Annotated in this window: 48 protein-coding genes (2 of these 48 cut by a window edge); 26 read left to right on the top strand and 22 right to left on the bottom strand. The window is 48.4% G+C overall.

Features of this window, described 5'->3' with window-relative positions; genetic code table 11:
• From ACJJIY_RS21790 to gltA, 3 genes are all read right to left on the bottom strand, one after another.
• Positions 1 to 655, bottom strand: the 5' end (the start) of a protein-coding gene (locus tag ACJJIY_RS21790; RefSeq protein ID WP_444917966.1) for an FAD-dependent oxidoreductase. The gene continues 1373 nt to the left of window position 1, outside the view; only the first 655 of its 2028 coding nucleotides appear in the window; the start codon lies at positions 653 to 655; the stop codon falls past the left edge of the window.
• A gap of 489 nt (positions 656 to 1144) precedes the next feature.
• Entirely contained in the window at positions 1145 to 1681 is a 537-nt protein-coding gene (locus ACJJIY_RS21785) for a hemerythrin domain-containing protein (RefSeq protein ID WP_413662988.1), read from the bottom strand.
• 317 nt (positions 1682 to 1998) lie between these two features.
• Complete coding sequence (gltA, locus tag ACJJIY_RS21780; protein ID WP_413662987.1) at positions 1999 to 3288, bottom strand: citrate synthase; 1290 nt, start codon at positions 3286 to 3288, stop codon at positions 1999 to 2001.
• A gap of 439 nt (positions 3289 to 3727) precedes the next feature.
• Between gltA and sdhC the strand changes: the two genes are divergently transcribed.
• The 10 genes from sdhC (at position 3728) to ACJJIY_RS21730 (ending at position 16163) form a co-directional block, all read left to right on the top strand.
• A complete protein-coding gene (sdhC, locus tag ACJJIY_RS21775) occupies positions 3728 to 4102 on the top strand; it encodes a succinate dehydrogenase, cytochrome b556 subunit (RefSeq protein ID WP_282933825.1) in 375 nt (124 codons plus the stop codon).
• A complete protein-coding gene (gene sdhD, locus ACJJIY_RS21770; protein WP_282933824.1) occupies positions 4096 to 4464 on the top strand; it encodes a succinate dehydrogenase, hydrophobic membrane anchor protein in 369 nt (122 codons plus the stop codon). The genes sdhC and sdhD overlap by 7 nt, the downstream gene beginning before the upstream one ends.
• 3 nt (positions 4465 to 4467) lie before the next feature.
• Entirely contained in the window at positions 4468 to 6240 is a 1773-nt protein-coding gene (sdhA, locus tag ACJJIY_RS21765; protein ID WP_282933823.1) for a succinate dehydrogenase flavoprotein subunit, read from the top strand.
• 19 nt (positions 6241 to 6259) lie between these two features.
• Positions 6260 to 6964 carry a succinate dehydrogenase iron-sulfur subunit gene (locus ACJJIY_RS21760; RefSeq protein WP_282933822.1) on the top strand — a complete coding sequence of 235 codons (705 nt, stop codon included), beginning with the start codon at positions 6260 to 6262 and terminating at the stop codon, positions 6962 to 6964.
• A 211-nt stretch (positions 6965 to 7175) separates the two neighbouring features.
• Entirely contained in the window at positions 7176 to 10007 is a 2832-nt protein-coding gene (locus ACJJIY_RS21755; RefSeq protein ID WP_444917963.1) for a 2-oxoglutarate dehydrogenase E1 component, read from the top strand.
• 46 nt (positions 10008 to 10053) lie between these two features.
• Complete coding sequence (gene odhB, locus ACJJIY_RS21750) at positions 10054 to 11253, top strand: 2-oxoglutarate dehydrogenase complex dihydrolipoyllysine-residue succinyltransferase (protein ID WP_282933820.1); 1200 nt, start codon at positions 10054 to 10056, stop codon at positions 11251 to 11253.
• A gap of 65 nt (positions 11254 to 11318) precedes the next feature.
• Positions 11319 to 12761, top strand: a complete 1443-nt coding sequence (gene lpdA, locus ACJJIY_RS21745; RefSeq protein ID WP_020412682.1) for a dihydrolipoyl dehydrogenase — start codon at positions 11319 to 11321, stop codon at positions 12759 to 12761.
• Positions 12762 to 12922: 161 nt separating this feature from the next.
• Positions 12923 to 14089: an ADP-forming succinate--CoA ligase subunit beta gene (gene sucC / locus ACJJIY_RS21740; RefSeq protein WP_282933818.1), complete on the top strand. Its 1167-nt coding sequence runs from the start codon at positions 12923 to 12925 to the stop codon at positions 14087 to 14089.
• 2 nt (positions 14090 to 14091) lie between these two features.
• Positions 14092 to 14964, top strand: a complete 873-nt coding sequence (gene sucD / locus ACJJIY_RS21735) for a succinate--CoA ligase subunit alpha (protein WP_108734154.1) — start codon at positions 14092 to 14094, stop codon at positions 14962 to 14964.
• Between the two features lie 479 nt (positions 14965 to 15443).
• Positions 15444 to 16163 carry a M12 family metallopeptidase gene (locus ACJJIY_RS21730; protein WP_413662985.1) on the top strand — a complete coding sequence of 240 codons (720 nt, stop codon included), beginning with the start codon at positions 15444 to 15446 and terminating at the stop codon, positions 16161 to 16163.
• 113 nt (positions 16164 to 16276) lie between these two features.
• On the opposite strand, the gene ACJJIY_RS21725 is transcribed toward ACJJIY_RS21730, so the two are convergent.
• The 3 genes from ACJJIY_RS21725 to ACJJIY_RS21715 are packed head-to-tail and all read right to left on the bottom strand — an operon-like array spanning position 16277 to position 18240.
• Complete coding sequence (locus tag ACJJIY_RS21725; RefSeq protein WP_445358819.1) at positions 16277 to 17158, bottom strand: MATE family efflux transporter; 882 nt, start codon at positions 17156 to 17158, stop codon at positions 16277 to 16279.
• A 38-nt stretch (positions 17159 to 17196) separates the two neighbouring features.
• A complete protein-coding gene (locus ACJJIY_RS21720; RefSeq protein ID WP_445358818.1) occupies positions 17197 to 17661 on the bottom strand; it encodes an MATE family efflux transporter in 465 nt (154 codons plus the stop codon).
• A 12-nt stretch (positions 17662 to 17673) separates the two neighbouring features.
• Positions 17674 to 18240 (bottom strand): DUF2239 family protein, encoded by a 567-nt coding sequence (locus ACJJIY_RS21715; RefSeq protein ID WP_413662983.1) that lies wholly within the window; start codon positions 18238 to 18240, stop codon positions 17674 to 17676.
• A gap of 255 nt (positions 18241 to 18495) precedes the next feature.
• Between ACJJIY_RS21715 and mtnP the strand changes: the two genes are divergently transcribed.
• Genes mtnP through ACJJIY_RS21685 form a run of 6 tightly spaced genes read left to right on the top strand, consistent with a single transcriptional unit; the run spans position 18496 to position 23867 of the window.
• A complete protein-coding gene (mtnP, locus tag ACJJIY_RS21710) occupies positions 18496 to 19395 on the top strand; it encodes an S-methyl-5'-thioadenosine phosphorylase (protein WP_444933943.1) in 900 nt (299 codons plus the stop codon).
• Between the two features lie 5 nt (positions 19396 to 19400).
• Positions 19401 to 20348, top strand: a complete 948-nt coding sequence (gene arsS, locus ACJJIY_RS21705; protein ID WP_445358817.1) for an arsenosugar biosynthesis radical SAM (seleno)protein ArsS — start codon at positions 19401 to 19403, stop codon at positions 20346 to 20348.
• A 32-nt stretch (positions 20349 to 20380) separates the two neighbouring features.
• The gene (locus ACJJIY_RS21700; protein WP_444933941.1) at positions 20381 to 21064 is read left to right on the top strand and encodes a TVP38/TMEM64 family protein; all 684 of its coding nucleotides are present in this window, start codon (positions 20381 to 20383) and stop codon (positions 21062 to 21064) included.
• A gap of 7 nt (positions 21065 to 21071) precedes the next feature.
• The gene (locus tag ACJJIY_RS21695; RefSeq protein WP_444896424.1) at positions 21072 to 22547 is read left to right on the top strand and encodes a dihydrolipoyl dehydrogenase family protein; all 1476 of its coding nucleotides are present in this window, start codon (positions 21072 to 21074) and stop codon (positions 22545 to 22547) included.
• Positions 22547 to 23221, top strand: a complete 675-nt coding sequence (locus tag ACJJIY_RS21690; protein ID WP_444907532.1) for a TIGR04283 family arsenosugar biosynthesis glycosyltransferase — start codon at positions 22547 to 22549, stop codon at positions 23219 to 23221. The genes ACJJIY_RS21695 and ACJJIY_RS21690 overlap by 1 nt, the downstream gene beginning before the upstream one ends.
• Positions 23214 to 23867, top strand: coding sequence for a TIGR04282 family arsenosugar biosynthesis glycosyltransferase (locus tag ACJJIY_RS21685; protein WP_445358816.1), 654 nt, complete (start codon positions 23214 to 23216; stop codon positions 23865 to 23867). Before ACJJIY_RS21690 ends, ACJJIY_RS21685 begins: the two co-directional genes overlap by 8 nt.
• A 25-nt stretch (positions 23868 to 23892) precedes the next feature.
• Here ACJJIY_RS21685 and ACJJIY_RS21680 read toward each other — a convergent pair whose 3' ends face one another.
• Together ACJJIY_RS21680 and mltF are read right to left on the bottom strand one after the other, a co-directional pair.
• On the bottom strand, positions 23893 to 24297 hold the full coding sequence (locus ACJJIY_RS21680) for a hypothetical protein (RefSeq protein WP_444896427.1): 405 nt from the start codon (positions 24295 to 24297) through the stop codon (positions 23893 to 23895).
• Positions 24298 to 24391: 94 nt separating this feature from the next.
• On the bottom strand, positions 24392 to 25870 hold the full coding sequence (mltF, locus tag ACJJIY_RS21675) for a membrane-bound lytic murein transglycosylase MltF (RefSeq protein WP_444896428.1): 1479 nt from the start codon (positions 25868 to 25870) through the stop codon (positions 24392 to 24394).
• 413 nt (positions 25871 to 26283) lie between these two features.
• Here mltF and purL point away from each other — a divergent pair, with 413 nt between their 5' ends.
• The 3 genes from purL to ACJJIY_RS21660 all read left to right on the top strand — a co-directional run bounded on the left by purL (position 26284) and on the right by ACJJIY_RS21660 (position 31956).
• Positions 26284 to 30150, top strand: coding sequence for a phosphoribosylformylglycinamidine synthase (gene purL, locus ACJJIY_RS21670; protein WP_444915777.1), 3867 nt, complete (start codon positions 26284 to 26286; stop codon positions 30148 to 30150).
• 394 nt (positions 30151 to 30544) lie between these two features.
• Positions 30545 to 30868 (top strand): TfoX/Sxy family protein, encoded by a 324-nt coding sequence (locus ACJJIY_RS21665; RefSeq protein WP_282933807.1) that lies wholly within the window; start codon positions 30545 to 30547, stop codon positions 30866 to 30868.
• 203 nt (positions 30869 to 31071) lie between these two features.
• Positions 31072 to 31956 (top strand): aldo/keto reductase, encoded by an 885-nt coding sequence (locus ACJJIY_RS21660; RefSeq protein ID WP_444907536.1) that lies wholly within the window; start codon positions 31072 to 31074, stop codon positions 31954 to 31956.
• Here the strand turns inward: ACJJIY_RS21660 and ACJJIY_RS21655 are convergent.
• From ACJJIY_RS21655 to ACJJIY_RS21645, 3 genes are all read right to left on the bottom strand, one after another.
• Entirely contained in the window at positions 31953 to 32453 is a 501-nt protein-coding gene (locus tag ACJJIY_RS21655; RefSeq protein ID WP_444907537.1) for a TrmH family RNA methyltransferase, read from the bottom strand. The two genes, ACJJIY_RS21660 and ACJJIY_RS21655, sit on opposite strands and share 4 nt — an antisense overlap.
• 74 nt (positions 32454 to 32527) lie before the next feature.
• Positions 32528 to 33124 (bottom strand): SLATT domain-containing protein, encoded by a 597-nt coding sequence (locus ACJJIY_RS21650; protein ID WP_445358815.1) that lies wholly within the window; start codon positions 33122 to 33124, stop codon positions 32528 to 32530.
• A gap of 180 nt (positions 33125 to 33304) precedes the next feature.
• Positions 33305 to 34000: an outer membrane beta-barrel protein gene (locus ACJJIY_RS21645; RefSeq protein WP_445358814.1), complete on the bottom strand. Its 696-nt coding sequence runs from the start codon at positions 33998 to 34000 to the stop codon at positions 33305 to 33307.
• Positions 34001 to 34367: 367 nt separating this feature from the next.
• On the opposite strand from ACJJIY_RS21645, the gene ACJJIY_RS21640 reads away from it, so the two are divergent.
• The 3 genes from ACJJIY_RS21640 to ACJJIY_RS21630 all read left to right on the top strand — a co-directional run bounded on the left by ACJJIY_RS21640 (position 34368) and on the right by ACJJIY_RS21630 (position 39065).
• Complete coding sequence (locus tag ACJJIY_RS21640) at positions 34368 to 35747, top strand: SLC13 family permease (RefSeq protein ID WP_413662969.1); 1380 nt, start codon at positions 34368 to 34370, stop codon at positions 35745 to 35747.
• A gap of 160 nt (positions 35748 to 35907) precedes the next feature.
• Complete coding sequence (locus ACJJIY_RS21635; protein ID WP_445358813.1) at positions 35908 to 38091, top strand: S9 family peptidase; 2184 nt, start codon at positions 35908 to 35910, stop codon at positions 38089 to 38091.
• Positions 38092 to 38396: 305 nt separating this feature from the next.
• Positions 38397 to 39065, top strand: a complete 669-nt coding sequence (locus ACJJIY_RS21630) for a DNA-3-methyladenine glycosylase I (protein WP_445358812.1) — start codon at positions 38397 to 38399, stop codon at positions 39063 to 39065.
• Between the two features lie 68 nt (positions 39066 to 39133).
• On the opposite strand, the gene ACJJIY_RS21625 is transcribed toward ACJJIY_RS21630, so the two are convergent.
• Positions 39134 to 39922, bottom strand: coding sequence for an SIMPL domain-containing protein (locus tag ACJJIY_RS21625; protein WP_445358811.1), 789 nt, complete (start codon positions 39920 to 39922; stop codon positions 39134 to 39136).
• Positions 39923 to 40295: 373 nt separating this feature from the next.
• Here ACJJIY_RS21625 and ACJJIY_RS21620 point away from each other — a divergent pair, with 373 nt between their 5' ends.
• On the top strand, positions 40296 to 42518 hold the full coding sequence (locus ACJJIY_RS21620; RefSeq protein ID WP_445358810.1) for a hypothetical protein: 2223 nt from the start codon (positions 40296 to 40298) through the stop codon (positions 42516 to 42518).
• Between the two features lie 137 nt (positions 42519 to 42655).
• On the opposite strand, the gene ACJJIY_RS21615 is transcribed toward ACJJIY_RS21620, so the two are convergent.
• On the bottom strand, positions 42656 to 43264 hold the full coding sequence (locus ACJJIY_RS21615; RefSeq protein ID WP_444896439.1) for a class I SAM-dependent methyltransferase: 609 nt from the start codon (positions 43262 to 43264) through the stop codon (positions 42656 to 42658).
• A gap of 639 nt (positions 43265 to 43903) precedes the next feature.
• On the opposite strand from ACJJIY_RS21615, the gene ACJJIY_RS21610 reads away from it, so the two are divergent.
• Positions 43904 to 45121 (top strand): hypothetical protein, encoded by a 1218-nt coding sequence (locus tag ACJJIY_RS21610; RefSeq protein ID WP_413662963.1) that lies wholly within the window; start codon positions 43904 to 43906, stop codon positions 45119 to 45121.
• Between the two features lie 87 nt (positions 45122 to 45208).
• Here ACJJIY_RS21610 and ACJJIY_RS21605 read toward each other — a convergent pair whose 3' ends face one another.
• The gene (locus ACJJIY_RS21605; RefSeq protein ID WP_445358809.1) at positions 45209 to 46165 is read right to left on the bottom strand and encodes an alpha/beta hydrolase; all 957 of its coding nucleotides are present in this window, start codon (positions 46163 to 46165) and stop codon (positions 45209 to 45211) included.
• Positions 46166 to 46237: 72 nt separating this feature from the next.
• On the opposite strand from ACJJIY_RS21605, the gene ACJJIY_RS21600 reads away from it, so the two are divergent.
• Both ACJJIY_RS21600 and ACJJIY_RS21595 read left to right on the top strand, forming a co-directional pair.
• Positions 46238 to 46768: a redoxin domain-containing protein gene (locus ACJJIY_RS21600; protein ID WP_444896441.1), complete on the top strand. Its 531-nt coding sequence runs from the start codon at positions 46238 to 46240 to the stop codon at positions 46766 to 46768.
• Positions 46769 to 46861: 93 nt separating this feature from the next.
• The gene (locus ACJJIY_RS21595) at positions 46862 to 47305 is read left to right on the top strand and encodes a hypothetical protein (protein WP_445358808.1); all 444 of its coding nucleotides are present in this window, start codon (positions 46862 to 46864) and stop codon (positions 47303 to 47305) included.
• A 151-nt stretch (positions 47306 to 47456) separates the two neighbouring features.
• On the opposite strand, the gene ACJJIY_RS21590 is transcribed toward ACJJIY_RS21595, so the two are convergent.
• From ACJJIY_RS21590 to ACJJIY_RS21555, 8 genes are all read right to left on the bottom strand, one after another.
• A complete protein-coding gene (locus tag ACJJIY_RS21590) occupies positions 47457 to 47843 on the bottom strand; it encodes a DUF2750 domain-containing protein (protein WP_445358807.1) in 387 nt (128 codons plus the stop codon).
• A gap of 1038 nt (positions 47844 to 48881) precedes the next feature.
• Positions 48882 to 49526 (bottom strand): ribosome-inactivating family protein, encoded by a 645-nt coding sequence (locus tag ACJJIY_RS21585; RefSeq protein ID WP_445358806.1) that lies wholly within the window; start codon positions 49524 to 49526, stop codon positions 48882 to 48884.
• 1010 nt (positions 49527 to 50536) lie between these two features.
• Positions 50537 to 50632 carry a hypothetical protein gene (locus tag ACJJIY_RS21580; protein ID WP_445358805.1) on the bottom strand — a complete coding sequence of 32 codons (96 nt, stop codon included), beginning with the start codon at positions 50630 to 50632 and terminating at the stop codon, positions 50537 to 50539.
• Between the two features lie 231 nt (positions 50633 to 50863).
• A complete protein-coding gene (gene cap2-3 / locus ACJJIY_RS21575) occupies positions 50864 to 53170 on the bottom strand; it encodes an anti-phage 6A-MBL system cap2_3 protein (protein ID WP_445358804.1) in 2307 nt (768 codons plus the stop codon).
• Positions 53160 to 54329, bottom strand: coding sequence for an anti-phage 6A-MBL system MBL-fold protein (mblB, locus tag ACJJIY_RS21570; RefSeq protein WP_445358803.1), 1170 nt, complete (start codon positions 54327 to 54329; stop codon positions 53160 to 53162). Before mblB ends, cap2-3 begins: the two co-directional genes overlap by 11 nt.
• Positions 54330 to 54355: 26 nt before the next feature.
• Entirely contained in the window at positions 54356 to 54979 is a 624-nt protein-coding gene (locus ACJJIY_RS21565; protein ID WP_445358802.1) for a hypothetical protein, read from the bottom strand.
• A gap of 249 nt (positions 54980 to 55228) precedes the next feature.
• Complete coding sequence (locus tag ACJJIY_RS21560) at positions 55229 to 56473, bottom strand: ribonucleotide-diphosphate reductase subunit beta (protein WP_108734126.1); 1245 nt, start codon at positions 56471 to 56473, stop codon at positions 55229 to 55231.
• Between the two features lie 411 nt (positions 56474 to 56884).
• Positions 56885 to 57671, bottom strand: partial view of a ribonucleoside-diphosphate reductase subunit alpha gene (locus ACJJIY_RS21555; protein ID WP_444907549.1) — the 3' end only. The gene runs 2153 nt beyond the window's last position; the window shows 787 of its 2940 coding nt (coding positions 2154-2940); its start codon lies off the right edge, out of view; the stop codon is at positions 56885 to 56887.

The raw sequence follows: 57671 nt of genomic DNA, 5'->3' as shown, positions 1-57671 counted from the left end.
CACCCAGTGCAGTGAGTGCGGACTTTAGGAACTCCTCTCCTTCTTCACCCAGGAGCCCGCTGAGCAAGTGTCCTCTGGATTGTAAAGTGATGTTGTTTTTAGGTGTTTTTAACGCGGTTGCAGCTTCAAGGCCCAGAGCACCAGCACCGATAACACAGATGTCTGCATTCTGCTCCCTTAACTCCAGTAAATCATTGGTGTTACGCAGACTTCGAAAAGGGTAAACACCAGGTAGATCCGCACCCGGAATCTTCGGAATAATAGGATTTGATCCAGTCGCTATTATTAGCTTGGAATAAGGTTGTATATTCCCTGCAGCATCGGTGACTGTTTTTTTGGAGCGATCAATAGAGACTATTTTACGGTCAATATATTCTGCTAGGCGGTGGTCACTTTGACTGAGAATAGGGTTATCAAGCTCCTCCAACTCTACATGGCTTGATAGATATTGAGAAAGTTTAACCCGGTTGTAGGGAGACTCTGTTTCTGCTCCATAGATAACAATTTGAGCTTCATCACAGAACTCTAATAATTTTTGTGCACAACGCACACCCACCGGACCAGTACCGATAATTACATAAATTGGGTAACTGTTATCATTAGTATGGATGCCGCTTGGTAATTGCTCGACAAGTGTGTCGTCTAGCTCAGTCATACCTCCCCCCGACTGCTTTGATTTTCTATTAGTCTTTGTATTTTTAATTTGTCTGCCAGATGGCCTGCTATTTTTCTTAGACTAATATCCCACTCTTTGGTGTTTTTTTGAATTCTAATCCCTATATGTTTAAACAAAATTAAATAAACGTCTAGTACCGATTAGAATATGACGATAGAGAATTGGGTGTAAAGTAAGGTCAGGTCGGAAAATAAGGCTGGATTTAACTGATGCGCACAGTTTTTTTGGGGAGCTAAATGTATCTTGCCCAAATTCGGTGCTTAAATTTAATTTGGCTGTGAAAAATTGGCGGGGTAAGGGGAGTGCTTTCCAGTTACTTTGTGACCGCTGAGCGGCCAAAAAATATGCGGCCCCGTCCTTGTGGGCTGCGGACTGTAAAATAGTATGCCTATTGTAAAGATTTGTTTCTTATCGGCATTCCTAGGTTAAATATCTCACTACTCCTGATAAAAAAACTAAACGTTGCTTTTAGGAGGGTTGGTAAAGGACGTAGAGTTCTTTTTCTTCTAGGGCAGTACGGCGAGTTAGCGCTTCACCGATTTTCTGATAATCCATTTTGAAGTCGCGAACCATTTCAGGAGTGAAGGCTTCGTGGTTATAGCGCTTGCAAAATTGCACAACAGCATTTGCAATTTCATTCATATCGGTGCGGAAATCTTTAACTACTTGCAGTGTGTGGGCATCGCCAGCCAGTGCTTGCTCCAGGTATACGTAAAAACGTACATTTTCTTTGATTAGATGGGCCTGGAAGCCAGATTTAAATTGGGTCAGTAGCTGCGACAGCTGGCGGTAGTTCTGCTTCTCATAACCCTCTGACCACATGCGCTGAAAAATACTGATCAGGGTGCGGTGATCGTCTTCAAGGGCTTTAATTAGAGTGGGATCGTAAGAGATTGTGCGGGCACCTTTAGCTCCTGCATAAGAGCTGCGAGTATATTTTTCCTCAAGGTCCGCCGCGTCTTCTGTTTTGTTACTTCGGAACATTCCAGAAATAAAACTAAGCATGAATTTAGTCTCAGTAAATTTAAAGGTTTGTTATTAGGTCTGATAGCGCCGCGAAGTTGGGGGTAACTTAAAGAAAGCAAAGCTATTTGGGTCCCGGCGGGCGTGGCGGATTTTACATTGGATGACAGTTGGTTTAACTGTTATGGAAGGGGCGAGTAAAGCAAAATTTTCAAAGTGGGACTTGTGTCACATTTTAGGCCTTTGCTTTTTAATTTTTATCGAAATGCAGTTGATTATTGCCGGTAGAATCAAAATAAATTTAAATATCTAATTAATAAAAAAACCCGGCATAGCCGGGTTTTTTTAATTGCTTGAGCTTAGCGTTGCTCGAGCGGTACATAATCGCGCTGCGGGTAGCCGGTATACAGCTGGCGAGGACGACCAATTTTGTACGGATTGGAAATCATTTCATTCCAGTGTGCAATCCAGCCTGAAGTACGGCCGGTGGCGAAAATTACGGTGAACATATCGGTGGGGATACCGATAGCCTTCATAATAATGCCGGAGTAGAAATCTACGTTCGGGTAGAGTTTCTTCTCTACGAAGTAATCGTCCTCAAGGGCGATTTTCTCCAGCTTCTTGGCGATCTTCAGCAGAGGATCATTTTCTGCACCCATGGCGCCCAAAACTTCATCACAGATGCCCTGCATTACGCGGGAGCGAGGATCGAAGTTCTTGTAGACGCGGTGACCAAAACCCATCAGGCGGAAGGGGTCATTCTTATCTTTGGCGCGCTTCACGAATTCGTCGATACGGCTTTCGTCGCCAATTTCCTGCAGCATGTTCAATACCGCTTCGTTGGCACCGCCGTGAGCGGGTCCCCACAAAGTGGCAATGCCGGAAGAAATACAGGCGAACGGATTGGCACCAGAAGAGCCAGCCAGGCGAACAGTGGAGGTGGACGCATTCTGCTCGTGGTCTGCGTGCAGCAGGAAGATGATGTCCATTGCCTTGGCGACAACCGGGTCTATCTTGCTGGGCTCGCAGGGGTTGCCAAACATCATGTGCAGGAAGTTCTCGGAATAGCTGCGGCTATTGTCCGGGTACATGAAGGGCATGCCCTGGGAGTGCTTGTAGCACATCGCTGCCAGGGTTGGCATCTTGGCAATCAGGCGGTGGGCGGAAATCTCGCGGTGCTCCGGATTGGTGATATCCAGGGAGTCGTGATAGAAGGAAGCGAGGGCACCGACTACGCCACACATCATCGCCATTGGGTGGGCATCGTAACGGAAGCCTTTAAAGAAGCTCACCAGGGATTCGTGAACCATGGTGTGAGACATAATGGTGTCTACATACTTCTTCTTTTCTTCTGCGTTGGGCAGTTCGCCATTCATCAGCAGGTAGCAGGTTTCCAGGTAGTCGGATTTTTCTGCCAGTTGCTCGATGGGGTAGCCGCGGTGCAGCAGTTGGCCCTTGCCGCCATCAATAAAGGTGATCTTGGAATCACATGAGGCGGTAGATACGAAGCCCGGGTCGTAAGTAAATAAGCCTTTACTGGTCAGACCGCCGACATCAATAACATCGGGGCCGAGGGTGCCGGAGCGAACTGGCATCTCAAGGGCGCCGTCGATACCATCGACTGTGAGGTGCGCTTTTTTATCGGACATTGCGGACTCCTAAAAATGTTCTTATGCCGGCCTTTTCCCGCTGTTTTCGGGAGCTAGCGGCCTTTTGAGCGGGGCCAAACTTAAGTGCCGCGCCGCAAATTGTCAAACCAAAAGGAATGGACGACCAGTCTATTGGCGACAGGATATCCGGTTCCGCTCCATACTCGTAGAGTATTTGTCTAGATAATGCACAGGAAAGTCTGAGGAAATCCCGCGATTCCCGATTTACTGCGTGATACTGGTGGGAACCCGGCGTAATCGCAGGCGTTCGTTGTGTTTTGACTAGTGAATGCCTATAATCCGCGCGGCTTGCGCCATGGTACGGCTACTTTGTATAAGGCTTCATCAGGTCGAGTGCAAAGTAATCAGCAAGCAGCTCGTCCCTCCATTGAAAAGCTAACGGGCGCCCGGTCGTTCAGGGCAACAAGGTGTTTTTCCTGTGAACAAAAACAGACCTGTCAATTTAGACATTTCCACTATAAAGCTTCCCGCTACCGCTGTGGTTTCCATTTTGCATCGTATTTCCGGTGTAGTGCTCTTCGTTGTTGTTGCACTACTACTGTGGATGCTCGATGTCAGTTTGGAATCCGAGCAGGGATTCGCCGAAATTGCAGCGGTATTTAACAGTATCCCTGCCAAGCTCATTCTCTGGGCATCGCTGGCGGCACTTATTTACCACATCCTGGCAGGTGTTCGTCATCTGTTTATGGATATGGGAGTAGGTGAAAGTCTCGAAGGCGGCCGTCGCAGCGCTGTGTCAGTGCTGGTGCTGGCTGTAATCCTTATTCTTCTGGCGGGAGTATGGTTGTGGTAAAAACAGTAACAAGCTTTGGCCGTAGCGGTACTTTCGATTGGCTCTACCAGAGAGTCACTGCGGTAATATTGCTCGCCTATACCCTCTTTATAGTGGGTTTTATCTTTTTTAGTAAAGACTTCGGCTACCAAGCCTGGTCCGAACTGTTCGCCCAGCGCTGGATGCGTGTTTTCAGCCTGGTTGCCTTGCTGTCCACCATTATTCACGCCTGGATTGGCCTCTGGTCCGTGGTAACTGACTACATCACCAACCGGATGATGGGCGGTAAAGCCACTGTTCTGCGCTTGTTCGTAGAAGTGATTCTGGCTGCCGTTGCCGTGTTGTACGCGGTGTGGGGCATTGAAATTCTTTGGGGTGTATAAGCAATGGCGAACATGCGTACTATTTCATTTGACGGGATTGTAATTGGTGGAGGCGGTGCCGGTATGCGCGCTGCCCTGCAGATGGCCCAGTCCGGCTATAAAACTGCGGTTATTACCAAGGTATTCCCGACTCGTTCTCACACAGTATCTGCCCAGGGTGGCATTACCTGTGCAATTGCCAGTTCAGATCCCAACGACGATTGGCGCTGGCATATGTACGATACCGTTAAGGGTTCCGACTATATCGGTGACCAGGACGCTATTGAATATATGTGTTCCGTAGGTCCGGAAGCGGTATTTGAGCTGGAGCACATGGGCCTGCCTTTCTCCCGTACTGAGGAAGGTCGTATTTATCAGCGCCCCTTCGGCGGTCAGTCTAAAGATTTCGGCCGCGGTGGCCAGGCTGCACGTACTTGTGCTGCTGCTGACCGTACCGGCCATGCACTGCTACACACCCTCTATCAAAACAACGTTAAGCACAAAACCGAATTCCTGAATGAATGGTTTGCGATTGACCTGGTGAAGAACCAGGACGGTGCTGTTGTGGGTGTGATCGCCATGTGCATCGAAGATGGCGAAGTGGTTTATATCAAATCCAAAGCGACTGTATTCGCTACCGGCGGTGCCGGTCGTATCTTCGCTTCCACCACCAACGCGCACATCAATACCGGTGACGGTGTCGGTATGGCTCTGCGTGCCGGTATGCCGGTCCAGGATATTGAGATGTGGCAGTTCCACCCCACTGGTATTTACGGTGCCGGTGTACTCGTGACCGAAGGTTGTCGCGGTGAGGGTGGCTACCTGATCAATAAAGATGGTGAGCGTTTTATGGAGCGCTATGCGCCCAATGCCAAAGATCTCGCTTCCCGCGACGTTGTGGCTCGCTCTATGGTTCTCGAGATTCTCGACGGCCGCGGCTGTGGTCCGGAAGGCGATCACGTATTCCTGAAGCTTGATCACCTGGGTGAAGAGCTGCTCAACAGCCGTCTGCCCGGTATCTGTGAGCTGTCCAAGACCTTCGCCCACGCCGACCCAGTTAAGGTGCCGATCCCGGTAGTACCTACCTGTCACTATATGATGGGTGGTATTCCCACCAACGTTCACGGTCAGGCTCTGACCCAGGACGCTGCGGGTAACGATCAGATTGTTGATGGCTTCTACGCCTGTGGCGAAGTTGCCTGTGTGTCCGTACACGGAGCCAACCGTCTGGGTGGTAACTCCCTGCTGGATCTGGTGGTATTCGGTCGCGCTTCCGGCCTGTTTATTGAGAAGTCCCTGCGCGAAGGTATCGAGCACCGCGAAGCTTCCGAGTCTGATCTCGAAGCCGCTATGGCTCGCCTGAATCACCTGGAAACCAATGAGAAGGGTGAGAAGGCTGCCGACCTGCGCAAAGAGCTGCAGGGCGTGATGCAGAACCACTTCGGCGTATTCCGTCGCGGCGACTTTATGGCCGAAGGTGTGAAGAAGCTTGCAGATCTGCGCGAGCGTATTGAAAATGTGCGCCTCGAAGACAAGAGCCGTGCGTTTAACACCGCCCGTGTTGAAGCGCTGGAGCTGCAAAACTTACTGGAAGTTGCCGAGGCCACTGCAGTTGCTGCAGAGACCCGCACTGAGAGCCGCGGTGCTCACGCCCGTGAGGACTTCCAGGAGCGCGATGATGAAAACTGGCTGTGCCACTCTATGTATTTCCCCACGGAAAAACGTGTTGGCAAGCGTGCAGTAAACTTCGCGCCTAACACTATGGAAGCCTTTGAACCGAAAGCTCGGACTTACTGATTCGGGAGCGGAATAGAGTATGTTGAAAGTAAGCATTTACCGTTACAACCCGGAAACCGACAAAGCGCCTTATATGCAGGACTATGAACTGGACACCAAGGGCAAGGACCTGATGGTGTTGGACGTTCTGGAACTGCTGAAAGCCGAAGATCAGACCTTGTCTTTCCGTCGTTCCTGCCGTGAGGGCGTTTGTGGCTCTGACGGTATGAACATTTCCGGTCGCAATGGTCTGGCGTGCACTACGCCACTGTCTGAAGCTGCCCCCAAGGGTAAACTGGTTCTGCGTCCGCTGCCGGGCCTGCCTGTTATCCGCGACTTGGTTGTGGATATGGAGCAGTTCTACGAGCAGTACAAGAAGATTGAACCGTACCTGCAAAACGATACCCCGGCTCCGGCCATCGAGCGTCTGCAGTCTCCGGAAGATCGCGAAAAGCTTGACGGTCTGTACGAGTGTATCCTGTGCGCCTGCTGTTCCACTTCCTGTCCGTCTTTCTGGTGGAATCCGGACAAGTTTATCGGCCCAGCTGGTTTGTTGCAGGCTTACCGCTTCCTGGCAGATAGCCGCGACCTGGCTACTGATGAGCGCCTGTCAAATCTGGATGACCCCTTCAGCGTATTCCGTTGTCACGGTATTCAAAACTGTGTCAATGTTTGCCCGAAAGGACTGAATCCGACGCGCGCGATCGGCCATATCCGCAATATGCTGCTGACCCGCGCCGTGTAGGGGATGCTGCGGCCGGTTATCGGCCCGCTGGGGTTCGCGCTCTGCGAACCCGGTGCCAGGTAGGGTGCCAAGCAAACGACAAAAAGCCGGTTCTAACCGGTAAAAAACTGAAAAGGGGAGGTGGCTTTGTGCGCCTCCCCTTTTGTGAGTGAAAGGAAAGCGCAGTGGCTCAAGAGAAGATAAGCACACTGCAATTGAGGTAGGCATCAACATGCACGAAAGTACCATGGAGCAGCTGTGGCGTAGCTCCCATATCTCCGGGGGCAATGCTGCCTACGTGGAGGAGCTTTACGAGACCTATCTGCACGACCCCAACGGTGTCCCCGAGGAGTGGCGCAATTATTTCGATAGCCTCCCCCGCGTTGAGGGCAGCAGCGATGTTTCCCACGCCGCTGTTCGCCAGCACTTTGAGCTGCTCAGCAAACACCGCGCGCGTCCGGTGGCCGCTCCCGGTGCGGCCGGCTCTGCCAATATTGAGCACGAGCGCAAGCAGATTAAAGTTCTGCAACTGATCGATTCCTACCGCCATCGCGGCCATAAAAAAGCGACCCTCGACCCCCTGGGCTTGATGGCTCGCGAACAAGTGCCCGACCTGCAACTGAGCTACCACGGCCTGACTGAGGGTGATTTCGATACCACCTTCAATACCGGTAGCCTGTTCCTCGGTAAAGAAGAGGCGACCCTGCGTGAAATCATTGAGGGTCTGGAGAATACTTACTGCGGCAATCTTGGTGCAGAGATCATGCATCTCTCCAACCTGGAAGAGCAGCAGTGGTTCCAGCAGCGCCTTGAGCGCAGCCAGTCCAAGGCCAACTTCGGCACCGATATCCAGATTGAAATCCTGCAGCGCCTTTCCGCCGCTGAAGGCCTGGAGCGCCACCTGGACTCCAAGTACCCCGGGACCAAGCGCTTCGGTGTAGAGGGTGGTGAGAGCCTGATCCCGATGATGGATGCCCTGATCCGTCGCTCCGGCACCTACGGGGTGAAGGAAGTGGTGATCGGTATGGCCCACCGCGGCCGCCTGAATACCCTGGTTAATATCCTCGGTAAAAACCCTGCGGATCTGTTCCAGGAGTTTGAAGGCAAGAAGACCCTCGATACTTCCGGTGACGTGAAGTACCACCAGGGCTTCTCTTCCAACGTGATGACTCCCGGTGGGGAAGTGCACTTGGCCCTGGCCTTTAACCCGTCGCACCTGGAAATCAGTGCGCCCGTGGTAGTGGGTTCCGTACGCGCCCGCCAGGATCGCCGCAAAGATGCGACCGGTGAGAAAGTAATGCCGATCAACATCCATGGCGACGCGGCTTTTGCCGGCCAGGGTGTGGTGCAGGAAACCCTGCAGATGTCCCAGACCCGCGGTTACTACACCGGCGGTACTGTGCACATCGTACTGAACAACCAGGTGGGCTTTACCACCAGCAAGCGCGAAGATGCCCGCTCCACCGAGTACTCCACCGATCCCGCTAAGATGATCGATGCGCCGGTGCTGCACGTAAATGGCGACGACCCGGAAATGGTCGTATTGGCCGCGCTGCTGGCGGTGGACTACCGCTACGAATTTAAGAAAGACATCGTTATCGACCTGGTCTGCTACCGTCGTCGCGGCCACAACGAGACCGATGACCCCTCTGGTACCCAGCCGCTGATGTACCAGACTATCCGCAAGCACAAGACTACCCGCACGCTCTATTCCGAGAAGCTGGTGGGCGAGGGCATCCTGGACAAGGTTGCCGCAGACAAGCTGGCTAACGACTACCGCGACAAACTGGATGCCGGTGAAGACGTTGCTACCGGTCTTGTGAAGAAGCCGGACTCCTCCATGTTTGTTGACTGGAGCCCCTACCTGGGCCACGACTGGCAGGTGCCTGCAGATACCGGCTATGCGCTGCCGAAGCTGCAGGATGTCGCTACTCGCATGACCAACGTGCCCGACGGCGTGGTAATGCAGCGCCAGGTCTCCAAAATTTATGAAGACCGCCGCAAAATGGCCGGTGGCGCCCTGCCTCTGAACTGGGGCATGGCGGAAACCCTGGCTTACGGTACTCTGCTGGAAGAGGGCTTTATGGTCCGCTTTACCGGTGAAGACGTGGGTCGCGGTACCTTCTCCCACCGCCACGCGGTGGTTCACAGCCAGAAAGACGGTCAGAGCTACGTGCCTTTGCAGCATATGTTTGAAGACCAGCCGCCTTTCTATATCTACGACTCGCTGCTGTCCGAAGAGGCGGTGTTGGCGTTTGAATACGGCTACGCCACCACGACACCAAAGTCCCTGGTGGTGTGGGAAGCCCAGTTTGGTGACTTCGCCAACGGTGCCCAGGTTGTGATCGACCAGTTCATCACTTCCGGTGAGCACAAGTGGGGCCGTATGTGCGGCCTGGTAATGCTGTTACCGCACGGTTACGAAGGCCAGGGCCCAGAGCACTCCTCTGCGCGTCTTGAGCGCTTTATGCAGCTGTGTGCGGAGCACAATATCCAGGTGTGTAACGCCACTACCCCGGCACAGATCTTCCACCTGCTGCGTCGCCAGGCGGTGCGCCCAATGCGCCGTCCTCTGGTGATTATGAGTCCAAAGTGGATTCTGCGTCACAAGTTGGCCACCTCCAGCCTGGAAGAGCTGGCAGAAGGTCGCTTCCACAACGTGATCCAGGACCAGGGTGTAGATCCAGACAAAGTGAAGCGTGTGGTTCTGTGTTCCGGCAAGGTTTACTACCACCTGCTGGAAGCCCGTATGGAGCGCGAACAGGAAGATGTGGCGTTCGTACGAATCGAGCAGCTGTACCCATTCCCGGACGAAGAGTTTGTGGAAGCGGTTTCCGCATTCAAGAAGATCAAGAGTGTTGCCTGGTGTCAGGAAGAGCCCATGAATCAGGGCGCCTGGTACTCCAGCCAGCACCACTTGCGTCGCCTGTTGTCGGAAACCCACCCGAAGCTGGATCTGGAATATGTGGGCCGCGCCCCATCCGCAGCACCTGCGGCGGGCTATATGTCCACGCACCTTGAAGAACAGAATAAGTTCATCAACGAGGCGCTGACCGTCAAATAACCGGCGGCAGTAATAAGTGAAGAGTCAATCTCAGGAAACAGAAAAAATGACGATCGAGATTAAAGCGCCAACTTTCCCTGAATCAGTTCAGGACGGAACTGTCGCCACCTGGCATAAACAACCAGGTGAAGCTGTGTCCCGCGATGAACTGATCGTGGATATCGAAACCGATAAAGTTGTGCTGGAAGTTGTTGCACCTGCCGATGGTGCCCTGACTGAAATCATCAAGGGTGAGGGCGATACCGTTCTCTCCAATGAGGTGATTGCCAAGTTTGAAGCGGGCGCTGGCGCAGCTGCTGCCCCGGCGGAAGAAAAAGCAGAAGCTCCGGCTGCCGAAGCCGCAGCTCCTGCGGCTGGCGACAAAATTGCCATGCCATCTGCCAAGAAAATGGCTGCTGAGAAGGGCGTAGACCTGGCCGGTGTTGAAGGCACTGGCAAGGGTGGTCGCGTTCTCAAGGAAGACGTAATGAAAGCGGGCACTGCGCCGGCTGCCGCTGCTGCACCTGCCGCCGCTGTTGCTGAAGTTGCGGTTGCTCCGGGTGAGCGCGTAGAGAAGCGCGTTCCCATGACCCGTATGCGCAAGCGTATCGCTGAGCGCCTGCTGGACGCTTCCCAGTCCACCGCCATGCTCACCACCTTTAACGAGGTGAACATGAAGCCGATTATGGACCTGCGCAAGAACTACAAAGACCTGTTCGAGAAGACCCACAACGGCACTCGCCTGGGCTTTATGGGCTTCTTCGTGAAAGCTGCAGTAGAGGCGCTGAAGCGTTACACCGCAGTGAACGCGTCTATCGACGGCAACGATATCGTTTACCACGGTTACCAGGATATCGGTGTAGCGGTTTCCTCTCCGAAAGGCCTGGTCGTGCCGATTCTGCGCAATGCGGAGAACATGGGCCTGGCGGATATGGAAAACAATATCCGCGATCTGGGTGTTCGCGCCCGGGATGGCAAACTGTCTATCGAAGAGATGACTGGCGGTACCTTTACCATCACCAACGGTGGTGTATTCGGTTCCCTGCTGTCCACTCCGATTTTGAATCCACCGCAAACTGCAATTCTGGGTATGCACAAAATCCAGGAGCGCCCGATGGCGGTAAATGGCAAGGTGGAAATCCTGCCGATGATGTACCTGGCGCTGTCCTATGACCACCGTCTGATCGATGGTAAGGAAGCGGTTGGCTTCCTGGTAGCGATCAAGGAAATGATCGAAGATCCAGCGCGTATCTTGCTCGAAGTTTAAACAATAAATCTTGGGGCCTGCGGGCCCCCTCGATCACACTGCATTAGAAATATCTGGAACTGATCATGTCCGAAAAATTTGACGTAATCGTAATTGGCTCCGGTCCTGGTGGTTATGTCGCTGCCATCCGTGCCGCTCAGTTGGGCTTGAAAACGGCTTGTATCGAAAAGTGGAAAAACAAGGAAGGTAAATACGTAAATGGCGGTACCTGCCTGAACGTTGGCTGTATTCCTTCCAAGGCACTGCTGGACAGCTCCTGGAAATACCACGAAGCCAAAGATGCTCTCGACGTGCACGGCATTGAAGTCGGCAAGGTCAAGATGGATGTGAGCAAGATGATCGAGCGCAAAGGCGAGATCGTTAAGAAGCTGACCGGTGGTGTAGCAGGTCTGTTCACCGCCAATAAAGTAACCTCCATTTTCGGCACCGGCAAACTGCTGGCGAACAAGAAAGTGGAAGTAACCGACGACGAAGGCAACAGCACCGTCTACGAAGCTGAAAACGTCATTCTGGCTTCCGGTTCTGTACCGGTAAATATTCCGCCCGCTCCGGTAGATAACAAAATTATTGTCGATTCCACTGGTGCTCTGGAATTCACTGAAACTCCAAAGCGTTTGGGTGTTATCGGTGCCGGTGTTATCGGTCTGGAGCTGGGCTCTGTATGGAACCGCTTGGGCTCTGAAGTGGTTGTTCTGGAAGCGATGGATAAATTCCTGGCGATCATGGATCAACAGGTTGCCAAAGAGTCCCAGAAGATCTTCAAGAAGCAGGGCCTGGATATCCGTCTCGCTTGCCGCGTAACCGGCTCCGAAGTGAAAGGCGAAGAAGTGGTTGTTACTTACCAGGACAAAGATGGTAAAGAGCACCAGGAAACTTTCGACAAGCTGATCGTTTGCGTTGGCCGTCGCCCTTACACTGAAGGCCTTCTGTCTGAAGATGCCGGTGTGAAGATGGACGAGCGTGGATTCATCTATGTCAACGACCTGTGCATGACTTCTGCACCTGGCGTATGGGCGATTGGTGACGTGGTACGCGGCCCAATGCTGGCACACAAGGCCTCAGAAGAAGGTGTTGTGGTTGCCGAGCGCATTGCTGGCCAGAAGCCGATGATGAACTACGACGTTATTCCCAACGTTATTTACACTCACCCGGAAATCGCTGCGGTTGGTCGCACCGAAGAGCAGGTGAAGGCCGATGGCGAGCCCTACAACGTAGGCAGCTTCCCGTTTGCTATCAACGGCCGCGCTATGGCCGCCAACGATACCCAGGGCTTTGTGAAAATCATTGCTCACGCGGAAACTGACCGCGTACTGGGTGCCCATATTGTTGGCCCGTCTGCCGCAGACTTGGTTCAGCAAGTGGCGATCGCGATGGAATTCGGCTCCAGTGCTGAAGACATCGGTATGACGGTATTTGCGCACCCGACTCTTTCCGAAACTGTGAAAGAAGCGGCGCTGGGCGTGAACGGCCATGCGATTCACACCGTAAATCGCAAGAAGCGCAAGTAAGAATATTTTTCGATTTCGGGGCACTAATTATTGATTAATTAGCGCCCCGGTTTCATTTGTGGAATTTGAAATTTGCAACGACGGAAATTTTAAATTTCTCTTTCAGGTGCAGAGTGATCTGCAATTAGTAAACACATTTTATATGTGAATTGGTATTGACTATGAACTTGCATGAGTATCAGGGCAAACAACTGTTTGCGGAATACGGATTGCCGGTTTCCAAAGGCATTGCAGCGGAAACCCCGGCAGCGGCAGCAGCAGCGGCTGACGAAATTGGCGGTGATAAGTGGGTAGTAAAGGCCCAGGTACACGCTGGTGGCCGCGGTAAGGCTGGCGGTGTAAAGCTGGTAGATTCCAAGGCAGAGATTGAAGAGTTTGCCAAGAAGTGGCTGGGCGAGCGTCTGGTAACTTATCAAACAGACGAAAATGGCCAGCCGGTTTCCCGTATCCTGGTTGAAAGCTGCACTGACATCGACCAAGAACTGTACCTTGGCGCCGTTGTTGACCGCTCCACCCGTCGTATCGTTTTCATGGCTTCCACCGAAGGCGGCGTTGAGATCGAGAAAGTAGCGGAAGAGACCCCAGAAAAAATCCTGAAAGCCACCATCGATCCACTGGTAGGCGCTCAGCCTTACCAAGCGCGCGAGCTGGCTTTCAAACTGGGCCTGAACCCGACTCAGGTTAAGCAGTTCACCAAGATCTTCCTCGGCCTGGCAAAAATGTTCCAGGAAAAAGATCTGGCCCTGCTGGAAATCAACCCGCTGGTAATCACCACCGAAGGCAACCTGCACTGCCTGGACGCCAAAGTGGTAATCGACAGCAACGCGCTGTACCGCCACGCTGACCTGCGCGAAATGCACGATCCTTCCCAGGAAGATTCCCGTGAAGCGCACGCTGCCAAGTTCGACCTGAACTACGTAGCTCTCGACGGCAACATCGGCTGCATGGTAAACGGTGCTGGTCTGGCCATGGGTACCATGGACATCGTAAACCTGCACGGCGGCAAGCCAGCTAACTTCCTGGACGTTGGCGGCGGCGCGACCAAAGAGCGCGTTGTTGAAGCGTTCAAGATCATCCTGTCTGACGAGAACGTAAAAGCCGTACTGATCAACATCTTCGGTGGTATCGTTCGCTGTGACATGATCGCCGAAGGCGTTGTGGGCGCAGTAAAAGAAGTTGGCGTTAAAGTACCGGTTGTTGTACGCCTGGAAGGTAACAACGCAGATCTGGGCGCCAAGGTTCTGAGCGACAGTGGCCTGAACATTATCGCGGCTACCAGTCTGACCGATGCGGCTCAGCAAGTGGTTAAAGCTGCGGAGGGTAAATAATCATGTCAGTATTGATTAACAAAGACACTAAAGTAATCTGCCAGGGCTTCACCGGCTCCCAGGGTACTTTCCACTCCGAGCAAGCGATTGCTTACGGCACCAAGATGGTTGGTGGTGTAACTCCGGGTAAAGGCGGCCAGACTCACCTGGGCCTGCCAGTATTCGACACCGTTAAAGAAGCGGTAGAGAAGACCGGCGCTGAAGCTTCCGTAATCTACGTACCTGCGCCTTTCTGTAAGGATTCCATCCTGGAAGCGGCCAACGCTGGTATCAAGCTGATTGTTTGTATCACCGAAGGTATTCCGACTCTGGATATGCTCGACGCTAAAGTGAAGTGCGACGAGCTGGGCGTGCGCCTGATCGGCCCGAACTGCCCGGGTGTTATCACTCCGGGTGAGTGCAAGATCGGTATTATGCCAGGTCACATCCACAAGCCGGGTAAAGTGGGCATCGTTTCCCGTTCCGGTACCCTGACCTATGAAGCGGTTAAGCAAACCACCGACTACGGCTTTGGCCAGTCCACCTGTGTGGGCATCGGTGGTGACCCCATTCCGGGTTCCAACTTCATCGATATCCTGGAAATGTTCCAGAACGATCCGCAGACCGAAGCAATCGTTATGATCGGTGAGATCGGTGGCACTGCTGAAGAAGAAGCAGCTGCTTACATCAAGGAAAATGTTACCAAGCCTGTAGTTTCCTACATCGCTGGTGTAACTGCACCTCCCGGCAAGCGTATGGGTCACGCGGGCGCGATTATCTCCGGTGGTAAAGGCACCGCAGACGAGAAATTCGCTGCTCTGGAAGACGCTGGTGTTAAAACCGTACGCTCCCTGGCTCAGATCGGCGACGCTCTGAAGGAAATTACTGGCTGGTAAGTAATTGCCAACTTTTAGTTTTCAAAAAAGCCACCCATTGGGTGGCTTTTTTTATGGCTGTATAAAGTCGGGTCGGATTAGGCAGAGTTGCGCTGGGCTCCCCCAGTAAATAGTTTTACCTATCTTTACATTTTCATGGTGTTTACAGTTTTATCTGTTGTTAAGTTTTCTTTTTTTCGCTGAAAGTTGATTTTCATTCTCTCTTCATTTTTGTACTTCTATCTATAGGTCACGTAAGTCTGCGTTTTGTAAGGCTTTTCTTGTGGTTCCTAGCTCTTTTGGTTGCTTGCTGAAAATATTTAAATATTTTTTATTACAGGAGTCGATTTTGGTTTTGGTGTTTGGAAAAGGTTTTTTGTGATCTCTTCCTTCTTTTTGTTTTCTATTTCTGTCGGGTGAATTTTGACTTGCCGAATTTGGTGCGGCAGTGTTGGTTCTCGTTATGGCAGCGAAAATAACTTTTCAGGAGGTGCGTCAGCATGGGGCTAGCTATAGATAAAAATATTCGAAAAATATCCTATAAGATAGACTTTGGTGGATTTTCTTTGGATAGGAATGAAGAGGTAGGTGGGGTTTGGCCGAATGGTGTGGTGAAATATTATGTGCCCTCCAATTTAGATTCCGGTTATGTTAATTCGGTAAAAAAGGCTATGTCTCATTGGGAAATTTGCATTTATCGAAAGTTCAGATTTGCAGCGATTAAGTTCCTGCAGGTTGGAGCGGCAGGCCGTGGAGTGGTTACAATTAAGGACGACCGCAGTAGTGCGACGGTAGGGTTTACCAATAAAACCGATCAATATTGTGGTGTAGATTGGAAAACTAATAGAGCAGCGATTGCCTCCCTTCCCCATGAAATCGGTCATACACTGGGTTTGGCCCACGAACACATGCGTGCCGACGCCCCTCTGTCAGTGAAGAACACACTGGACTCCCTGCAGCAGCAAACTCGGGTGCAAACCCTCACCAGGTTTTTAACACACAATTCTGCTTTTGATGGAAACTCCATCATGATGTATGACGACCAGGCAAGGGCACTGGGGATTGTAAAAAACACTCGTGAGGGAGGCTGTAAAATATCGGCCAATCAGGTGAATAGTTCTACCTGGAATCCCAGTGCTGGGGATCTTGATATGCTTTCATATCTCTATGATGGCAATCGTCAGACCTTGCCTCATTCTTTTGCTGGCCCCTTGGGATAAGGGGCGGGAGGGGTAACTTTAAAAGGGAGTCAAAGACTCCCTTCAATTTATAAATCTTAAGTGAATTTTTAAGCGAGGTAATCAGCAGCCACGAATTTCGGCAAAGAATTTACTTAAGCAGATACCCGGGAAGTGTATAAACCATATTTATTCCCCTGGTTGCGATTACGGTGGTAAAGTACAAAAGCTGTTAAAACAAGCAGCATCAGTTCTGCAACTGGTCCTGCATACCAGATCCCCACTTCACCAAATATCAACGGTAAAATCAAAATTAATGGCATTACAAAAATATAGGTTTTTGTCACCCCGAGAATAGCTGCACGTTTGGCGTCACCAATGGCCTGGAAAAATGTGCTGATCATCATCAATGGTCCCGCCAAAAAGTAGACAAGCGTCATCATCGGCAGGATACGTGCAACCTCTGCAATAATTTGCGGGTCGCTGACGAACAGGGCTCCCAAAGTGTCTTTTAGTAATAGCACGCCAAGCTGTAATACCAGGCAATAAGAAAAGGCTATTGTCAAAGCTAGATTGATACTGCTGTCGGCACGGGACCAGCTTTTAGCACCGAAGTTACTGCCTACGAGGGTTTGAAATGCCTGGCTTAATCCGAGAAGAGGCAGGAAAATAAAGGTCATGATTCGGGTAGTAATGCCATAGGCCCCCACCGTTGTATCATAGTTGGTACTGCTCCAGGCCTGGATACTGAAAATTACAGCGATAGATGTGAGTGATACACCGATGTAGCTCAAGCTGGATGGTAGGCCTAAAGACAGGTACTCAGGCCAGAAATTCCGTTTAATCGAGAGTCGGATAATTTGCATATCAATCACTGGTTGGCCGTAATGACGGTAGCCTGCAATTATCAGAAGGGCAATTGCCTGTGCCAGGGCGGTGCCATAGGCAGAGCCAGCCACACCCATTTCCAGGTGGGCGATAAAAATATAATTGAAAATAATGTTGAGCATAACCGATGATAGGGAAACCACGGCCATTAGAGATAATCGCCCTTCGCATCGTAAAGTGTCGGAATTCACTGAGCAGATAAATAGCGTCGGTTAAGAAATATCAATATTGTTAAATAGGTGTACCCCATCTCCGCAAGGTCTACCGAGCCATTGGCAATCAATAATGTTAATTGTTTGCCTCCAGCTAAAAAAAGCAATATTAATAAAATGCAAACAATTAGTGCTAGTGTAATGGCTTGAGAGAAGGCCTTCTTCGCTTTATCTATATCCCTTGCACCAAGTAATCTGGCCTGGACACTCGAATATCCACTGGAAATCAATGAAGAAAGTGCTATCAGAAACATAAACACTGGAAAGGTCAAAGTCACTGCAGCTAGTGCCTCGGCTCCTACATACTCCCCGAGGAAGTAGGCATCCAATAAAGTAAAAGAACCGTTTACCAGCATTATTAGAATAATAGGCGCAGCCGTTTTAAAGAAAACCGGCAGCAAGTCCCCACTAACAAATATATTGTCTTGTTGTTCACTCATAGTAAGTCCGTTTTAAAGTTTGCCGCTGTGCATCTCTGCAATCTCTTCAAATTTACTGAATACTAGCTTTTTGAGGTCACTCGGCCATGAGTGGATGGCTTTTTTAAAGCTGATCCTACTGTTCCTATACAGAGCACGACTGGCTTCCTCGAAGCCTGGAGTATCCCCTGCAACTAACAACATGAACTTATCCAGTTCCTGTTGTTTGCGGGTGATCCGCTCTTCAGGAGAAACCTGTTTTTGCGCCTGCTCAACCAGCTTACGAAGTGTGACGGAGGCACCGCCGGGCTGCTGACTCAGCCACTCCCAGTGGCGGGGAAGCAGGGTAATCTCCCTGGGAATAACTCCTAATTTCGGACGTCCGCGCTTGGCCTTGTGAGTTGCGGTATCTACAGCTGATACTGCCAACACCTCCTCCGTGTCCCCATGCCAATCCACTTCAACCCGTTTACAGCTTTGGGCCTCGAAAACAATGGGTTCATGGTTTGCACCCATATTTTTCACTTGGCGAATAACGACCTCCAGTGTCCCTCGGGCGATGATCTGTTGCTGATCGATAGCGATATAGTCGGTGCTCAAAGTTTTGTTCCTTATTTACCCGGATTAAATATTTTTATCCGGGTAAATATAGTTCGTCGGTTAGTTAACCTGCAAGTGTAATTTTCTGCCGAATGGCGATACTCGAAGCGGCATTAGTAAAGGACGAGTTTTTCTGGCTGTGCTTGCCTGTTTTTCCTGCTGGCGCTCGGCGGTTAATAGCTGCTCATTTATGAGTGATATACACGGTCAGCGAGCACTCCTATACTGCCGAAAACCAATTGTTTAGGAGCGAATATGACCAGGGCATTGATTGGGGTGATTGGAGGAAGTGGCCTTTACGATATGCCGGGGCTGACTGAGGTGGAGGAGGTCCATATCGACACTCCCTTTGGCAGGACTTCGGACGCCATTGTCTGCGGTAAGCTCGCAGGTGTATCAGTAGCTTTCCTGGCCCGTCATGGTCGCAATCATCACCTGATCCCCTCCCAAGTGCCTTATCGGGCAAATATCCATGCCCTGCGCCAGCTCGGCGTGCGCTACATCCTGTCTCTCTCGGCTGTGGGCTCCCTACAGGAAGAGGTACGGCCGCTGGATATGTTAATCCCCGATCAGTTCATTGATATGACTCGCCGGCGGCAGAGTACCTTTTTTGGAGATGGCGCGGTTGCCCATGTGTCCATGGCCGATCCAGTATGCTCTGCTGTCGCTGATAGTTTGGCGCGTGCTTTCACGCAGACCCAGGCAGGGCAGCCAATTGAGTTACACCGAGGCGGCAGTTATATCTGTATCGAGGGCCCACAGTTTTCCACCCGTGCCGAGTCCCACTGGTATCGCAGTATGGGGGCGTCGGTTATCGGCATGACCAATATGCCTGAGGCCAAGTTGGCCCGGGAGGCACAAATTGCCTACGCCACGCTGGCTATGGCTACTGACTATGATTGTTGGCACCCTCGTGAGGAGGCGGTAACCGCAGAGGTAGCGATTGCGAATCTTCAGCAAAATGCCACGCGCGCGCAGCAAATTGCGATGGAAACCATACGTATTTTAGGGGCTGAGCAACCGGAGTCCTCCGCTCATACAGCACTGTTGAGCGGTCTGGTGACTCCCCTCGAAGCTATGCCTGAGGAAACACAAGCTGTAATAAAACCACTGCTCGCTCCGACAGAACCGGAGCTTGAAGAAATGGAGCAGTGATATCGATGCGTGAGACCTTACCTCTGCTGGAGCTATCGGACTTCCCCTCTCTGCACCGAGGGGCCATTGAGACCTTGCAGGTCAACATTGGCTACCGTTGTAATCAGCGCTGTTTACACTGCCACGTCAATGCTGGGCCTAATCGAACCGAGATGATGTCGGACGACAATTTGGCGCTGTTATTGGAAGTTCTTACGGTCCGTAAACCCCGTGTGCTGGATGTGACTGGTGGGGCCCCGGAATTGCACTGGGGTTTTCGATCCCTTGTAAGAGGGGCGCGAGAGCGCGGAGTACATGTAATTGATCGCTGTAACCTGACAGTTCTTTTTGAGCCGGGCCAGGAAGATACCGCTGAATTCCTCGCTGAAAACCAGGTTGAGGTCGTTGCCTCCCTGCCGTGTTACTCAATCGATAATGTCGATAAGCAACGAGGTAAAGGAGTATTCGATAAGAGCATTGCGGCGCTACAAAAATTAAATGCATTGGGCTATGGCAAGCCCGGCAGTGGCTTAGAGCTCAACTTGGTCTATAACCCCCAAGGACCCTTTTTACCCCCGGAGCAAAGTGCTTTGGAGGCGGACTACCGAAGAGAGTTGGCGAACCACTTTTCCATTAAATTTAATCATTTGTTCGCTCTCGCCAATATGCCAATCAAGCGTTTTGGTTCCATGTTGGTTTCCAAGGGGCAGTTTCACGATTATATGGCGCTACTTAAAGACAGTTACAGTGCGGATAATCTCGCTGATGTTATGTGTCGTAGCTTGGTTAGTGTCGATTGGCAGGGAAACCTATTTGATTGCGATTTTAACCAACAGCTCAACATGCCTATTCCCGGCCGATTACATTTGCGAGATTTAATCGAGATAGATCTAAAGGGGGCGGCAATTTGCGTTTCAGATCACTGTTACGGTTGTACAGCCGGGCAGGGAAGTAGTTGTGGTGGGGCTCTCTAACTTTCTGTTAACGCAGATGGAACCTGAAAACGATGAGTAAAAAAATCCTGCTGGTAGCCGCTATTGTCGTATTGGTGGTGGCTTTCTACTTGCTTGATCTACACCATTGGTTGAGCCTGGAAAAGTTAAAGGATGGAGCGGAGGACTTTAAGCGCTGGCAGATGTCGTCACCGCTTTTAGTCGAGTTTTTGTTTCTGGTCTTCTATATTTTGGTGACTGGCTTATCACTTCCCGGGGCGGCAATTCTAACTATTGCAGCCGGCGCATTGTTCGGTCTTTTCTGGGGTACTGTAATCGTTTCTTTTGCTTCCAGTATCGGTGCCACCCTGGCCTTTTTAATGGCTCGATATTTATTCCGGGACTATATTCAGGGGCGTTTCTCCGAGCGGCTTCAAGTCGTCAATAAGGGAATTGAGCGGGAGGGGGCATTTTACCTTTTTGCGCTGCGATTGGTGCCGGCTTTCCCTTTTTTCCTAATTAATATCCTGATGGGGCTCACCCATATTAAAGCCTGGACTTTCTACTGGGTTAGTCAGCTCGGAATGCTGGCGGGTACGATAGTTTACGTAAATGCCGGCACCCAGTTGATGAGAGTGGAAAATCTCAAGGATATTTTATCTTTGCCACTGTTATTGTCTTTTGTTCTATTGGGTGTGTTTCCCTTAATTGCAAAATATGCGCTCAACTGGCTTAAGCGCAGGCGTCAGGCTGGATGATCTAATTATGCAGAAACCTAAGAAGTTTGATCGTAACTTAATTGTCGTTGGTGGTGGTGCGGCGGGCCTGGTTACGGCTTACATCTCTGCGGCGATAAAAGCAAGAGTCACTTTGATCGAAGCAGGTAAAATGGGGGGAGATTGTCTCAATACCGGCTGTGTACCCAGTAAAGCATTGATTATGTGTGCGCGACAGGCCCATAGGGCAAGATGTGCGGGTGAGTTTGGGGTTGTACTCCATGAGCCAACAATTAATTTTCCCCGGGTTATGCAACATATCAAGGAGTCGATTAAAACTATTGAACCCAATGATAGTGTGGAGCGCTATAACGAGCTGGGGGTTGAAGTGCTCAAGGGAACTGCAGAGCTTATCGATCCCTGGACAGTTAAAACCCAATTAAATAGTGGAGGGGAGAAAACCCTGACGGCAAGGGCTATTGTACTAGCCACTGGCGCCGAGCCGAGTGTTCCGCCTTTTCCTGGGCTCGATCAAGTGAATTACCTCACCAGTGATACTTTATGGGAGCGGTTTTCTCAGTTAAAAACCCCTCCCCACAGGCTGGTATTACTGGGTGGGGGAGCTATTGGTTGTGAGCTGGCACAAGCCATGGCCAGGTTGGGTTCGGAAGTGGTTCTGGTGGAGAGGTCCGACACTATATTATTGGAGTTGGATGCTGACGTATCTGCGGCCGTCGCTGAGGCGCTTACTCTGGATGGCGTTAAAATTTTGACAGACCACGAAGCTGTTGAGTTTGAAGGTGTTCCTGATCGAGAAGGAGGCATACTCATTGTAGAAAATAAGGGCGATAGGGTTAAGCTCGAGTTTGATGAGGTGATACTAGCTCTCGGCAGAAAGGCGAAAGTAACCGACGAAGGTCTCGAGAACCTGGACTTGCTGGATAATGGCAGGTTGAAACTTGATGGCTACCTGCGAACTCGCTATCCACATATCCTTGCAGCTGGGGATGTGGCAGGGCCATACCAATTTACCCATATGGCCTCACACCAAGCTTGGTATGCAGCGGTAAATGCCCTTTTCGGTGACATTAAAAAATTTGCCGTAGACTACTCTCTGGTTCCCAGTGCTGTATTTGTCGATCCGGAAGTGGCGACTGTAGGCCTTTCTGAAAAAACTGCTAGTGAGCAGGGAGTGAATTACGAGATAACCCGCTATGATATCGAGCATTTGGACCGAGCTATAGTCGATGGTGCGCGGCGAGGATTTGTCAAAGTCCTTACGGTGCCGGGAAAAGATAAAATACTAGGTGTTTCTATTGTTGGGGAAAATGCTGCAGAACTAATTGCGGAGTTTATTTTAGCGATGAAGCATGGGTTGGGGTTGAATAAAATTCTCTCAACCATCCATATCTATCCGACCATGAGTGAAGCCAATAAATTTGTCGCGGGCAATTGGAAACGTGCTCACGCACCAGCAGCTATTTTACGTTTCTTAGAGGTTTTTAACCGCTGGAGGCGCAACTAATGCAATTCAGTGTGATAGTTCCTCTATTAAATGAAAAGGAACACATAGCCTCTTTACTGGAGCACTTGCAGCAATTGAGCGTGCAGGAAGATTGTGAGGTTATTGTCGTAGACGGCGGCAGTACCGATGGTAGTGTTGAGACCCTAGAGCAGTCTGGTTTGCAGCTGGTCCACGCCACTCGGGGTAGGGCGGTTCAGATGAATGCCGGTGCGTTAATGGCTAAAGGTCAGTGGTTAGTGTTTTTGCATGCCGATAGCCGTCTACCCGCAGATGCCCTCAAGTCCATCACAAACCTCGAAAAGGAGAATGCCCACTGGGGGCGTTTTAATATTCAAATTGTCGGACACAGTTTTTGGTTTCCCTTGATTGCGACTTTAGTTAATTTACGCTCTCGTTTTAGTGGTATTGCTACAGGGGATCAGGCCATTTTTGTGCGCCGTGGTTTGTTCGAAACTATCGGTGGATTCCCTGCGCAGCCGTTGATGGAAGATATTGAGCTGAGTCGCCGTTTGCGCAGTTATTACTGGCCCTATTGTTCTCGTGAAAAAGTAGAAACCTCAGGGCGTCGCTGGGAAAAGTACGGCGTATTGAGAACCATTTTATTGATGTGGCGATTGCGTTTTGATTACTGGCGGGGCGTATCAGCAGAGAGTTTGGCAAAACGCTATGAGTAGTTTTCTATTGCCGCCCATGCGTCTTGTAGTGATGGCTAAGGCTCCGTTGCCAGGGTATGCAAAAACTCGGCTAATTCCTACTTTGGGAGAGAAGGGCGCAGCCGCTCTCGCATTACAGTTATTGCAGGATACATTGGCAGAAGCGGTTAAGGCGAATCTGGGCCCTGTCGAGCTGCATGTTGCGCCTAACTCCAGGCACCCTTTTTGGCAGGAGTTCAAGTTGCCTCAGGGGGTAAAGCTATACAGCCAGTCAGAAGGTGATCTCGGTCAGCGCTTGTGGCGGGCTGCGAAAAGTTCTTATGCCGCTGGCCAGGGGCTCTTTTTATTGGGGACAGATTGCCCTGCATTAAATGCAGAAAGACTCCGAGCCGCAGCTGTGGCGCTAGTGCACACGGACTCTGTTATGTATCCCGCAAATGATGGTGGCTACACCCTGTTGGGCTTGAAGTACCTGCATTCTCGCTTGTTTGAAGATATATGTTGGAGTACTGAAGTCGTTGCCCAGCAAACCCTGGAGCGATTACTGGAATGTGATATGCAGTGTCAGCAATTGGATGTGCTTGCGGATATTGATGACCCTGAGGATTTGCAGTTTTTACCTGGAGCTCTTTCGAGGAGTCTGGCAGATTTTCGGGAAGCAGATTAAAAGCAATCGAGAGTAAGGGGTATTTCTAGCTTGAACCAGGAAGTGCCGGCTCTAGGAATATAACTTCCCGCGTGACCTGCCAGCGCCCATCTTCATAAACCAAATCGATCGCCAGTTTTAACAGTTGCTCCTGGCCAGCCAAATTGTTTTTTCGCGAGAAGATTACTAAAGCACTGTTTTCACTTGCCACTATGTGGTGAATTTTTTTCCAGTCGTTGAGAGGTAGTTCACCCGCGTCACGCTTGGCTTTAAACATATTGATGAAGGCCGTTTTGTCTGCCACCGTGACCCGGTCCGAAGGGTCTAGTATGAAGACCTGCATTTCCTGGTGGTAGACACTTTCCAGTTCGTCTTCTCTGCAGTACACCCCGGCCTGCACGAGGTAGTCAATAAACTGCTCGATCTCTCTTACCGTATCTGGATTATCCATTGCTCAGGCACTCCAATCGGGACCAGATGAATATAGATTAAGGTGGAGATATTTGGGGCTTTCTTCGGCCAGGCTAAGCTGGCCTAGAGGGGGATTAGAGAGCGGGGGCGGCGCTGGCTTCGGAATTCACTGCGCTGTGCTCAGCAAGGATCCCGCCGTTTTCATCATTGGCTGCGGCCAATCGTTGTTCCTCGATGCGGCTACTCCAGCTCAGAAGGGCTTGATAGTGGCGGATATTCTGTACATAAGTCACCGGCTCCCAGCCTCGGGCATAGCCGTGTTTGGTGGTCTTGTAATACTGACGCTTGGCCAGAAGGGGCAGGTGTTCGCGCACATCGGGCCAAAGATCTGGATTGCCGCCCATTCGTTCTGTCAGTACCCGGGCATCCTCAAGGTGGCCATAGCCTACGTTGTAGGCAGCCAGGGCCATCCAGGTTCTGTCGGGCTCGCGAATGCGATCCGGCAGTTTGTTGCGGATTTGTACGATATAGCGGGCACCACCCTCAATGCTCTCTTCGGGGTTTAGGCGGTTTACACCGAGATCTTTTGCGGTGTTCAGAGTCAGCATCATCAGGCCTCGCACACCGGTGCGAGAGCGGGCACGCGGATTCCAATAGGATTCCTGGTAGCTGAGGGCCGCTAGCAGGTGCCAGTCGAGGTCATATTGGTCGGCAACCTTTTGCATGGTGCCGCGCCACTGGGGCAGGCGCTCGCGGCTGCGCTTGGCAAAGGCCTTGGCGCCGCCCACATTTAGGTCGCTGACGTGGCCAAAAAACTCTTCCCGCAACTGGGCAATCATGCCATTGGTATTGGCGCGCAACATAAAGCGGCGTGCACTGCGATAGAGGCTGTCGTCATCACTTTGTGGGAAGGCCCAGGAAACCGGCTGGAACTGGGTGAGGTTGAACGCAACCGCGGTGTTTGGGTAAAGGCCGCGGTGAACCGCATAGGCGTTGGAATCGACAATTGCATAATTGTATTTTCCTTCCTGCACCATCTCTACCAATTCCATGGCGTCCACGTCGGAAACTTCCTCCCAATCCAACTCGGTATAGCGGGCGGAGAGTTTCTTCATTTCTTCTGCGTGAGCGCTACCCGCGATGACGGCGACCTTTTTTCCTTCGAGATCGCTAGTTTTGCGCGGCCGCTTTTCGCCAACTCGGTAGATAACCTGCTGGCGAATTTCAAAATAGGATGGGGTAAAGCGGACTTGTTCGCGACGCTCTGGAGTTACCGTGAGGCCGGCAGCCGCGAAGTGCGCGCCACCCTCCGGGTCGCGCAGCTGATCGAACATTTCGTCCAGATCGTGCACGTCGCGAATTACCAATTTCACCCCCAGCTCTTCAGCAAATGCACGCAGCATGCCGTATTCAAAGCCGGTCGGGTTGCCGGAGGCATCTTCGTAATAAGTGGTGGGGCCGTTTTGTGACAGGACAACCAATTCACCGGTGGCTTTGACACGCTCGAGTGTATTCGGTGCTTTACTGGCAACCAGCAGGGAGGCGCAGCAGGACAGGGCGATCCCTTTGCACACACGGCGGACGTAGCGCAGCATACGGCTTTTCATCATCATAGGCTGTCCTCTCTAGCTAGTCCGTTGGTTTATTTGCTGTTGTGCCTAAGGCCCTGTATGTCGATTTCGCTCTCAAATACGAGGGCAAAATTTGACGCAGTCCGCCAATTTTACATTATTTGACGACAATCTGCCCAGTTTGTCTTTTGAACACTGTGATCTGCGCGCTTGCAAAGCATTACAGACTTAGGTAGGCGAACCTGACTTTGATACAAAGTTGGTTTATTTACAGCCAAGCTTGCTGGTCTTTTGAACATTCAGGTTACTAATTAGTTCATGTGTACCCAAGTGTTGGGCGGGTGTGTTGGAGTGGCGATGCTTCAGGTACAATTGCGCCTCTCAAATTTCCGGGGCCTTGTGCGAAATCCCATTCGCGCAATCTTTCTCATTTAGACAAGAGGCTATCTCCCGCAATGTTAGTTCTGCGTGGTGCTCCTGCACTGTCGAAATTCCGCCATAAAAACCTGCTCAATCAACTGCGCGCGCTGCAACCGACCATCGACGATCTCTACGCTGAGTTCGTTCACTTTGCAGACAGCGACTCACTGGATAACCAGGAGATGGCCCTGCTGGAGCGACTGCTCCAATACGGCCCAACCGAGGAAAAGCACGAGCCGAAAGGCGAGTTGATCCTGGTAGTGCCGCGTCCGGGCACAATTTCTCCCTGGTCTTCCAAGGCTACTGACATTGCTCATAACACTGGCCTGAACAAAGTTCATCGCCTGGAGCGTGGCATCGCCTACTACGTTACCGGTGTCGAGTTAACTGAAGCTGAACGCCTTGTGCTGGCCTCCCGCTTACACGATCGTATGGTTGAAGCGGTATTCACCGATTTTGCTCAAGCTGAGCAATTATTTGTGGAAGAAGCGCCGCGCCCGTTGCGCGGTGTGGATATTCTCGAGGGCGGTCGCGAAGCTCTGGAAGATGCCAATGTCACCTTGGGCTTGGCCTTGGCTGAGGATGAGATTGATTACCTGCTCACCAGTTTCCAAGAGCTGGAGCGCAATCCCACAGATGTAGAGCTGATGATGTTTGCCCAGGCAAACTCCGAGCACTGCCGCCACAAGATCTTCAATGCCTCCTGGACCATCGACGGCGAAGAAATGCCGCACTCCCTGTTCGGCATGATCAAGAATACCTACCAGAAGGGGGGGGACAATGTGTTGTCCGCCTATGCGGATAATGCAGCCGTCGTTACTGGTAGCGAAGCGGGGCGTTTTTACCCGGATCCTGACAGCAAGGAATACGGTTTCAGCACTGAAGCCATTCATCTGCTGATGAAAGTGGAAACCCACAATCACCCTACCGCGATTGCTCCTTTCTCCGGTGCTGGTACCGGGGCCGGTGGTGAAATTCGTGATGAAGGTGCAGTTGGCCGTGGCTCCAAACCAAAAGTGGGCCTGACCGGTTTTACGGTTTCCAACTTGCGCATTCCCGGCTGGGAGCAGCCTTGGGAAGCCAACTATGGCAAGCCTGAGCGTATTGTTACCGCTCTGGATATTATGATCGAAGGCCCGATCGGTGGTGCAGCATTTAACAATGAGTTTGGCCGCCCGAATATCTGCGGTTACTTCCGTACCTTTGAAGAAAATTTCGATGGCGAGCGTCGCGGCTATCACAAGCCGATCATGTTGGCTGGTGGTTACGGCAATATCCGCGAAGAGCATGTAGACAAGCCCGAGTTTTCCCCTGGCGCCAAACTGGTAGTGCTGGGTGGCCCGGCGATGTTGATTGGCCTCGGTGGTGGTGCAGCCTCCAGTATGGCCAGCGGCTCCAGCTCTGAAGATCTGGATTTCGCTTCAGTACAGCGCCAAAACCCGGAAATCGAGCGTCGCTGCCAAGAGGTGATCGACCAGTGCTGGCAGTTGGGTGAGAGCAACCCCATTGCCTTTATCCACGATGTGGGTGCGGGCGGTTTGTCCAATGCTTTCCCCGAGTTGGTGAAAGATGGCGGTACCGGCGGTAATTTTGAACTGCGCAATGTGCCCTGTGATGAGCCGGGTATGAGCCCGCTGGAAATCTGGTGTAACGAATCCCAGGAACGCTATGTATTGGCAGTGATGCCGGAAGACCTGGAGCGCTTCGAGCAAATCTGTGAGCGTGAGCGCGCGCCTTACGCCGTTGTCGGTGAAGCTACCGAAGACAAGCACTTGCTGTTAAATGACAAGAAGTTTGAATCCAAGCCTGTAGACCTGCCGATGTCGGTGTTGTTCGGCAAGCCGCCGCGCATGCACCGTGAAGCAGAAACTCGCCAGGTGGAAAGTAAGGCATTTTCCACAGTAGATATCGACCTGAATGAAGCGGCTGAGCGGGTGCTGCGCCTGCCCACAGTTGCTAGCAAGAGCTTCCTGATCACTATCGGTGACCGCACTGTAACCGGTCAGGTTTCCCGCGATCAGATGGTCGGTCCCTGGCAGGTGCCGGTGGCTGATTGCGCGGTAACTACCGTTGCCTATGACAGCTACGCCGGCGAAGCCATGTCTATGGGTGAGCGCACCCCGGTGGCATTGCTGGATGCACCGGCCTCGGGCCGCCTGGCAGTGGGTGAGGCAATTACCAATATCGCCTGTACCCCAGTGAAGCAACTGTCCGATATCAAACTCTCCGCCAACTGGATGTGTGCAGCGGGCCATCCGGGTGAAGAGGAAAAACTTTATCGAACCGTAGAAGCGGTGGGTATGGAGTTGTGTCCTGAATTGGGCATTACCATCCCGGTGGGCAAAGACTCCATGTCTATGCGCACTGCCTGGGAGGAAGAGGGCGAGCAGAAATCGGTTACTGCACCGCTGTCTCTGGTAATTTCTGCCTTTACTCCGGTAACTGATGTCCGCAAGACAGTGACACCGCAGCTGCGCACCGATAAAGGTGAGAGTGAGTTACTGTTTATCGATCTGGGTGCCGGCAAAAATCGCTTGGGCGGCTCCTGTCTGGCGCAGGTCTACAACGAGCTGGGTGACAAGCCCGCAGACCTGGACGATGCCAAGAAACTGAAAGGTTTCTTCGAGGTGGTACAGCAGGCTCTGAATGAAGACCTGATCATGGCCTACCACGACCGCGCTGACGGCGGTCTGTTTACAACCCTGGCGGAAATGGGCTTTGCCGGCCGCGTGGGTATGGATGTGGAAATCTACGAATTGGGTGAAGACCCGATTGCGGCGCTGTTCAGTGAAGAGCTGGGTGCGGTATTGCAGGTTCCCGCCTGTGAAGCGGATATGCTGGTACAGCGCTTTGCCGCTGTGGGTGTACCCACCCACAAGATCGGTTACCTGAACAATAACGAACACCTGTGCATCACTAATAACGGTGTTGAAATCTTCAAGCGCTCCCGTGCTGAATTGCAGCAGATCTGGTCGGAAACCAGCTATCGTATCCAGTCCCTGCGTGATAACGCCGAGTGTGCCGAGCAGGAATTCGCTGCAATTGCCAAAGAAGACCCGGGCCTGACAGTAAACCTCACTTTCGATATCAACGACGATATCAGCGCACCCTATATCGCTAAAGGTGTTCGCCCGAAAGTTGCTGTACTACGAGAGCAGGGTGTGAATAGCCAAGTGGAAATGGCGCACTCTTTCTACCGCGCTGGCTTTAACGCTGTCGACGTACATATGAGTGACATCCTGTCTGGCCGTGTAGCGTTGGATGAGTTCAAAGGCTTGGTGGGCTGTGGTGGCTTCTCTTATGGCGACGTACTGGGTGCCGGTGAGGGATGGGCTAAAACCATCCTGTTTAACGATCGTGCCCGCGACCAGTTTGAGGGCTTCTTCAATCGCAACGATACCTTCGGCTTGGGGGTGTGTAACGGTTGCCAGATGTTCTCAGTGATCAAAGAGCTGATTCCAGGTGCGGATCACTGGCCGCGCTTTGTGCGCAACCTCTCTGAGCAGTATGAAGCGCGCTTCGCACTGGTAGGCATTGAAGACTCACCTTCCGTGTTGTTTAAAGGTATGGCGGGTACTTACATGCCGGTTGCCGTTGCTCATGGTGAGGGGCGAGTGGAGTTTGCTGACCAGCAGGCGCTGGAGAAGTGTGAAGCTTCCGGCACTATCGCGATGCGCTACCTGAATAACAAAGGGGAAATTACCCAAACTTATCCGGCCAACCCCAACGGCTCGGTAAATGGTATTACCTCCCTGAGTTCTGAGGATGGCCGCGTGACTATTATGATGCCGCATCCTGAGCGTGTTGCTCGAGCTGTCAGCAATAGCTGGCATCCAGATGAGTGGAAAGAAGATTCCGGCTGGATGCGCTTGTTCCGTAACGCGCGGGTGTTTGTCGACTAAGACAAGTCATTCTCTCGGTTTTTGCCTGCCGAGGTACACGTAAAGATTGTGGTGGCCGTTTCAGGTCACCACAATCTTTAGCAAATATAGAAATATTTCTGTAATTTTTTTCAGCCCTTTCATTTCCTGGCGTATTTTTTCCCTTCCTTAAAGTAGAAACTTCAGCTACTGCTATACTTAAACGATTATTCGAAATAACGTTTTTGCTATGGTGCAGTTATCTGTTGTATTTGCAGTTTACTTGCTCATTGCTCCATCCAATGTCTTGCTGGGATTAGGGTTCACATTTAATTCCGCTCGATTCTTTTCAAATTTCATCGTTTTTAACCTTTTCAGAAAAAAGCAGTTTCTGAGGGGGTATTCCTGCCTGGTAAAAGTGATTAAGGAGAAAACTATGGCGTACAGCGAAACTCTGGCTGAAAAAGTGCGCAAATTACTTCAGGGAAATGAAGGCCTCAGTGAAAAGCAGATGTTTGGAGGTCTCGCTTTTATGTTGAATGGCAATATGGCCTGTGGGGTTGTTGGAGAGGAGTTGATGGTCCGGGTTGGGCCTGATGAGTATCAAACTGCGTTGGCCGAACGCTATACCCGGCCTATGGATTACACCGGGCGCCCCTTAAAAGGCATGGTGTATGTGGAAGAAGATGCTGTCGCAGAGGATTTGGATAACTGGGTCAGTCGTGGAGCGGTATTTGCGGGCTCACTTCCTCCAAAATAATCGCTTATATTCACTGAACTTAGCAAATTAGTTTCTTTTTATTGCATGGTGAGTGATTAGCAGTCAGGAGTTGGCGTGAGTTCGCTGTTTTCTACGCGTTGACTTCTGTACGGCCTACACTCAGCGAAATAAATGTGACCCCGGTTCTATTCCCTCTTGGTCCTTGCTGATTTACCGCTCAGTAGTCTGAAAGGATATTGATTATGTATTTTCTCGAATTGAATAACGGTGTAGAGATACCTCAGCTCGGCATGGGAATGGCTGCGATTGGCAGCTGGCAGCAGGATGATGAGTATGTAACAGAAGTTATCTTGAAAGCCATGTCAGTGGGATATCGTCATTTTGACACAGGATCGGTCTATGGAAATGAGCGAGCTCTGGGAAGAGCGATCAAAGAATCCGGCCTAGCGAGGGAAGAGCTTTTTATTACCAGTAAAGTTTGGGATACGGAGCAGGGAACCAATAAAACTCACGATGCATTTGCCCGTAGCCTAGAGCGTTTGCAGCTGGAATACCTGGACCTATATCTGATCCATTGGCCCATGCCGGCCTATACCCGGGAGACCTGGGGTGCAATGGAGGCGCTTTACCAGCAGAAAAAAGTGCGGGCCCTGGGGGTGTCAAACTTTCGTAAATCTGATATTGAACAACTGGCGACTTTCTCGGAAGTGCGCCCTGTTTGTAATCAAATTGAACTGCATCCCTATTTTACTCAGCAGCCTTTAGTAGATTATTGCCAGTTCCATAAAATTGCGATTTGCAGCTGGTCTCCTTTGGGGTCGGGATCTACATGGAGCGGTGTCGAGGCTCATGAAAAACCTCTCATAGATCCAGTAATTGTGGACATTGCGAATAATCATGGGGTGACTTCGGGGCAGGTTATCCTTAAGTGGAATATCCAGCAGCATCGCATAGTTATTCCCAAGGCGGAAAGCCTGGATCACATACGCAATAACTTCTTAATATCTGATTTTAATTTGAGCAATGCGGAGATCCAGGCAATTAATGGATTGAACTGCAATAAAAGGTTGGGCGGTGATCCCGATTATGTTAATCAGAAAAATATAATGGTCAAAGTGCCCGATTAAATTTTTTCCAACAAAGCATAGGTCGCTATAGCGCAGGCGGAAGTAACATTCATTGAGGAATTGATACCCTGCATAGGTATGTGTACCACAGCATCTGCCAGTTCAAGGAGTTCAGGGGTAACTCCATCCTTTTCAGAGCCCAATACCAAACATATTTTATCCCCTTTGGAAACGGGGGTATCTTTGAGTTCGACGCTGTTTGAGGCAATCTCCAGACAAATTAATCGATAGCCCTTATTTTTTAAGGTTTGCGCGATATTGACTGCAGATGAGTGATATTCGTAGGGAACGTACTTTTCTGTAGACCGGGAAACTTTTCGAATTTTGGAATTAGGTGGAACCAGGCTTTCACCGGTTAAATAAATTTTCTCTACGCCGAGTGCATCGGCGATACGAAATAGGCCGCCGACATTGCTCGGTGTGCCGATATCGGTGGCTAAATAGCATAATGGGTAAGTGTTTTTACTGGGTTGATGACTACTGTGATCTGTCTGCATTTTTCGATTTGTTACTATAGGAAGTAGGGAAGTTACCACTTCCCCAGGATAATGTTGCGGTATTGATGGGGGAGTTAGTGACTGCTCTCTGCGATTTCGAGAGCCTCCTCGGCGACTCTTTGCGCAGTGGCCTGGCGATTACGCATCTGCTCTACCAGAGAGGGCTCCCGGTTGGCCTTTTGATTCTGGATATGCACCGCTTGCCTGTATACCTTATCTGAGACAATAAACTCTTCCGCTCGCTGGTTGATTTCACTGTAGCGTGTATTCAGTTCTGAGATCTTCTTGGATAGATGCTCAAGATCCAGGATATCGTCGAAGTAAAGGGCGATCAGCCGCTCGCACTCCCTGGCGATTGCCAGGTACTCGTTGCCTACCTGCCGATGTCCCTCATAGTTTTTCTTAAAATTGAAGAAAGTTTGCACGCCGCCCAATAGCGCGGCCAGCAGGGCCAGCGCCGCACCACTCCACTTGGTCCAATCAGGCAGCTCCGCATTGATCAAGGAGAAGAAAAGCGAACCCAGGAATAAGTTGACGACAACGATGGGCACCCCGCAAAGCACATGCAAATTGCGCCCCTTCATAGAGGCTCGAAAGTGGCTGTGTTTGCACAGGTGAGCATTCCAGCGGAGCTTCTCCAGGACTTCCACGGTATTGGGTATAGTGCTCATGATTCCTTTCCGCCCTCTTTCTACTACTAGCTATTGTGGGCGATAGTTTGACGGATGCCAGCGAGATGTACAGGGGAGATGACCAGATTCGAAAGTTTGGACTACGGGGGTGGCTCTAGATGTTCCAAAGCAGGCCCTAAATGTAAGTGATTACCTACAGCTAGGGCCTTACAACCCGGGCTAGAAGTTGTAAGTTACTCCCAGTGCAGTAAAGTCGGCCTTTTCATCCTCGACTTCATAGATGGTGTGTTCAAGGCCAATATCCCAAGTGTCGGTAGACCAGGATATCTCAGCACCATAGTAGAGGTCTGAGCCGTCTGTGGCGCTATCTGGGTTGTAGCTGATTTCGTAGGGTTCCGACGTCATATAGACATCATAAATACCGCCGTTTTCGTAGTAGCTACGAGTGCCTGTAATTTGTCTTTGCCCGCTTTTATTCGCGCACCACTGGTGTACACCTAAGCGAACAATTGCATTGAAGTTTTGCTGGAATTTTTGGGTGAGAGCAAGTCCCAGGCTGTAGGATTTATAGTCAGTTTTAATGTTCGAATCGTAAGTATAGCTATCAACTACATTTACATCCTGGCCTTGGTAATAGTCCGAATAATAGAACTCCCCATCACCTTTATACTCCTGGCGAATCTCTCCCAAATCCACCATCCCACCTTCGACAGCTAAATAGTTATTTATGCGATAGCCAAGAGTAAAGCTATATCCAGTTGAATTAAGGTCTTCACTCTCTGTATAGCGGGCTCTGGTATCAAAGCTCATATAGCCCAGTGTAGCTTTGGCATAAAAGGGTTTTTCTGAAGCGTAAGTGTTGGCACCTGATGCCAATGCGAGAATGGACAGGGATAGGGGAGTGATGCGTCTCAAGGGGTACCTCTATAAAAGAAAACTAACGATTGGTCATAGATTCGCGATATCTCTGTATTCAAATGGGACATACAGCAGAGTTTAAGTAGTTTGTACCAATCTGCTTATTTTACACTTGTACCGCCTCAGCTGAAAGTTATTAACCTTGTTTTAGTAAGGATCTACTAGTAAGTGAGCGCCAACTTTGGATGGTGGTAAGGATAAGAGAAGATGTGGGTGCTTTGAATTTTGAATAATTTCTTGGTTATAGGTCTGCGCAAAAGGGTAAGTTTCTTGTATTTTTATTGTCCATCTTGACCGAGGGGTTTACACCCTTCCTAAGATTCAAACTAATAAAAATTAAACCCTTGAGTAGTTGGGGGCAGGTATGTCAATCGCGCGGCAGCGCTTTATAGTTTTGGGGCCTCTTTTTGCTGTGGCCTTCTATTTCTTTTTATCAGCGTTGGGGATGCAGTATCTACCGGCAGTAACTGCTGCAATTACCTTGTTAACAGTGATCTGGTGGATAACGGAGGCTCTGCCAATCCCCGCAACGTCACTGGTGCCTTTTGTCCTCTTGCCTCTATTTGGAGTAGCGGACCATCGGGAGGTGGCAGCTTCCTTGGGAAGTCATGTCATTCTGTTGCTGATGGGGGCCTTTATTTTGTCCAAGGCCCTGGAGAAAAGTGGGGCCCACGAGCGCCTTGCCCTGTATATGTTGCGTATTGTGGGGGTCTCCAGCGGCCGCAGGCTGGTACTCGGATTTATGTTGGCGGCAGGCTTCCTGAGCATGTGGATTTCCAATACCGCTACCACATTGATGATGCTGCCTATAGCCCTGGCGATTCTCAGTAAGATCGATAACGAACGCTTAAGTATTGCCCTGATCCTGGGTATTGCCTACGCCGCAAGTCTGGGTGGGGTAGGTACTCCTCTGGGCACGCCGCCCAATGTGATTTTTATGGGAATATACGAGGAAGTAACCGGACGAGAGTTTAGCTTCTTGGGCTGGATGAAAATAGGAGTCCCAGTTGCTTTGGTGACGCTGCCTATAATGGCTCTCTGGCTGACCCGTCATGTGCATCTGAAAAATGACATTGAGCCCCCTCAAGTGGGGGAGTGGAGGCAAGAGGAAAAGCGAACCTTAATGGTTTTCGGTGTGGCGATTCTCCTATGGGTTACACGCAATGCACCGTTTGGCGGTTGGAGCGAATTGATAGGTATTGATGCTGCTGGTGATGGAACCGTGGCTCTAGCAGCCGTTGTCGCTATGTTTCTAGTGCCTAACGGTAAGGGAGGGCGCCTGCTCGATTGGCAGACGGCAGAGACGATCCCCTGGGGAATGCTATTACTGTTTGCCGGTGGTATAGCGCTAGCAAAAGGTTTCTCCAGTTCCGGCCTGAGCGATATGCTCGGCAACGGTCTTTCTTTCCTGACGGCGATGCCACTGTGGTTGCTGCTGGTCATTCTATGTCTGAGTGTGACCTTCCTGACAGAGATAACCAGCAATACAGCTACGGCAACTCTACTTATGCCAATTTTAGCTGTAGCCGCCACTTCAGCGGGTTTTGAGCCCATGGTGCTGATGATACCTGCGGCGATGAGTGCCAGTTGTGCATTTATGCTGCCTGTAGCTACAGCGCCTAATGCGATTGCGTATGGAACCGGTAAAGTACGTATACAGGATATGGTTCGAGAGGGCGCGATACTTAGTGTGACAGCATCGCTGATAATAGCGGGGATGAGTTGGTTGATCCTGGCTGGTTAGTGTTCGTCAAGGCCATAAAAGTAGGGCTTAAATAGTTGTTAGAATATGTATTTAAAGGTTGGGTATTGGAATTCACACGCTGATTGAGTCTCTGAGGATCAAATTCAGACAATAAAATATCAATGGAACAAAGAAAAATAGGTAGGAGAGATAGAGTTCTATGAATAAAACCACAGCAACACTGTTGCTCACCCTTGGTTTAGTAGGGTGTGGCGAGACAGAAAATAACCAAGTAGCAGAGGACAAAACCTTGTTTAGCGAACAGGCTTCCGCTCCTGTAGCCAAGAAAGTACCTCATAAAATGGTTATGCATGGCCATGAGCGCATCGATAATTACTACTGGATGCGTGACGATGAACGTAAGGCGCCAGATGTTATTGCTCATCTCGAAGCAGAAAATGCTTATACCGACTCGGTAATGCACCACACCAAAGAGTTACAGGAATTACTCTTTGAGGAAATGACTGGTCGTCTGGAGAAAGATAAATCAACGGTTCCTGTTTATTATAATGGCTACTGGTATTACAGCCGCTATCTTCCCGAGAAAGAATACGCGATCCACGCGCGACGTAAAGGGACCCAGGAAGCACCTGAAGAGGTTATGCTGGATGTGAATATGCTGGCTGAAGGCCACGGCTACTTTAGTGTAGGGCGTCTGGCGGTTTCTCCCAGTAATCAATTGGTAGCATATCCTGAAGATAGTGTTGGGCGCCGTGTTTACACGATTCGCTTCAAGGACTTAAAGACCGGTGAGATGCTGCCAGATAAATTGGAGAATGCTTCACCAGTTGCCGTTTGGGCAAACGATAACCAAACTGTCTTCTATATCAATAAAGACCATCAAACTCTGCTTGGCTATCAGGTAATGCGCCATAAGTTGGGCACGCCACAGAGTGAAGATGTTGTTGTTTACGAAGAGATGGATAAGGCTTTTTATACGTGGATTTCCAAATCCCGGGATGGAGAGCTGATACGCATTCACCACAGCTCTACAACTAGCAGTGGCCAGTCAATCCTGGACGCAAACACCCCTCTCGCGGATTTTGCTCCCTTATACCCCCGGGAAGAGGATCATGAGTATTCAGCGCTAAAGTTAGGGAATGATTTTTATATCATGACTAACTGGCAAGCTGAAAACTTCCGACTTATGAAGGTTGCCATGGATGACGCAGCAGATAAGTCTAATTGGCAGGAAGTCATACCTCATAGTAGTAAGGTTTTGTTGGAAGATTTCACTTTATTTGATCATCATCTGGCAGTAATAGAACGAAAAGCGGGGCAAACGGGTCTCCGAATTATCAATTTAGAGAATAATAAGGACCTTCAAGTCGGGTTTAATGATCCAGTATACAGACTGGGCTTGAGTTCAAATCCAAACTTGGACTCAGAGAGTGTTCGAGTATCTTATTCGAGTTTAACGACACCAAATAGTGTTTATGAAGCCAAGCTGGATAGTGGCGATTTGGAATTGCTTAAGCAAGACAAAGTTCTGGGTGGTTTTGACCCAGAGCACTATCAGAGCGAGGGTATCCTGGTAGCGGCACGAGATGGTGTTAAGGTGCCGGTATCTTTGGTTTATCGTAAAGATAAATTTAAGAAAGATGGTTCTAATCCATTACTGCAATATGCCTATGGCTCATACGGTAGTACCGTTGACCCCTGGTTCCGCTCTTCAGTGGTGTCCTTGCTTGACCGAGGTTTTGTATTTGCTATTGCCCATATTCGTGGCGGCCAAAAGTTGGGGCGTGCCTGGTACGAAGATGGAAAGATGTTCAATAAAAAGAATACTTTCACTGATTTTATCGATGTTACCAAGGCGTTGGGGAAATTAAAATATGGCGCCCCTGATAAGATCTTTGCTTCGGGTGGTAGCGCCGGGGGGCTGTTGATGGGGGCGATAGTCAATATGGAGCCGGATTTGTACCGGGGAGTTACTGCGGCGGTGCCATTTGTTGATGTGGTAACTACCATGCTTGATGAGTCAATTCCCCTGACTGTTAATGAGTATGACGAGTGGGGCAATCCTAATAATAAGGATAGTTATGAATATATGCTTTCCTATTCTCCCTATGACCAGGTGAAAGCTCAGGGTTACCCCAATATGTTGGTAACCACTGGGCTACATGATTCCCAGGTGCAATACTTTGAGCCAATGAAATGGGTGGCAAAGTTACGCGAATTGAAGACCGATGAAAATCAGTTGTTATTCAATACCAATATGGAAGCAGGTCACGGTGGCTCTTCGGGTCGTTTCCGTCGCTATAAGGAGACCGCTTTACAGTATGCATTTTACCTCGATTTACTTGGGTATAAAAATGGAGAGACTGATAAGAAGGTTAAGTAATAAATAGGTTATGCTTATTTTAGAGATATAGGTCTGATTATGGGTAGCTAATTATTCTTTATATCTCTACTTAAGTATCATGTAAATAAAGGGGAGCTAGCTCCCCTTTATTTGTTGGGGAAGTTGAAATGTCCTTTTCTTTTTCAGCTTTCTGAAATATTAACTTCTAGAGTCAGTTGGCTTTTCGCGTTGTTTGGGTAGGATAAACACGCACCCCCTTGTTAGTATTCCGCTAAAAATTCAAATACTTTGAATTTCTATTTATAGGCGTAGAATGGAGATAGATTTACTGGAAGGTCTGAATTATGCGTGAGTTCGCCGCCATTGAGGCACCTGTGATTGATCGATTTGGAGGGTTAGATGGACTTCAGTCGAAGCTGGTGAAGCCAAAGCCTGCGCAGCTCTTGAGAGAGATACATGACAGTCAGTGGTTGTCATCGGCATCCCGGGCTGTTTTTCAAGCCGGTTTTAGTTGGAAGGTTGTTGAAAAAAAGTGGCCGGATATAGAGAGGATCTTTTATGGCTTTGATGTTTCGTTCTGTCGTTACTTACCGGAAGAGGCGTTAGATGACCTAATGCGGCAGGAGGGTATGATCAAGCACTGGACTAAAACTCGCTCCATTCAGAGAAATGCAGACTTCTTTTGGCATTTATCTAATGAGCATGGAAGTTTGGGAGCGTATTTCTCTAGCTGGAATACAGACAACTATATTGAGAATCTTCTGTACTTGCGTAAAGGTGGTGATCGACTCGGCGGTAAGACTGCCCAAGTATTTCTAAGACGAATGGGAGTTGATACTTTGGTTTTTGCAAGTGATACCATTCGAGCCTTAATCCGAGAAGGGGTTGTCGACAAGTCTCCCTCCTCCAAGAAAGACTGGGCTGCACTAAAAGCAGCCATCGAAACTTGGCAGTCCCAGTCAAATCGTAGTTTGAATGAGATTAGCCAGGTATTATCACTTTCGGTAGGTTAAACAACTGGGGTATTTAGTTGGTAGAAGTATTTATTTCACTCCTACCAACCTGAATGCTTGATCGAAAGTTAATCGGTTGTAGCTGACGGCACAACCTGAAAGTCCACGGACAACGAAGCCTCATACTGAACTTCGTCGAAGGAACTAACCTCTGTTTCTATATATGCTTCTGAAAAGCTATCTTCAAATTTACTGTTTCGAGTTCTGGATGCAGTAACGATAACCTCTTCTATTGCTCCAGCTCCCGCTGTCCCATGATAGCCGATATTATTTGTACGGACATTAACTGGTGTTAACTGAATGCTCAGGGTTCTCTCATAGTCAGCTTTTTGTTCCATGATTTTGGCTAGCGCCTTAGATCGGACCTTTTTTGTATATTCAGATACTTCTGAATGCTCAAAAGAAGTACTCACTATTTCTATTTCTTTATTTTCATCGGTTAGCCTTGCGATAGACTGTAAATGTCCCTCCTTGTTAATAGTTATTGCAACCCTGTTAATAACTTTATAGCTGGAAGGGTTTTTGCCTAGCCAACCAAATTGTGGGGAAGATGAAAATTTTGAATTTTTAATCTTAGCTCGGTCTATGCCAGCCTTTATTAAGCTCTCGGTTAATTGTTCACGCAAAGAACTATTGCTGGCAATGGCGTCTGATAGGAGAGGCTCTTCAGTGGTGACAATAATATTGACTATAGCTTGGTCTGAATAAGCCGTTTCTTTTGCACTGCCGTGGAGAGTCACAACTCTTGATATTGGGTAAATTAGGTCACGTAAGTCCTGGGGGGAGCCTTTAATCTCTGGGGTTGCCATTGAAAGGCTGGGTATGATTAGCGAAGCTAAAAGAGCAAGTCTTTTCATATTGACACTTCCAAACTGTGAATAAATGACAATCTATCAGGAAACTGGCTTATTGCCGATTAATAGCACTATATCGGCTTTCCTAGTTTCTATCCAATTGTTGCAGCTGAAACCGTTCGTTGTAGTTGTACATTCGCAAAGTATCGCCCAATTACCATTCATGATACGACTATTACTGCTTTGGTATTTTAGTACCGTTTATCGCTGCAAAATTACCACTTATCGGTCTCAGCTAGGTTCTAAAACCAGTTCACAGACAATCGATTGCATCACTTTAAAGTGCGCACTTGGTCATCAATTGAGGATAAAAATTCAATGGATGACAGCAAGCAATAACAAATTATCTTAGTGACATACGAGTTGGGCAGAGCTGATGGGTTTACTGATAAATAAGAAGTTAATAGCGCTTTCTTTGACGGTATTGCTGGCCGCGTGTGGAGGTGGTGGAGGGAGCTCCTCTTCGGATTCGGATAACCCCTCTTCAGATAGTAGCGGTAGTGGTAATAATAGTGGCGGTAGCGGTAGCGGTAGCGGTAGCGGTAGCGATCAGGGTTCGTCCGGCAGCGATGATAATCCGATCTCGGATAATGTGGGCACTACAGTTGTGGTGGGAGACGTAGAGCATACAGATTTAGGCTTCGCCTCATTGACTGCCATTGACGTAACTTTGCCAGAAGGTATGAACAATGCCCGTGAGGTTTACCAGATGGCACACTATATAGCGCGAACTGACGGGGAGCAGGATGAAGAGGATATTGATATCCCGATTCGTAGTTATACTGCGACCTGTGCAACAGATACCGATACTCCGAGAATGTTTGTTTCCACTACTTTGTCAGAGGGGGACACTGCTGCGGATACAACTCACGGTTCTATTTATGAGCTACAGTATGATCCGGATACTTCCAGTTTTGAGCCAACAGGTAATGCAACGCTGTTAAATCAGTGTTATGAATCCCACGGTGTGGCTGTAAGCTCTGATTGCTCCACAGTAGCAGTTCTATGCAATACAGATTATCAAGCCAATGAGCGTTATGAGGTTGAAGCTGACCTTGTTGGGCAATACGGTTCAACGTGGATGAAAATGGAAGATAACATTGACACCATTGAATCCCGTATTGCGAATGAAATTGGTCTTCTGGTTGCGACCAACCACGGTAAATATATCGACTTCTTTACTGAACACCCTACGCTGACGTTTGACGATTTCCTTGCTGGTTTGGAGGCAAACTTCCCGGATACTGATTTTGGGGATTCGCCATCCTTTACCACTATTAAAGGGTCCGATATGCAAGAGGAGATGGAGTATATTATTTCCAGTCTATCCTCTGGCGACTATGACGATTTACTGCAACACATTCGAGATGCCAGTTACAGCTATAACGAGCAGATTTGGCTGCTAGAGTGGGAAAATCAGCCTTTAAGTGAAGTTCCTGATGCTTACGTAGTAAATAAAATGCACGGTGGAACTCATCTTGGCGCACAAGAGCTGATTTATGTTGAGGATGACAGCCAGGGTCGTAGTAGCTATGGTTTCTCAGTTTCTGCACGGGTATTTGATGGAAATGGGAGTTCTCACTATTCGGCAGGCTTAACGGTTATTGACCGTAATAATTGGTCCCTGGATATGAGCAGCTCAGATAATCGCGGTTGGTATTGGGCCTGCGGCGATGGTCATGTAGTAAACATTCGCTCATTCTATAATCCAGACAATGAGATGTTTGGTGCAATTTGTACCAGTGATTGGAACGACTGGATAGGTAGCACTCATGGGCAACTCGGAACCATTGCAGTGAAAATGGAAACTTCCAGTTCGTCTACAGAAGGGCGCTTTAATCACTTCGTACCATCAACGTCTGCGATGGTATCAAATGGTGGCGGTCATACTGTTGTACCAGTGGATGCCAATACGAATCTTTCTTTGATCGTCTCGCCTAAATATATTGAAGATGCGGATATGGATCGCTTTCTGCAGGATGAAGTCGGTATTGATCTGTCTGGGGAGGGGCCGTTTGATGAAGATTGTGCAGATTACGATACTACAAACTGTTTCCTGTCTTACATGAGTTATAACTATTGGGAAGATGACGATAGTTTCTCCACAATAACAAGACAGGGGCTATATTCTGGTGATGCATTAGATTCCAGCTCATTAACCCGTATTGGCATCGCCAAAGTCAGCTCTACCGGTAGTATGGAAGGCCAGGGTTTTAATTGGTTGGTTGAGGATGATGATTGCCAAATCAGTGATCCACAACTTGTCGACTTGAAAAATGGGCGCTACTTATTGGGGTATGCCAAATTCCAATGTATTTCTGACAACCTTGCATATAACCGTATTTATGCCGATAACGGTTCTAAGCGATTGTTAGTGCCAAAGGCCTTCTATGTAATGGAAATTGATGCAGATTTAAATGTACTTGAAGGGCCCGTAGAATTGCCAAATTATGGTTGGGGTGGCTTGGATGAGCCTATGTATTTAGGCGATGGAAAGGTGGCTTGGACTTATATCAAGAATCCAACGCATGATAACTATGTGAGTGGTCAGCAAAATGTTTGGCAGGCGATGATTTACCACTCAAATAGCGTTAATTAATTTTTTCTCCTGAACTGTTGTAATGATACTGGGAGATTAATTTGGTAAGGGGGCTCCCCCTTACCGCTCTCCTGCTTTTTTTACTGGAACTCGTCCTGATTTCTGAAATATGGCCACGTATATGGGGAATAAAGAACTTACTTTTTTGCTATCAAAAAAATTGATTCTTTACTAGGCTGCCACTCCTGATCAATAAAAAAACCAACTCGTGTAAGCTTGTCTAAAAGCTCCTGCCTGTCAATTTTGTGGACATAAGGGGCCAGGTTTATGCGTTGCATCACTGGGATCAAGAATCGCCAATTGCTTTTCTTAATCAATACAGTGCTTGATACAAATATGCCCCCGGGTTTTAATAAATTGTAAACTCGCGCGATAGCACCATCTATATCCTCGATAAGGTGCAATATATTTAACCCTAAGATGGCGTTAAAACTATCTGGTTCGAATTTTAGTGAACCTAAGGTGCCTTGTTGAAAACTTATATTTTTAATAGCGGCACTTTTTACTTTTTGCTTGGCAATATCCAGCATCTTCTCGGAAATATCAGTGGCAGTTATACTGTTTACATAGGATGAGTGATGAATGGCGGTGCTACCGGTACCGCATCCGAATTCCAATACAGACCAGTCTGCCTGCAAATATTCTTGTGTTATAGCCAGTTTTCTCTTGTAACTTTTTAAATCTTTTATAGGGCTTTTGGCATAGCGCGCTGCAGTTTTATCCCAAAACCTTTTTGGCTCTATCATTTTTCCCTTCCTATCGTAGAGGTTCAATGAGTATGCATTCGATCGGTGGATAACCTACTACTAGATGATTACCTTTTGATTTTAAGTATATGTAGTATATTTCCCGAGTCGTTAGACTCTAAAAATTATCTCCGTAGAGGTGCTCATATATTTATACCTTGTAATTCTTGCTGCATGTTTTAATTTAGTGCCACAATTTTTTATGGAAAGGGTGCATAACGTGTCATAGGTATATCGATAGAAAAGTGGCTACGATACTTGTGTGCTACGATAGGGGTTGATCAAAATTTAAACGATTTCAACCTTTTCTTTACGTAAGTTATTTCTTCGAAAAGATAGCTTGCTCCAAAAGTTTTTTGGAAGTGCTCACTCACCTTTAGCTTCATCAATACTGTGACCTAGAGCGAAGTCGCGGTTCTTAGTTTTTGCAAACTATGTCACATTCATCTAAACCTCCATTTCTTTATGACTGAAAAGTCATATTGCTTGTCGCCCTAAGATTCTATTTGGCGCTATTAGTCATATTCTTGGCACTTATTAACCGGATACCTTTCGCAAGCCATAAAACAGTCTCGGCAACATAAAAAGACAATTTAATAAATTGGGACCAAGCCCGAGCAAAAATAAAAGGACATCACAATGACACTTTATCAACGATTGGGTGCGAGCTTCTCTTTACTATTAGCGGGGCTTTTGGGATCAGCCTCTGCAAGTGCGGATAACTGCTACATCCTGGTTCATGGCCATGGTACTGAGGGCCATATCAAGCAGCGTACTAACTCCCAGGGTAATCTTGAGCAGCCGGCTTTAGATTATTGGAGTGAGGCTTACTTCGATGAATACGCGGGTAGTGACTTTATTGAACAGTTGCGTGTAAATGGCGGCAATTACGGTGTGGTTGGTTACAACTCCACCGATGAGGGCGAGATGCCCTACTGGCATGACGGCACCGCGGGTGAAATCGCTCGGCAGATAATCGCTATTCGCAATGGCGAAGGCGATGATTATGAGCATGAAAACCAGTGTGCTGCCGATGACACTTTCTACGTGATCGCCCACAGTCAGGGCGCCACCCAGATGATGTACCTTGCGGGCAATGCCGTACCGGGGTCCCCTTACTATAACCGTGCTTACAACCAGCTGGATTCCAATACTGTGACCGAAACCTCGAAGGTTTGTACTGGCTCCTGGTTCTGGAAAAGCTGTAAGAAGAAAACCGAAACCGTTAATGTCGCAGGCCTGAATGATAGCTACGCAGTTGAAGTGGACTTTGATACTGCCATTAGCGGTATCGCGGCAATCTTTACTACTGGTGGTGCAATCACCGGTACTGAAGGGGTTGATCGACTGTGTAACGGTAGCTGGATCGAAGATTTGATCAACGATTGGTTTATCGGTCGTGAGTGCGCAGCAGTACGTTACCTGCAAACCAATGATGTCTATGCTGTACGCAACTATGTCGGCACTAACCTGGCTGCACCGGTTTATACCATTGGAGGCTACGCCGGTTTCCCAGGTATTGAGAGTGCTAGCTCTTTGCTGTTGGGCGGTGAGGACGATGGTTATATCAATCTGGCTTCCCAGATGAACTGCTCTGGTTCTGCTAAGCGCAACTTGTGGTCAAATCTGAAGGAATACAAGACCTTCTTGGGTATTGCTTACGGAAGCGCTATCTTCTCCTGCGATAATGACAATAAGGGGACAGCGCGTTCCTATAACCTGGCGAGCATTTATACCGATCATGACGCTCAGCGTAACGGCGGTATTATGGCCCCAGACTACACCGGTATCCCCGATGGCCTGAACTGTGGTGCCGGTAAAAATACGGCTGGTCGTATTGCTGCCTGTACAGAGTAATTAACTCATCGTTTTAAAAAAGGCCCGCTTAAAAGCGGGCTTTTTAGTTTGCGGGAATCATATATTTACTTCTATTAATTTTTAGCTCTAGTGATCCTCTACCTCTTGCAAATTGTTCTCTGCCTTCATACGAGATATTTCGATCTCTTCCGCAAAAATCTCATGGATTCCGAAACGGTAACTGTCAGTACTATTTGCCGCATGGGTACCGCCTGGAATCGTTGTAAATGCAATGCGCCAGGGAGTGTTCTCTCGTTCTTTCCAGTGCTTATGCCAGGAGAGTGCATCATTGCGTAGGTTTGGCATGTCTTTGGAGCCACTGGTTACTGCCAGAGTCAGATCTTCTCTTGTTGCTTGTACAGGTTCCCTATGGAAAAACTCCTGTTGTGGAAGAAAGGTGGCGTTACTAGCTATCAAGCCTCGAAATAAGTCGGGCTTAGTAAAGGCAGTGTACAGCACAAAATATCCCCCTCGACTTTGGCCGAAGAGAACCCGTTGTCGAGGGTTTACCGCGTAGCGGCTTTCAACTGCTGGCAAGAGCTCCTGCTCTAGAAAGTTGAGAAACTGCGGTGCACCGCCATACTTAAGTGTGTCAGTGTCAGTGTCAGTGTCAGTGTCAGTGTCAGTGTCAGTGTCACTGTCACCGGGTAGTGAAAAGTCAAAACTGCGATGATTGAGCTCGGGTTTAAATGAGCCGTAAGCAATACCTACGATAATCGCCTCGGGGGCGTAATCATCGTAATGCATAAACAGGTGATTAGTAGCCAAAATTGGGAACAGTGAATCCCCATCGAGGAGATAAATGACCGGGTAGGTTGTATCCTCGTTTGGATTATAGCCCTCAGGCAGGCGAGTATAGATATGGTAGGGGCGCCCAATAATCGCTGAATCCAGCTTAAAGTAGTCCCCTTTCAGGGCAGGTAAGAACTCAAGAGGCTGGGAATGACTTTCAGGAGAAGAGTTACTTTGGTGGTTAGCAGGGCAGCCACTTAGCAGTCCGGCTGCTAATAGCGTTGATAGAAAACGAATAAGGGGCTTTTTCATCGAGTCTCCTATACTAACGGTGGGATTCATTGGTTGACTAAGTCTCTTCTTATATTCTCAAGTGGGGTGCTAATGAGCAATATAAAGCTTGCTGCTGGTATCGATTTTCCTGCAATAGAAGTAAAGCGACTTGGTGGAGGTGAGTTGGTACTGGGGAAGCTTGAAGGTAGTTTCCCTTGGCAAATGGTAGTCGTTTACCGAGGTAAGCACTGCCCACTATGTACCAAGTATTTGCGTGTCTTGAGTGTACTACTACCCCGCTATCATGCGGAGGGTATTGACGTGGCTGTTGTCTCTGCCGATACGGAGGAAAAAGCTTCTCTGCATATGGAAGCAATTCAGCCGGGATTTACTGTCGGTTACGGTTTATCAATACCCCAAATGCAGCAGCTTGGGCTCTATATTTCAAAACCCCGCTCCCCTGAAGAAACAGATAGGCCCTTTGCTGAACCGGGTGTTTTTGTCATCAACGAATCTGGAAGGCTGCAAATAGTCGACATTTCCAATGCACCTTTTGCGAGGCCTGACTTGCAAACGCTATTGGTGGGTATCGAGTTTATCCGAAATCCTGATAACCATTACCCAATTAGAGGAACATATTAATATTTTTTTAATACCCTGCTAATTCAGGGAGCTATATTTTGGATTAAAAGTTTGTAGTAAAGTTAGAGGTCTGGAATTTAAGGGGGTAGGGTAGTGAAGAACGCTTTTCTCTCTGAGGTGAATCACTTCAAGCTTAATCCAATTGATAATAGTAAAGTCGTATTAATTGATGGCCCCAACCAAAGAGCTATACCCGTTTATGGCAGAGAGATTGTTGCTCAATATCAATTTCTCGATAAAGTGTTAGTTATCCTACATGATTGGTGGTCTCTGGATCAGGGAGTTAATATCTACCTACTCTCTAGAGGAAGAGTTTTGGATTTTGCTTTGAGTTCGGATATCGACTTATGGGGAGATTTAGATGACGTGAAAGTTATCCAACCGGATACTATTTGCTTTTCTTTTCCGAATGCTTTGCACTGGCGACTGCGCTGCTATAAGCGGGCAAGGCCGGCTTTATATCTTTCTCTTCCTTATAGTTTTTGGTGGCGTCGAAACTTATTTTATTCCTGGTTTTCATTGCAACGCCTCAAGTGAATGGTATATATAAATATCAGGCGGCGAATCTGTAATTGTACATTACCCAAGTAAGATAACAGGTGTTTACCCTGTTATCTTATTTTTATTCAATAGAGCTGAACTTTTTCTGTCGGATTTTTGAAGCGGTAGCTTCAACGTGAGTAGCCTATTAGAAGTTGTTCAGCTCTTCCCGTAGATCGGTCTCTAGTTCCTCTGAGCTAGTAATCCATACGCTTTTATCCAGCGCAGGAAACACACCTATTTCAATGCCGTCACCTTTTAAGCCAGAAAGCCATTTTTTTAAAAACTGTGGTAAGGGAATGCTTTTAGGGGTGAGGCCCGTTTCATTCTCAGCATAGGCTTGGGCAAATTCAGCGCTTGGCCATACTGGCAGATATTCAAAGCCACCATCTTCATCGGTGTGTATTTTAAGAAAGCAATTTTGGCTATCGATCAGTATCCAGATCTCCCGCTCTTCTCCGGCTATGCTCAGAAAATACTCGTAGCGATCTTCACAGCTGAGATTAGTTATTTCACTTAAATCTGGGGTGCTCATATATCAATTCATTGTAGCTAGGTAATAGGCGAGTAGGGATAACTGAAGGCCTGCTCATCTAGAGGCATAGCTGTTATACCAATTAATGCGGGGCATTATGCGCGAATACAAGCCGCTATCCAAATGCATTGCCGAGATGGTCAGCGGCAGGGGGAGAGAAAGAGTTTCTATAGAACTTAAGTCTATGGTTAGAGTGAAGAGGAAACTGGAATGCTCAAAATAAAAAAAACGGGCATTAAGCCCGTTTTCAATACTTCTCTTCCTGTGAGCGACTACTTTCTCCTTTTTAGTAATTCGCTAACCAGGAAGTACTGTGAATGGCGTCATTGAGTGACTTTTAAATTACTGTAAAATCAATAAGTTACGTGTCTAACACACGATCAAATAACTCTTAGATTGATAGCATCTGGTGGCTCTGGTGTAGGAAAAGGACACTATCTGGTGACTTAACCTTTATTAAAGCTCATTTATGTGGAGTGGGGACCGCTTTCCATCTCGATTGACCAACGGAAGAGTTGATAAAGCGGCAGTTTCCTACTTCTACTCCGATAGGGATGAAGCTGCGACTAAGAGAAAGGGGTGATACTCTCAATCTGAAGAGTAAGGGCCATAAGGTCGGCTGAGTATGTGTGACTGTATAGTCAGAAAGGTCTCTTATGCTCCTTTACGGTAAGCCTCACGTAGCCCATGGCGTTAGTATAGATGGAGATTTGATAGACATCTTTTGAAACCCTTGCAATCATCTTCTTCTATTCGGTTTATAGGCCCCATTAATTGCAGCTAAGGCACGCTGAGTTATGGTTAGCTATTGCTGAGGGAGTTTGTGTAAGTCAGACAAACACGCTGACCATTAATACCGAACTCTATCGCTCAATGCTGGCACTGAGCTGGGCTCACTAAATATTGATGATCTACCCCCTCGTCTTGTAGAACCGTTTATTGTTGTTGGTGTATTCTTGGCACCGTCTTAAGGTTCCACGTCTGAGTGGCTGAGGCTGAAGAGAGTGGTATCTTGATCACAGTAGTGCCCAAAGTTGCTTAAATATAATTGAGATGTTTTATGTCGACTTTCTCATTAAAATCACTGTCTGGCTTGCTATAGTTTTTCCAGTTCTTCGCGTCTTTAAGTAAGGTATTAATTGGTACGGCTCCATCTTTTATTGAAGTAGATATGGTGTTAAACCTTATTGCTTCAGAAAGAAAAATAGCCATGTTGCCAAATGGTTCGGCATAATCTTTGTGAAGTAATCTTTCTTTGGTGGAGTCTGAGTTGTAATAAAGATGTTTAGAAGATTCATAGGCATCATAAATACTAATTTTTTTAGTGGAACTGCTTGTAAATCCCATAGAAGGATAGCTGCCATCAAAAGGTAGAATTTTTGTATTTTTTGATACTATGTTCCCCTTGATATCAGGTAAAGTAAATAGATTTTTTGGTTGGCCCGTTACTCCTCCTGTAGAATAGCCCGTCAACCATAAATCGCTATTTCTAATATAAAATATAACTCCAAGATTATATCTTCGCTCTATGGGAATAAAGACCCTAGTTGGGAACTTACTATCTCTGTTTAAAGAAAAATGTTTTTTTAATCTCTTTATCCCATTGGCGTATATTTGAGGGCCGGAGCTATAAGTGAAGTTACCATTGTTTATAGATGATAGATCGAAAAGAAATACAGCCATCTTGGGCCTCTGTATGAAGTAAATTTTTTCAAATTTATCATTTTTGAGAGAGATTAATATTACACAGTATTACGGGCGGAAACTTTGGAAGAATATTATAACTTAGTTCGGGTGTCGGGATTACTCTCAGATGAGTTAATCTCTAGATCCCCATGACTACTGACACTCTTTGTAGTGGCAATCAGCTGGCAGTCGATTTATTAGTTTCTACACGCACAAGCTAGGACGTTCGTGGTAGTTCATGCCAACTAGCTAGCTTTGAAAGAAAGATACTAGTTAGAAGTGTATGCTAGATATAACTATTCAGTCCCAGTATTACAGTAAAGATCAATTAATCCAACAAAACTACCTCTTATGAGCTTTATTGCTACACTACTGGAGGTAACATCACGTAATGCTGTATATGTGGTGTGAGAAATTGTAAGTATTAGTTGTGGTCAAATCCAACCGGACACTTCTTTAAGCACATTTCTAAAATTCGATAGGGGCCATGTTCCCCAGTGCTGTATGTATTCATCGTGAATAATAATCAATATAGGCTCTCACATCTGCTATCGCATCCTCCCCTATTGGATAGAGGTTGCGCGTTAAGTATTCCCGCTTCAAGTTGCTAAAGAAACGTTTAGTCGGTGCGTCGTCTTAGCAATTTCCTTTACGGCTCATTGAGCACACCATTCCATACAACCTCAATATTGTTTTGTAGGTATGACTGGCATGCTGGCTGCCACGATCAGAATGATACAGGTGGTCCTTTGGGAGCGTAAGCAAAATAACAGCTATCATCAACGCACGAGTTACCAAGGCTGTTTCCATCTTACGATCTAGATGTAACCAATAATCCGGTGCGAATAGAGGTCAATCATTACCGCCATGTTCAACCAATCCTGCAAAGTCTATATATAGGTAATACCAGTCGTCCAAACTCGATTCTCGGCACTCGATGAGAAATCCCTATTCAGAAGACTTTCAGCAACTGGCAGTTGATGCTTGCTAGTTGTTGTTAGTGTAAATCACTTTTGGTGTTTTACTGCCAAGCCTAAATTTTTCATCAGCTTGCGGACTCGATTGCGAGTAACTTCAGAGCCTTCTTTGTGTAACAGCTTCATTAACCGACGGCTTCCTAAGCTCTGTCGAGATTCTGCAAATAAGGCCTTCAATCGATGGCATAGTTACTAAATCTGGCCTTCTATTGGGCTATCACTACGACGATACCATTCGTAATTACTTTACTTCACCTCGCTTGGTAGTTTTACCATCTTAGCGAAGTTTCCAGAGGGATTAGACCGCTACAAACGGTAGCGGTGCAGCGAAGTCACATCTAGGTATACTTAAGAGGGTTATTGCTCTGTATTTTTTAGTTGGTTTCGAATAAGAACGTATTCTCTTTGCATACAGAACCCAATACTACCTTCTGCTACAATTAGCATGATAGGAATCGTACTACTGGTTGTGAATTCATCAGTGATCGAAGCTAATTGCTTCTTGTCATCACAACTTGGGCTAGCTGTTACATTAGGTGGATGTGAGTGCCACTCACCAACATATGATACAATTCCAGCTGTCCTCCGTTGTGTTTCATTTATTATTTCTTCTTGGCCTTCTGATCCTCGAAGAAAGCTACTTGGGCTCGCGATGCTATTTGGGGGCTGCCCAACCCAGGATACCAGTGCAATGATTTTAGTTTTTTGATCGACAATCCCCAGCAACATGCCACCGGTCTCATTTGGTAATTGGTTCCTACGTTCAGTTTGGATACTTTCTTCAAAGTCTAAATCCCAAACTATTTTCCAACCGGCAATAGATACAGTTTGAACTCTAGCAACAGGAATGTCATAAGGGGTAATCGCACCAGACTGGTCATCATAGTCCCAAACACAAATCTTTGCCTGGGGACTCGAAGTAGTTTTTCGAAGCTGGCGAGCTAAAGTGGCACCATGTAACTGAACTAATTCATTTGATATTGCGACTGAGGCATCACGACATCCGGCACCCACCCAAAATTGACCATGGTGTCCGTCTAAGTGGGTTCTTCCCCAGTTGGATGTTAGTATTGCGCGGTAATACTGTGCCTCTAAGTGACTACTACGAATAGTACGCTGTTTGTCTTCAAGTAAAAGGATTGATGCTGATCCAGATGGAGTGAAAAATACGCTAGCTACCCTTGGCACATCATTCCGTTCTGCCAATTCACGTGGAACGTACAAAGTAGTTGTGACATCAACTAGTATCTCTGCATTTTTTAATATGTTTAAAAGCTCTGGAGTATCATCTGTGATACTACCTATATAGTCTCTGTCAGTAGATGATTTAGGCTGCTCAAATAGGTCATCGATAATTAGTCGAGATATATGTGTTTTAGCTAAGCCGATAGCTCTATGCGTTGCAATATGGCGTGCAACATTATGTACTTGGAGAATATCATCATCAATGAAATGCCAATTGCCCCACGCTTCCCTAGCCCATAGATGGGCCATGGTGCTACCCAGTGCCCCTAAACCAGCTATGACCCCCGTTGGCCCAGGTTCGGTAGCCGATAGGCCTGAATAGAGCCTGATGTTTTCTTGTGATGGAAAAAGTTGAACCTGAACTAATTCTAAACGTAGTTCTCGCCATTTCTCAGATTCACTTGTATTTGATTGACCTATTGAGGTATCTACATACCATTTCTTATCTGTAGGTGATTCAAATAGTGTTCCGAGAGATTCTCCAAGCTTGCTTAGTGTAGTATTAATTGCAAATCCAAGGAGTTCAGTTTTCTCAACTTTTCCATTACGACAGCGAGGAATACCTAAAATAACAAGCACAAATTGTGCTTTCGAGGATTCCTGGCCGGTTAAGCCCGTTGATCCAACTCTTTTACGAATCATGGATTTCAGTGGCTCTAAGATATCAGCTCCTCGATCAGTAACCATATCCTGAAGCCGGCCGAGGCTGGTTGGGTATTGCTCTACAGGCCCATTTTCAATGGGATCTAAGATTAGTGAAATGGGTATACACGCAGAGGTCTTTTGTTCATCTATATTACTTGCCGGAACATACTGTCCCCGAAGCGTGGAGCGACTTGAGCCATTAGGTTGGTAGGACGTGAAAACCAAATGATATTCCAGGTTTTCGGTTTTCTCAAAGTGGTCGCGAGGTAATAGGATGGTCGTAGAACTATTAAAAAATAGCTGCTCAATCGGTTGGTCGTCCTCGTGAATAGTGCCTTCAGCTGTTGACCTCAGCCACCATAAAATACGTCCTAGAAAAGACTGTGGTGTCCAGGAACGCTCTACCGACTTCCAGTTTTCAATATATAGACAAAGCGAGCGAGGCTCGCCTTCAAGGACATGATTTTGGTGTATCGTGACTGGAAAATCTCGACGTAATGGACGAACCTCCCAATGAGAATTACTGTTTGGCGTATAGACAACCGCTATCAACTCAACTCGTAAAATACCAGCCGTATTATTAATCTCAAATGTACCATCGCCGATCTCCAGCGTGACCATGAAATTCCCTAAGGCCACGTCTTTACAATAGCCTTGCACTTCGCATGCAGAATGCTCCTCACAAACATCCCTAAAGGCTTTTAGGGCTTCTGGAATGGCTTCATTGTCTGCTTCGGCAACTGGTGTTCCCCATTCAAAGTACTCAGTTGCCATTGCCTGCTCGACTCGGACTACTTGCAGCAACGGCTATTGCAGCAGGTGCAGCAACACAAATTTTGAAGCCAGAGCCGGTTGTCTCAATCTCTAGCGGAGCGGGTTTGGCTTTGCTGGGCTCTTCTCCTGTACATTTGAATAATCCGTTGCCGTCTTGCATTGAGCGGTATTCACGTTTTGCGCGGATGTATGGTGGATCATCATCATCCCCGTTAATGGGTTTACTACTAGAGACGATTATTGCGCCACTGTTGCTTTGGGATAACGCAGAACGTGCATCGGCTGAAACCACAGCTTCCTCACCTTTTTCAGACCAGCTGTCATGGGATAAGGTCCGCCAAGAGCAATGGTGAGGAGCTAGAAGTAGGTCATACTTTAAATCTTCCGAGCTGAAGTTTGCCCAAATCTTTTCCCATATGGAAACATCTGCATCGCCACCAGTTAGGAACTGACTAAAGCTTGACTCATATTCCGAAAATTTAATACTAAAGTTGATAATGACACTGGAGCCATTTTTAGAGAGGGTCTCTTCGGTATCATCATCCTGTTTTGCCATTGGGCCCAATAGCTTCCAAGTCAAATAATCCAAGCCTTCTCCATTGACTCCTTTACGAGATTCACCTGCTTTTATCAAAATGGGTTCTAAATCATTAGTTTTACCATTTTCATCTTCTCCAAGAATCAGGATACGATCCCCCTCGGGAACGGCAAAATTATGGTCGCGATTGGCTTGTACACGCCTTCTGGCCTCACTGCTAAATGCTTTCGCATCACTACAAAGGGTCAAATTTTTTGAGGCACGACGAAATACCATGGGAGATGACCACATCTCCCTAATAATAATTCGCTTTTCGTTCTCTGGCTTATCATCATCTGCGTAGTCTTCAATTGGTCCGAGCCAAAAATGTTTTTCTAGACCTAAACAATGATCTTCATCTGGATGCGAGAGTAGCATGCCATCTACATAAGGCCTGTTATCGTTATCAGTTTTGATACGTTTTCTCAATTCTTTAGCGACATCAGGGGTAGGATCATCTGGACTATCTGCGGCTGCTCGAATCTTGCAATCAATCAGAAGACTGGTGGCAATAGTGTTTGCTAGCCGAATTAACGTCATGTCGCCATTTCCCACTGGGAAAAAAGTGATTTTTGCGCTCATCTATAGCTCCTTGGTCCATGACCAGATTATTGGGCTGCGGCAACAGCATTGATAACAAATCGTTTACCTGTAAACCGGGCTGCTAATAGCGATAGAAACGTAAATATACCGAGAATATAAAAAACAGATGGTAAAATTGGGCCGATTAGGGTTCGATCACCAAACCAATGCCAACCTGTAGCTATGAGAAATAACATAATAAAACCTGAGAAAACGTCTCTGTAAAGCAGAAAGTCGCGATGAGATTGTTGTACTCCCGGGATTTCTTTCACAGGCTTATATATCTTCTGATACCAAAAACTATTACGTTGGTCTGCGGTTGTATCTTTTGCAAATATTTCCGGCCACTTTGTCTGGGCCTGGATGACGTCTAGGCGAGGGTCTTTTCGAATGAGCTTATGTATTCGACCAGCTGGCATTTCGTTGAACAACCGAGTAAAAATTAACTTATGCTTGATGTCATGAGGTATAAGATTAGTTAGCATGATTAAAACCGCTGAGATCAAAGGGCTAGCTGTGCCTGCCACAATAACCTCTTTCCAACTTGGAATCTCAGTAAATCCTATCTGAAATCCAGCGCCGACCAATATGCCTGAAACAAGTATGGAAAAAATAGTTTTTTTGTTGTCGGTCTTTAAATCGGTGCTCATTCAGCTTCCTTTGCCGTTGAAATTTGAGGGTGAAAATAGCTTGAGGTGCAGTCCACTCCTGAGTGGTAACGTGGGGATTGCTAATTTAAATTCAACCCCGCCATATTTAAAACTAAAGGCCCGTTAAATATTTTGATAAGACTCTGCTAATCGCGCATAAAAAAAACGGGCATTAAGCCCGTTTTCAATACTTCTCTTCCTGTGAGCGACCACTTTCTCCTTTTTAGTAATTCGCTAACCAGGAAGCGCTTACCACTGCAGTGCGCCGCCGGTTTGGTATTCGATAACGCGGGTTTCAAAGAAGTTTTTCTCTTTGCGCAGGTCCATAATTTCAGACATCCACGGGAATGGGTTCTGAGCGCCAGGGAACTGCTCTTTCAGGCCCAGCTGGCTAAGGCGGCGGTTGGCGATAAACTGGAGGTACTCCTCCATCATATTCGCATTCATGCCGAGTACGCCGCGGGGCATAGTGTCGCGGGCATAAGCTACTTCAAGCTCCATGCCCTCGAGAATCATCTGGGTCACTTCCTGCTGGAATTCCGCTGTCCACAAGTGTGGATTTTCCAGCTTAATCTGGTTGATGACGTCTATGCCGAAGTTCAGGTGCATAGACTCGTCGCGCAGGATGTACTGGAACTGCTCGGCAACACCGGTCATTTTGTTGCGGCGACCCATGGACAGGATCTGGCTGAAGCCACAGTAGAAGAAAATACCCTCAGTGACAGCGTAGAAGGCGATCAGGTTGCGCAGCAGCTCCTGGTCGGATTCAACGGTGCCGGTTTTGAAGTTGGGATCACCGATGGCCTGGGTGTGGGACAGGCTCCAGGCCGCTTTTTTGGCAACCGCAGGCACTTCGCGGTACATATTGAAGACTTCACCTTCGTCCATACCCAGGGACTCTACACAGTACTGGTAGGCGTGGGTGTGAATGGCTTCTTCAAAAGACTGACGCAGCAGGTACTGGCGGCACTCCGGGTTGGTGATATGACGGTAGATCGCCAATACCAGGTTGTTAGCAACCAGGGAGTCTGCGGTGGAGAAATAGCCCAGAGAGTATTCCACGATGCGACGCTCGTCCTCGGTTAGACCGTTGGGGTCTTTCCACATGGACACGTCTTTGTTCATGTTGATTTCCTGGGGCATCCAGTGGTTGGCGCAGCCGTCCAGGTATTTTTGCCAGGCCCAGTCGTATTTAAAGGGAACCAACTGGTTGAGGTCAGCGCGGCAATTAATAATGCGCTTTTCATCTACCTGGATGCGGGCTGCACCCATTTCCAGTTCTTCCAGGCCGGGAGCCGGGTCCATATTAGCAACTGCGGCACGGGCGGCATCAACGGCAGTGGAGCCGCTTTGGGCCGCAGGCGACGCCGGAGCGGCTGTGTAGGAAGCGCTGGGCTCCTGCACGGATTTTGCCTGGGCCTCCGGCGTCGGTCGCGGTTCGGTTGCTTTTTCAGGTTGTTGGGGCTTGGTGTCGATGTCGTCCCAGCTCAGCATAGTTGGCCCTTTTGATCGGTCTCACTATCGAAAGTTCGATAAAAAATTCTTAAATCTTCCTGGTGTATTACTCACTAATTGTGTGTAACCAGGGATGACATACCGGTGATTTTTTTACCGGCAATAATTCATTACAGGCTCGTATTTTTAACTCGCCTGGGCACAGAAAATCCTGTGCCAGATCAATTTTTGCTGCGCTTTTGTGCATTTATTTGCACTGAATTTTCGCTGGCAATTGCACTGGGTTTTCTCGGGAAAATAAGCCGCAGCCGATCCCCGGTCCCTATGGTATTACCCACTATTAAAATAATGGGTGGACCGGGGTCGCTGCGCATGGTCATGCCCGCACTTGCGGTTACGACGCTCTCCCCCGAGAGTCAGTGCAGCCCCTATAAAAAAGGGGCTTAAATTTTACTGGCAGGCCTCGCAATCTGGGTCGTCCAGTGAGCAGGCTTGAGGCACTGCGGCCGGTGCGGGTGCAGCTTGTTCAGCAGGTGCTGCCGCAGCCACTCCGTTGCTACCGCCGTGTGCACTTACCGCGTTCAGGGTGCCGCTATTTACCGTAGATTTCTCTGTGGTAGTGGCAGCCAGTGCGCGCAAGTAGTAAGTGGTTTTCAGGCCGCGGAACCAAGCCATGCGATAGGTCAGGTCTAGCTTCTTGCCGTCGGCGCCGGCAATATACAGGTTCAGGGACTGGGCCTGGTCGATCCACTTCTGGCGACGGCTGGCAGCATCCACGATCCAGCGCGGCTCCACTTCAAACGCGGTGCGGTATTTCGCTTTCAGGTCTTCCGGTACGCGATCGATTTTCTGTACAGAACCTTCATAGTATTTCAGGTCGTTAACCATGACCTGATCCCACAGGCCGCGATCTTTCAGATCGTGTACCAGATAGGGGTTTACTACGGTGAATTCGCCGGACAGGTTCGATTTCACATACAGGTTTTGGTAGGTCGGTTCGATCGACTGGGAAACTCCGGTGATATTGGCAATGGTTGCAGTAGGAGCGATCGCCATCACGTTGGAGTTGCGCATACCTTGGGCTTTTACTTTCTCGCGCAGGCCATCCCAGTCCAGAGTGGAGCTGGTGTCCTGTTCGATAAACTGCTGTCCGCGCTGCTCAGCCAGGATCTGGATGGAATCCAGCGGCAGAACACCTTTGCTCCACAGGGAGCCTTCGTAGGTCTGGTACTTGCCG

This window comes from Microbulbifer maximicatervae (SeqCode), assembly GCF_052468155.1.
This window is presented reverse-complemented; position numbering and strand designations above follow the sequence as displayed.

Bases quoted from the DNA above. Each gene is read 5' to 3' on its own strand.
- ACJJIY_RS21785 (WP_413662988.1), bottom strand. From the start codon at position 1,681: ATGCTTAGTTTTATTTCTGGAATGTTCCGAAGTAACAAAACAGAAGAC.
- gltA (WP_413662987.1), bottom strand. From the start codon at position 3,288: ATGTCCGATAAAAAAGCGCACCTCACAGTCGATGGTATCGACGGCGCC.
- sdhA (WP_282933823.1), top strand. From the start codon at position 4,468: ATGGCGAACATGCGTACTATTTCATTTGACGGGATTGTAATTGGTGGA.
- ACJJIY_RS21760 (WP_282933822.1), top strand. From the start codon at position 6,260: ATGTTGAAAGTAAGCATTTACCGTTACAACCCGGAAACCGACAAAGCG.
- ACJJIY_RS21755 (WP_444917963.1), top strand. From the start codon at position 7,176: ATGCACGAAAGTACCATGGAGCAGCTGTGGCGTAGCTCCCATATCTCC.
- odhB (WP_282933820.1), top strand. From the start codon at position 10,054: ATGACGATCGAGATTAAAGCGCCAACTTTCCCTGAATCAGTTCAGGAC.
- lpdA (WP_020412682.1), top strand. From the start codon at position 11,319: ATGTCCGAAAAATTTGACGTAATCGTAATTGGCTCCGGTCCTGGTGGT.
- sucC (WP_282933818.1), top strand. From the start codon at position 12,923: ATGAACTTGCATGAGTATCAGGGCAAACAACTGTTTGCGGAATACGGA.
- sucD (WP_108734154.1), top strand. From the start codon at position 14,092: ATGTCAGTATTGATTAACAAAGACACTAAAGTAATCTGCCAGGGCTTC.
- ACJJIY_RS21730 (WP_413662985.1), top strand. From the start codon at position 15,444: ATGGGGCTAGCTATAGATAAAAATATTCGAAAAATATCCTATAAGATA.
- ACJJIY_RS21725 (WP_445358819.1), bottom strand. From the start codon at position 17,158: ATGGCCGTGGTTTCCCTATCATCGGTTATGCTCAACATTATTTTCAAT.
- ACJJIY_RS21720 (WP_445358818.1), bottom strand. From the start codon at position 17,661: ATGAGTGAACAACAAGACAATATATTTGTTAGTGGGGACTTGCTGCCG.
- mtnP (WP_444933943.1), top strand. From the start codon at position 18,496: ATGACCAGGGCATTGATTGGGGTGATTGGAGGAAGTGGCCTTTACGAT.
- arsS (WP_445358817.1), top strand. From the start codon at position 19,401: ATGCGTGAGACCTTACCTCTGCTGGAGCTATCGGACTTCCCCTCTCTG.
- ACJJIY_RS21700 (WP_444933941.1), top strand. From the start codon at position 20,381: ATGAGTAAAAAAATCCTGCTGGTAGCCGCTATTGTCGTATTGGTGGTG.
- ACJJIY_RS21695 (WP_444896424.1), top strand. From the start codon at position 21,072: ATGCAGAAACCTAAGAAGTTTGATCGTAACTTAATTGTCGTTGGTGGT.
- ACJJIY_RS21690 (WP_444907532.1), top strand. From the start codon at position 22,547: ATGCAATTCAGTGTGATAGTTCCTCTATTAAATGAAAAGGAACACATA.
- ACJJIY_RS21685 (WP_445358816.1), top strand. From the start codon at position 23,214: ATGAGTAGTTTTCTATTGCCGCCCATGCGTCTTGTAGTGATGGCTAAG.
- ACJJIY_RS21680 (WP_444896427.1), bottom strand. From the start codon at position 24,297: ATGGATAATCCAGATACGGTAAGAGAGATCGAGCAGTTTATTGACTAC.
- mltF (WP_444896428.1), bottom strand. From the start codon at position 25,870: ATGATGATGAAAAGCCGTATGCTGCGCTACGTCCGCCGTGTGTGCAAA.
- purL (WP_444915777.1), top strand. From the start codon at position 26,284: ATGTTAGTTCTGCGTGGTGCTCCTGCACTGTCGAAATTCCGCCATAAA.
- ACJJIY_RS21665 (WP_282933807.1), top strand. From the start codon at position 30,545: ATGGCGTACAGCGAAACTCTGGCTGAAAAAGTGCGCAAATTACTTCAG.
- ACJJIY_RS21660 (WP_444907536.1), top strand. From the start codon at position 31,072: ATGTATTTTCTCGAATTGAATAACGGTGTAGAGATACCTCAGCTCGGC.
- ACJJIY_RS21655 (WP_444907537.1), bottom strand. From the start codon at position 32,453: ATGCAGACAGATCACAGTAGTCATCAACCCAGTAAAAACACTTACCCA.
- ACJJIY_RS21650 (WP_445358815.1), bottom strand. From the start codon at position 33,124: ATGAGCACTATACCCAATACCGTGGAAGTCCTGGAGAAGCTCCGCTGG.
- ACJJIY_RS21640 (WP_413662969.1), top strand. From the start codon at position 34,368: ATGTCAATCGCGCGGCAGCGCTTTATAGTTTTGGGGCCTCTTTTTGCT.
- ACJJIY_RS21635 (WP_445358813.1), top strand. From the start codon at position 35,908: ATGAATAAAACCACAGCAACACTGTTGCTCACCCTTGGTTTAGTAGGG.
- ACJJIY_RS21630 (WP_445358812.1), top strand. From the start codon at position 38,397: ATGCGTGAGTTCGCCGCCATTGAGGCACCTGTGATTGATCGATTTGGA.
- ACJJIY_RS21625 (WP_445358811.1), bottom strand. From the start codon at position 39,922: ATGAAAAGACTTGCTCTTTTAGCTTCGCTAATCATACCCAGCCTTTCA.
- ACJJIY_RS21620 (WP_445358810.1), top strand. From the start codon at position 40,296: ATGGGTTTACTGATAAATAAGAAGTTAATAGCGCTTTCTTTGACGGTA.
- ACJJIY_RS21615 (WP_444896439.1), bottom strand. From the start codon at position 43,264: ATGATAGAGCCAAAAAGGTTTTGGGATAAAACTGCAGCGCGCTATGCC.
- ACJJIY_RS21610 (WP_413662963.1), top strand. From the start codon at position 43,904: ATGACACTTTATCAACGATTGGGTGCGAGCTTCTCTTTACTATTAGCG.
- ACJJIY_RS21605 (WP_445358809.1), bottom strand. From the start codon at position 46,165: ATGAAAAAGCCCCTTATTCGTTTTCTATCAACGCTATTAGCAGCCGGA.
- ACJJIY_RS21600 (WP_444896441.1), top strand. From the start codon at position 46,238: ATGAGCAATATAAAGCTTGCTGCTGGTATCGATTTTCCTGCAATAGAA.
- ACJJIY_RS21590 (WP_445358807.1), bottom strand. From the start codon at position 47,843: ATGAGCACCCCAGATTTAAGTGAAATAACTAATCTCAGCTGTGAAGAT.
- ACJJIY_RS21585 (WP_445358806.1), bottom strand. From the start codon at position 49,526: ATGGCTGTATTTCTTTTCGATCTATCATCTATAAACAATGGTAACTTC.
- ACJJIY_RS21580 (WP_445358805.1), bottom strand. From the start codon at position 50,632: ATGAAGCTGTTACACAAAGAAGGCTCTGAAGTTACTCGCAATCGAGTC.
- cap2-3 (WP_445358804.1), bottom strand. From the start codon at position 53,170: ATGGCAACTGAGTACTTTGAATGGGGAACACCAGTTGCCGAAGCAGAC.
- mblB (WP_445358803.1), bottom strand. From the start codon at position 54,329: ATGAGCGCAAAAATCACTTTTTTCCCAGTGGGAAATGGCGACATGACG.
- ACJJIY_RS21565 (WP_445358802.1), bottom strand. From the start codon at position 54,979: ATGAGCACCGATTTAAAGACCGACAACAAAAAAACTATTTTTTCCATA.
- ACJJIY_RS21560 (WP_108734126.1), bottom strand. From the start codon at position 56,473: ATGCTGAGCTGGGACGACATCGACACCAAGCCCCAACAACCTGAAAAA.